Annotated in this window: 56 protein-coding genes, 1 other RNA gene and 1 pseudogene (2 of these 58 only partly in view); 26 read left to right on the top strand and 32 right to left on the bottom strand. The window is 63.7% G+C overall.

Annotation, left to right across the window (positions count from 1 at the left end; translation table 11 throughout):
* The 3 genes in view from ASD01_RS01345 to nthA are tightly spaced (each overlapping or abutting the next) and all read right to left on the bottom strand, a layout consistent with a single transcriptional unit that may run on beyond the window.
* On the bottom strand, nt 1–360 hold the 5' portion of the coding sequence (locus ASD01_RS01345; protein WP_090294265.1) for a nitrile hydratase accessory protein. It extends 30 nt beyond the left edge of the window; only the first 360 of its 390 coding nucleotides appear in the window; its start codon is at nt 358–360; its stop codon lies beyond the left edge, outside the window.
* Nucleotides 329–988, bottom strand: coding sequence for a nitrile hydratase subunit beta (gene nthB / locus ASD01_RS01340; protein WP_034792719.1), 660 nt, complete (start codon nt 986–988; stop codon nt 329–331). Before nthB ends, ASD01_RS01345 begins: the two co-directional genes overlap by 32 nt.
* On the bottom strand, nt 985–1,629 hold the full coding sequence (nthA, locus tag ASD01_RS01335) for a nitrile hydratase subunit alpha (protein WP_060528760.1): 645 nt from the start codon (nt 1,627–1,629) through the stop codon (nt 985–987). The genes nthB and nthA overlap by 4 nt, the downstream gene beginning before the upstream one ends.
* A 233-nt stretch (nt 1,630–1,862) precedes the next feature.
* Here nthA and ASD01_RS36405 point away from each other — a divergent pair.
* Both ASD01_RS36405 and ASD01_RS01330 read left to right on the top strand, forming a co-directional pair.
* Nucleotides 1,863–2,012 (top strand): annotated as a pseudogene (locus tag ASD01_RS36405) (DoxX-like family protein); the annotation flags it as partial.
* 2 nt (nt 2,013–2,014) lie between these two features.
* On the top strand, nt 2,015–2,473 hold the full coding sequence (locus ASD01_RS01330) for a DUF2269 family protein (protein ID WP_034793618.1): 459 nt from the start codon (nt 2,015–2,017) through the stop codon (nt 2,471–2,473).
* On the opposite strand, the gene ASD01_RS01325 is transcribed toward ASD01_RS01330, so the two are convergent.
* Entirely contained in the window at nt 2,465–3,058 is a 594-nt protein-coding gene (locus ASD01_RS01325) for a LysE family translocator (RefSeq protein ID WP_034792716.1), read from the bottom strand. The genes ASD01_RS01330 and ASD01_RS01325 overlap by 9 nt on opposite strands.
* Before the next feature lie 543 nt (nt 3,059–3,601).
* On the opposite strand from ASD01_RS01325, the gene ASD01_RS01320 reads away from it, so the two are divergent.
* Nucleotides 3,602–3,841, top strand: a complete 240-nt coding sequence (locus ASD01_RS01320) for a hypothetical protein (protein WP_127889203.1) — start codon at nt 3,602–3,604, stop codon at nt 3,839–3,841.
* 92 nt (nt 3,842–3,933) lie between these two features.
* Here the strand turns inward: ASD01_RS01320 and ASD01_RS01315 are convergent, their stop codons facing one another.
* Nucleotides 3,934–4,845 carry an MBL fold metallo-hydrolase gene (locus tag ASD01_RS01315; RefSeq protein ID WP_034792710.1) on the bottom strand — a complete coding sequence of 304 codons (912 nt, stop codon included), beginning with the start codon at nt 4,843–4,845 and terminating at the stop codon, nt 3,934–3,936.
* 116 nt (nt 4,846–4,961) lie between these two features.
* On the opposite strand from ASD01_RS01315, the gene ASD01_RS01310 reads away from it, so the two are divergent.
* Both ASD01_RS01310 and ASD01_RS01305 read left to right on the top strand, forming a co-directional pair.
* Entirely contained in the window at nt 4,962–5,870 is a 909-nt protein-coding gene (locus tag ASD01_RS01310; RefSeq protein ID WP_034792707.1) for a LysR family transcriptional regulator, read from the top strand.
* Nucleotides 5,871–6,041: 171 nt separating this feature from the next.
* Nucleotides 6,042–6,887, top strand: a complete 846-nt coding sequence (locus tag ASD01_RS01305; protein WP_060643561.1) for an aldo/keto reductase — start codon at nt 6,042–6,044, stop codon at nt 6,885–6,887.
* A gap of 133 nt (nt 6,888–7,020) precedes the next feature.
* Here ASD01_RS01305 and ASD01_RS01300 read toward each other — a convergent pair whose 3' ends face one another.
* Nucleotides 7,021–7,770 carry a glucose 1-dehydrogenase gene (locus tag ASD01_RS01300; protein ID WP_034792704.1) on the bottom strand — a complete coding sequence of 250 codons (750 nt, stop codon included), beginning with the start codon at nt 7,768–7,770 and terminating at the stop codon, nt 7,021–7,023.
* A 94-nt stretch (nt 7,771–7,864) separates the two neighbouring features.
* On the opposite strand from ASD01_RS01300, the gene ASD01_RS01295 reads away from it, so the two are divergent.
* The gene (locus tag ASD01_RS01295) at nt 7,865–8,761 is read left to right on the top strand and encodes a LysR family transcriptional regulator (protein ID WP_034792690.1); all 897 of its coding nucleotides are present in this window, start codon (nt 7,865–7,867) and stop codon (nt 8,759–8,761) included.
* 173 nt (nt 8,762–8,934) lie between these two features.
* On the opposite strand, the gene ASD01_RS01290 is transcribed toward ASD01_RS01295, so the two are convergent.
* The 3 genes from ASD01_RS01290 to ASD01_RS01280 form a co-directional block, all read right to left on the bottom strand.
* Nucleotides 8,935–9,966: an NADP-dependent oxidoreductase gene (locus ASD01_RS01290; protein WP_234798700.1), complete on the bottom strand. Its 1,032-nt coding sequence runs from the start codon at nt 9,964–9,966 to the stop codon at nt 8,935–8,937.
* Between the two features lie 448 nt (nt 9,967–10,414).
* Nucleotides 10,415–10,987 (bottom strand): acetolactate synthase small subunit, encoded by a 573-nt coding sequence (ilvN, locus tag ASD01_RS01285; protein ID WP_060643526.1) that lies wholly within the window; start codon nt 10,985–10,987, stop codon nt 10,415–10,417.
* 22 nt (nt 10,988–11,009) lie between these two features.
* On the bottom strand, nt 11,010–12,788 hold the full coding sequence (locus ASD01_RS01280) for an acetolactate synthase 3 large subunit (protein WP_034792684.1): 1,779 nt from the start codon (nt 12,786–12,788) through the stop codon (nt 11,010–11,012).
* A gap of 524 nt (nt 12,789–13,312) precedes the next feature.
* Between ASD01_RS01280 and ASD01_RS01275 the strand changes: the two genes are divergently transcribed.
* Nucleotides 13,313–14,686 (top strand): MATE family efflux transporter, encoded by a 1,374-nt coding sequence (locus ASD01_RS01275; protein ID WP_034792681.1) that lies wholly within the window; start codon nt 13,313–13,315, stop codon nt 14,684–14,686.
* Nucleotides 14,687–14,732: 46 nt separating this feature from the next.
* Here the strand turns inward: ASD01_RS01275 and ASD01_RS01270 are convergent, their stop codons facing one another.
* Nucleotides 14,733–15,101 (bottom strand): hypothetical protein, encoded by a 369-nt coding sequence (locus tag ASD01_RS01270; protein WP_034792678.1) that lies wholly within the window; start codon nt 15,099–15,101, stop codon nt 14,733–14,735.
* A 397-nt stretch (nt 15,102–15,498) separates the two neighbouring features.
* Entirely contained in the window at nt 15,499–16,125 is a 627-nt protein-coding gene (locus ASD01_RS01265; protein ID WP_063979478.1) for a TetR/AcrR family transcriptional regulator, read from the bottom strand.
* A gap of 116 nt (nt 16,126–16,241) precedes the next feature.
* Here ASD01_RS01265 and ASD01_RS01260 point away from each other — a divergent pair, with 116 nt between their 5' ends.
* Both ASD01_RS01260 and ASD01_RS01255 read left to right on the top strand, forming a co-directional pair.
* Nucleotides 16,242–16,853 (top strand): class I SAM-dependent methyltransferase, encoded by a 612-nt coding sequence (locus ASD01_RS01260; RefSeq protein WP_034792675.1) that lies wholly within the window; start codon nt 16,242–16,244, stop codon nt 16,851–16,853.
* Nucleotides 16,854–16,877: 24 nt separating this feature from the next.
* Complete coding sequence (locus ASD01_RS01255) at nt 16,878–17,888, top strand: NAD-dependent epimerase/dehydratase family protein (protein ID WP_034792671.1); 1,011 nt, start codon at nt 16,878–16,880, stop codon at nt 17,886–17,888.
* A gap of 18 nt (nt 17,889–17,906) precedes the next feature.
* Here ASD01_RS01255 and cax read toward each other — a convergent pair whose 3' ends face one another.
* Together cax and ASD01_RS01245 are read right to left on the bottom strand one after the other, a co-directional pair.
* A complete protein-coding gene (gene cax / locus ASD01_RS01250) occupies nt 17,907–19,001 on the bottom strand; it encodes a calcium/proton exchanger (protein ID WP_034792668.1) in 1,095 nt (364 codons plus the stop codon).
* A 164-nt stretch (nt 19,002–19,165) separates the two neighbouring features.
* Complete coding sequence (locus tag ASD01_RS01245; protein ID WP_034792656.1) at nt 19,166–19,633, bottom strand: Lrp/AsnC family transcriptional regulator; 468 nt, start codon at nt 19,631–19,633, stop codon at nt 19,166–19,168.
* Nucleotides 19,634–19,740: 107 nt separating this feature from the next.
* Here ASD01_RS01245 and ASD01_RS01240 point away from each other — a divergent pair, with 107 nt between their 5' ends.
* The 4 genes from ASD01_RS01240 to ASD01_RS01225 all read left to right on the top strand — a co-directional run bounded on the left by ASD01_RS01240 (nt 19,741) and on the right by ASD01_RS01225 (nt 24,076).
* Nucleotides 19,741–20,289, top strand: coding sequence for an RBBP9/YdeN family alpha/beta hydrolase (locus tag ASD01_RS01240; protein ID WP_034792653.1), 549 nt, complete (start codon nt 19,741–19,743; stop codon nt 20,287–20,289).
* Nucleotides 20,290–20,415: 126 nt separating this feature from the next.
* The gene (locus tag ASD01_RS01235) at nt 20,416–20,934 is read left to right on the top strand and encodes an ABZJ_00895 family protein (protein ID WP_034792648.1); all 519 of its coding nucleotides are present in this window, start codon (nt 20,416–20,418) and stop codon (nt 20,932–20,934) included.
* Between the two features lie 135 nt (nt 20,935–21,069).
* Nucleotides 21,070–23,097: an ATP-binding protein gene (locus ASD01_RS01230; RefSeq protein ID WP_034793613.1), complete on the top strand. Its 2,028-nt coding sequence runs from the start codon at nt 21,070–21,072 to the stop codon at nt 23,095–23,097.
* Between the two features lie 283 nt (nt 23,098–23,380).
* Nucleotides 23,381–24,076 carry a class I SAM-dependent methyltransferase gene (locus ASD01_RS01225; RefSeq protein WP_034792645.1) on the top strand — a complete coding sequence of 232 codons (696 nt, stop codon included), beginning with the start codon at nt 23,381–23,383 and terminating at the stop codon, nt 24,074–24,076.
* A 45-nt stretch (nt 24,077–24,121) separates the two neighbouring features.
* Here ASD01_RS01225 and ASD01_RS01220 read toward each other — a convergent pair whose 3' ends face one another.
* Nucleotides 24,122–24,535 carry a winged helix-turn-helix transcriptional regulator gene (locus tag ASD01_RS01220; RefSeq protein ID WP_234798701.1) on the bottom strand — a complete coding sequence of 138 codons (414 nt, stop codon included), beginning with the start codon at nt 24,533–24,535 and terminating at the stop codon, nt 24,122–24,124.
* Between the two features lie 156 nt (nt 24,536–24,691).
* Here ASD01_RS01220 and ASD01_RS01215 point away from each other — a divergent pair, with 156 nt between their 5' ends.
* Nucleotides 24,692–25,084 carry an MAPEG family protein gene (locus tag ASD01_RS01215; protein ID WP_034792642.1) on the top strand — a complete coding sequence of 131 codons (393 nt, stop codon included), beginning with the start codon at nt 24,692–24,694 and terminating at the stop codon, nt 25,082–25,084.
* A gap of 39 nt (nt 25,085–25,123) precedes the next feature.
* Here ASD01_RS01215 and ASD01_RS01210 read toward each other — a convergent pair whose 3' ends face one another.
* A complete protein-coding gene (locus ASD01_RS01210; RefSeq protein WP_034792640.1) occupies nt 25,124–25,411 on the bottom strand; it encodes a hypothetical protein in 288 nt (95 codons plus the stop codon).
* Nucleotides 25,412–25,583: 172 nt separating this feature from the next.
* Here ASD01_RS01210 and ASD01_RS01205 point away from each other — a divergent pair, with 172 nt between their 5' ends.
* A complete protein-coding gene (locus ASD01_RS01205) occupies nt 25,584–25,985 on the top strand; it encodes a VOC family protein (protein ID WP_034792637.1) in 402 nt (133 codons plus the stop codon).
* 19 nt (nt 25,986–26,004) lie between these two features.
* Here the strand turns inward: ASD01_RS01205 and miaA are convergent, their stop codons facing one another.
* Entirely contained in the window at nt 26,005–26,916 is a 912-nt protein-coding gene (gene miaA / locus ASD01_RS01200) for a tRNA (adenosine(37)-N6)-dimethylallyltransferase MiaA (protein ID WP_034792634.1), read from the bottom strand.
* On the opposite strand from miaA, the gene serB reads away from it, so the two are divergent.
* Nucleotides 26,915–27,802 carry a phosphoserine phosphatase SerB gene (gene serB, locus ASD01_RS01195; RefSeq protein ID WP_034792631.1) on the top strand — a complete coding sequence of 296 codons (888 nt, stop codon included), beginning with the start codon at nt 26,915–26,917 and terminating at the stop codon, nt 27,800–27,802. The genes miaA and serB overlap by 2 nt on opposite strands.
* Nucleotides 27,799–28,374 (top strand): GNAT family N-acetyltransferase, encoded by a 576-nt coding sequence (locus tag ASD01_RS01190; RefSeq protein WP_034792629.1) that lies wholly within the window; start codon nt 27,799–27,801, stop codon nt 28,372–28,374. Before serB ends, ASD01_RS01190 begins: the two co-directional genes overlap by 4 nt.
* Nucleotides 28,375–28,578: 204 nt before the next feature.
* On the opposite strand, the gene ASD01_RS01185 is transcribed toward ASD01_RS01190, so the two are convergent.
* From ASD01_RS01185 to ASD01_RS01140, 10 genes are all read right to left on the bottom strand, one after another.
* Nucleotides 28,579–29,481 carry a LysR substrate-binding domain-containing protein gene (locus tag ASD01_RS01185; protein WP_034792628.1) on the bottom strand — a complete coding sequence of 301 codons (903 nt, stop codon included), beginning with the start codon at nt 29,479–29,481 and terminating at the stop codon, nt 28,579–28,581.
* Between the two features lie 480 nt (nt 29,482–29,961).
* The gene (locus ASD01_RS01180; RefSeq protein ID WP_051659253.1) at nt 29,962–31,482 is read right to left on the bottom strand and encodes a DegQ family serine endoprotease; all 1,521 of its coding nucleotides are present in this window, start codon (nt 31,480–31,482) and stop codon (nt 29,962–29,964) included.
* Between the two features lie 271 nt (nt 31,483–31,753).
* Nucleotides 31,754–32,140 (bottom strand): ACT domain-containing protein, encoded by a 387-nt coding sequence (locus tag ASD01_RS01175; protein ID WP_034792627.1) that lies wholly within the window; start codon nt 32,138–32,140, stop codon nt 31,754–31,756.
* A gap of 6 nt (nt 32,141–32,146) precedes the next feature.
* On the bottom strand, nt 32,147–32,332 hold the full coding sequence (locus tag ASD01_RS01170; RefSeq protein ID WP_034792618.1) for a DUF2065 domain-containing protein: 186 nt from the start codon (nt 32,330–32,332) through the stop codon (nt 32,147–32,149).
* A 7-nt stretch (nt 32,333–32,339) separates the two neighbouring features.
* A complete protein-coding gene (gene hflC, locus ASD01_RS01165) occupies nt 32,340–33,260 on the bottom strand; it encodes a protease modulator HflC (RefSeq protein WP_034792614.1) in 921 nt (306 codons plus the stop codon).
* On the bottom strand, nt 33,257–34,375 hold the full coding sequence (hflK, locus tag ASD01_RS01160) for an FtsH protease activity modulator HflK (RefSeq protein ID WP_034792611.1): 1,119 nt from the start codon (nt 34,373–34,375) through the stop codon (nt 33,257–33,259). The genes hflC and hflK overlap by 4 nt, the downstream gene beginning before the upstream one ends.
* Before the next feature lie 156 nt (nt 34,376–34,531).
* The gene (locus ASD01_RS01155) at nt 34,532–35,068 is read right to left on the bottom strand and encodes a dihydrofolate reductase (protein WP_034792608.1); all 537 of its coding nucleotides are present in this window, start codon (nt 35,066–35,068) and stop codon (nt 34,532–34,534) included.
* Nucleotides 35,061–35,666 (bottom strand): glutathione S-transferase, encoded by a 606-nt coding sequence (locus tag ASD01_RS01150; protein ID WP_034792605.1) that lies wholly within the window; start codon nt 35,664–35,666, stop codon nt 35,061–35,063. The genes ASD01_RS01155 and ASD01_RS01150 overlap by 8 nt, the downstream gene beginning before the upstream one ends.
* 167 nt (nt 35,667–35,833) lie before the next feature.
* On the bottom strand, nt 35,834–36,628 hold the full coding sequence (locus ASD01_RS01145) for a thymidylate synthase (RefSeq protein ID WP_034792602.1): 795 nt from the start codon (nt 36,626–36,628) through the stop codon (nt 35,834–35,836).
* 99 nt (nt 36,629–36,727) lie between these two features.
* The gene (locus ASD01_RS01140) at nt 36,728–37,036 is read right to left on the bottom strand and encodes a DUF2853 family protein (RefSeq protein ID WP_034792600.1); all 309 of its coding nucleotides are present in this window, start codon (nt 37,034–37,036) and stop codon (nt 36,728–36,730) included.
* Between the two features lie 146 nt (nt 37,037–37,182).
* Between ASD01_RS01140 and ssrA the strand changes: the two genes are divergently transcribed.
* The 5 genes from ssrA (at nt 37,183) to ASD01_RS01115 (ending at nt 39,906) form a co-directional block, all read left to right on the top strand.
* Nucleotides 37,183–37,541: a transfer-messenger RNA gene (gene ssrA, locus ASD01_RS01135) on the top strand.
* A 138-nt stretch (nt 37,542–37,679) separates the two neighbouring features.
* Nucleotides 37,680–38,192 carry an SspB family protein gene (locus tag ASD01_RS01130; RefSeq protein ID WP_034792598.1) on the top strand — a complete coding sequence of 171 codons (513 nt, stop codon included), beginning with the start codon at nt 37,680–37,682 and terminating at the stop codon, nt 38,190–38,192.
* Between the two features lie 18 nt (nt 38,193–38,210).
* Complete coding sequence (locus ASD01_RS01125) at nt 38,211–38,417, top strand: DUF4169 family protein (RefSeq protein WP_034792596.1); 207 nt, start codon at nt 38,211–38,213, stop codon at nt 38,415–38,417.
* An 88-nt stretch (nt 38,418–38,505) separates the two neighbouring features.
* Nucleotides 38,506–38,742 (top strand): ribbon-helix-helix domain-containing protein, encoded by a 237-nt coding sequence (locus ASD01_RS01120; protein WP_034792594.1) that lies wholly within the window; start codon nt 38,506–38,508, stop codon nt 38,740–38,742.
* Between the two features lie 375 nt (nt 38,743–39,117).
* Nucleotides 39,118–39,906 carry a hypothetical protein gene (locus ASD01_RS01115; RefSeq protein WP_034792592.1) on the top strand — a complete coding sequence of 263 codons (789 nt, stop codon included), beginning with the start codon at nt 39,118–39,120 and terminating at the stop codon, nt 39,904–39,906.
* Between the two features lie 73 nt (nt 39,907–39,979).
* Here the strand turns inward: ASD01_RS01115 and ASD01_RS01110 are convergent, their stop codons facing one another.
* The 3 genes from ASD01_RS01110 to ASD01_RS01100 all read right to left on the bottom strand — a co-directional run bounded on the left by ASD01_RS01110 (nt 39,980) and on the right by ASD01_RS01100 (nt 47,152).
* Nucleotides 39,980–41,314 (bottom strand): TadE/TadG family type IV pilus assembly protein, encoded by a 1,335-nt coding sequence (locus tag ASD01_RS01110; RefSeq protein WP_034792590.1) that lies wholly within the window; start codon nt 41,312–41,314, stop codon nt 39,980–39,982.
* 467 nt (nt 41,315–41,781) lie between these two features.
* The gene (locus ASD01_RS01105) at nt 41,782–45,489 is read right to left on the bottom strand and encodes an AsmA family protein (protein ID WP_051659288.1); all 3,708 of its coding nucleotides are present in this window, start codon (nt 45,487–45,489) and stop codon (nt 41,782–41,784) included.
* Nucleotides 45,490–45,745: 256 nt separating this feature from the next.
* A complete protein-coding gene (locus ASD01_RS01100; RefSeq protein WP_034792584.1) occupies nt 45,746–47,152 on the bottom strand; it encodes an FAD-binding oxidoreductase in 1,407 nt (468 codons plus the stop codon).
* Nucleotides 47,153–47,467: 315 nt separating this feature from the next.
* Between ASD01_RS01100 and ASD01_RS35235 the strand changes: the two genes are divergently transcribed.
* Nucleotides 47,468–47,728, top strand: coding sequence for a hypothetical protein (locus tag ASD01_RS35235; protein WP_060515956.1), 261 nt, complete (start codon nt 47,468–47,470; stop codon nt 47,726–47,728).
* 186 nt (nt 47,729–47,914) lie between these two features.
* Complete coding sequence (locus ASD01_RS01095) at nt 47,915–48,346, top strand: DUF1772 domain-containing protein (protein ID WP_034792578.1); 432 nt, start codon at nt 47,915–47,917, stop codon at nt 48,344–48,346.
* A 27-nt stretch (nt 48,347–48,373) separates the two neighbouring features.
* On the opposite strand, the gene ASD01_RS01090 is transcribed toward ASD01_RS01095, so the two are convergent.
* A complete protein-coding gene (locus tag ASD01_RS01090) occupies nt 48,374–51,484 on the bottom strand; it encodes an efflux RND transporter permease subunit (RefSeq protein WP_034793607.1) in 3,111 nt (1,036 codons plus the stop codon).
* A 59-nt stretch (nt 51,485–51,543) separates the two neighbouring features.
* Nucleotides 51,544–52,725, bottom strand: coding sequence for an efflux RND transporter periplasmic adaptor subunit (locus ASD01_RS01085; RefSeq protein WP_034792575.1), 1,182 nt, complete (start codon nt 52,723–52,725; stop codon nt 51,544–51,546).
* A 317-nt stretch (nt 52,726–53,042) separates the two neighbouring features.
* On the opposite strand from ASD01_RS01085, the gene ASD01_RS01080 reads away from it, so the two are divergent.
* Entirely contained in the window at nt 53,043–53,864 is an 822-nt protein-coding gene (locus ASD01_RS01080; protein ID WP_034792573.1) for a cyclase family protein, read from the top strand.
* A 198-nt stretch (nt 53,865–54,062) separates the two neighbouring features.
* Here the strand turns inward: ASD01_RS01080 and ASD01_RS01075 are convergent, their stop codons facing one another.
* Nucleotides 54,063–54,377 (bottom strand): EthD family reductase, encoded by a 315-nt coding sequence (locus ASD01_RS01075; RefSeq protein ID WP_034792570.1) that lies wholly within the window; start codon nt 54,375–54,377, stop codon nt 54,063–54,065.
* Here ASD01_RS01075 and ASD01_RS01070 point away from each other — a divergent pair.
* On the top strand, nt 54,370–54,671 hold the 5' portion of the coding sequence (locus ASD01_RS01070; RefSeq protein WP_156623605.1) for a hypothetical protein. Its footprint extends 76 nt past the window's final position; only the first 302 of its 378 coding nucleotides appear in the window; its start codon is at nt 54,370–54,372; its stop codon lies beyond the right edge, outside the window. The two genes, ASD01_RS01075 and ASD01_RS01070, sit on opposite strands and share 8 nt — an antisense overlap.

Here is a 54,671-nt window from a genome sequence, read left to right as displayed (position 1 = left end):
CGGTTGCCCATGCGGCGTTGCCTCCGCCGCGCGCTGCCAGCTCAGCGTCAGGTCTTCCAGTTCTCGACCGGAGGCGAGCGAAAGCTCCGTGACGAGGCGCGAGAGTGCGGCCACCCAGCAGTCGTAGTAGTCGCTGGCATCGGCCTTGCGGCCGGGTTTGTAAAGTTCGGCCGAAAGCGCTTCTGCCCATTCGGGCCAGGAGAACACACCCTTTTCGTGCAGGCGCACGGTCATGGCGAAGGCGTTCGCCTGCCAGGGCTCGGCAAAGACCGGATCGCCCTCCGGTGACTTCGGCAGTTCGGCCGAGGCAATCAGCGGCGATGTCACCTTACACGTGCTCAAGATAGCTCTCCCAGGCATCGATCGAGACGGTCAGCGTCGGGTCGGCGCCCTCGCCCCAGATCTCCGGCCCATCGAAAACGACCGTGTAGACCCATTGTGGATTTTCGCCGCGGCCATGGGCGTTGTCGTCAGGAAAGACGAAAGAGCCCTGCACCGCCTCGACCCGGCCGAGCTTGGCACGGGCATAGCGCGGCAGGCGCGTATGGGTCTCCGGATTGAAGTTTTTCGTGCGCACCCGGTCGCCGGCGGCAAAGCGTGGGCGCCCCTCGACCGGACGATCGCAGGGGCCGCCTTTGGCGAGCACGCCCGCCACCATGTCGGCCTTCAGCACCCGTTTCGGCGCCGCACCCTGTTCCAGCCTGTGGCCGCCATCGAGTTCGGCCTGGGTCACGAAGCCGTGGCGCTTCAACAGGGTTTCGAGCGCGCGCGTCCAGATCTCGTAATAGCTCGCCGAGAGATAGGTCGCCGGGGCCAAGTTTTCGCGCGCATGCCGGCTTTCGTCGATCGTCCAGGCGCCAAAGGCGCCGCAGGAAAGCGTGACGCCGAGCGCCCGCTTTTCCCACTCCGCATGGAAGTAGGGCTCGTCCTTTTCAGGCGCCACCGGGCCGAGGCCGTGGGCGCCGCCGAGATCGTGTGGACCGTTCATCGAAGCACCTCCGCAGAAAGTGCCAGGCCCGTCCCGATCATCGCGTCGCGGGTGACGAGGGCAGCAAGCTCGTCCTCGCTGAATCCTTCCGTCCCTGCCGGGCGCTCGGGGATCACGAGATAACGCAGTTCCGCCGTCGAATCCCAAACGCGAATGCGCGTCGTCTCGGGAAGCGTCAGGCCGAATTCCTGGAGCACACCGCGCGGATCGATGACGGCGCGCGAACGATAGGGCGGCGCCTTGTACCAGACCGGCGGCAGACCGAGCACCGACCAGGGGTAACAGGAACAGAGCGTGCAGACGACGAGGTTATGGGTTTCGGGCGTGTTGAACACGGCGCGCATATGCTCGCCCTGCCGGCCGGTATAACTGAGGCTGGCGATCGCTTCCGTCGCATCGCGCTTCAGCCACTCGGCAAATTCCGGATCCACCCAGGCCTTGGCGACCACACGCGCGCCGTTGCGCGGACCGATCTTCGTCTCATAGGTCTCGACGATCGCATCGATCGCCGCCGGGTCGATCAACCCCTTCTCTGTCAGCACCGTCTCCAGCGCCTTCACCCGCGCTTCCATGTCGGTGAAATGGTTGTCGTGGTGATGGTCGTGATCGTGATGATCGTGGCCATGATGGTGTTCGGACATTGCCTGGCTCCTCGCAACGCTGTGCCATCACAGGCACAAAGATGGCGCTGCCTCCTCATAAAGTCGTAGCGCATAAACCCCGGATTCGAAATCGATTTCAACGCCCGCGGGTACCCGCAATTGTCACCATAACAAGTCTGGTCCGATGCGCTTCGGACCAGGCCACCGAGCAAGCCGGCTTCCGCTGCCGGCGATCATTTGCCATGCAGTTCCGAATGTATCATCTGCGCCATCTAGGCATGCTCGCACTGTCGGTCGCCTATCTCGCCTCCGCTCCCCTCGTCGAACCCCAACTTTGGGCCGATCCGCTCGGGCCGCTCGTCAAGGTGCTGCCGTCGCTGCTTCTCACGCTGGCGACGCTGACCATACTGGATGAACGCTGATGATGCTCGAAGATCTGCTGCGCCCTGCCAATGTTATCGGTGCCGCGGTGCTCTTCGGCACCGGCGCTGGTATCGCCTTCTTCATGCTTATGGCCAAGCGCACGCGCGATGCCCGGCTGATCGCGCACGTCGCCGACACGGTCTTCACCGCGACAGCGGTGCTGCTCCAGCCGATCACCGGTTACCTGCTGGCGACGAGCATCGGCTGGTCGCTGACGGAAGGATGGATCGCGCTGTCGCTGATCCTCTATGTCGTCACCGGCCTCTTCTGGCTGCCGGTCGTTTGGATCCAGTTGCGGCTGCGCGATCTCGCCCGGCTTGCAACGGCCAACGGTGCGCCGCTACCACCGGAGTTCGACCGGCTCTATGCCATCTGGTTTGCCTGCGGCTTCCCGGCCTTCTTTGCCGTCACCGGCATCTTCTGGCTGATGCTGATGAAACCACAATTCGCACTATTTTAGCATCGGCCAGAGACTGATGACGAGAAGCACCGCCATGGTGATGTTGAACCATTTCAGCCGCGACGGTTCCGAGAGCCATTGGCGCAGCGCCGAACCGAAGCCCGCCCATGTGGAAACGCTCGGCACGTTGACGAGCGCAAAGACGACGCCGACGACGAGCACGCTGAAGAGGTAGCTTTCGCTGCTGGTATAGGTCGCCATCGCTGACACCGCCATCACCCACGCCTTGGGATTGACCCATTGGAAGGCGGCAGCCCCGATGAAGGTCATCGGCTGTGCGCTGGCCTTGCCTTCGGACAGCGAACGCGAGGTGCCGATCTTCCAGGCGATCCAGATGAGATAGGCACCGCCTGCGAACTTCAGCGCCGTGTAGACGACCGGCACGGAATGGAGCAGCGCACCGAGGCCGAAACCGACGGCGATGAGCAGCAGGAAGAAGCCGGCGCCGATGCCCAGCATATGCGGAATGGTGCGCACGAAACCGAAATTCACGCCCGACGCGAACAGCATCATGTTGTTCGGCCCCGGCGTGATCGAAGTGGTGAATGCGAACAAAAACAGCGCCAGCAGCGTATCGGCCTGCATGGTTTCCTCCCGGTCAATTGGGTCAGCATAATTGACCTATTAGCCGGCATCAGCCGCGAACTTGTCATGGTGACAAGTTTCCCCTCGCCGATAAATTGCCAAAAAACCGTATAATACAGCAGTTTGTCTACAACGTTCGTGCGACTTTGGACCTAGGGCAGCGCTAGGGTACCCGCCTGGGCCCTGCGTCCCTCAGACCCCGTTATGTCGTGCCGGGCCCCGGTGGGATGGGCCTGGCGGAATCTTACTTGAGGCCATTAAGGGGGTCCCTACACGCCTCTCGGGCTCCGGCTCAACGGTAGATGGTCGGAGCAAGGAAGCGACCAGTCGGTTGATTGAGCGGCCTGCCGAGAGGCCTCGGTGATGGGGTAGCAATGCGATGACAACGCGCCCAAGCCCGTCGTTGTCCAGCCTCAGCCGTGTGTGTACTCTCGCTGTCATGCACGTGGGTAGGAGGCCACAATGAGGAGGACGATTGTTGCCGCTCTCGCCACTTTCGTGTTCACGGCCCCAGCCATGGCGCGATCAGAGGAGAGGCAGTCTATGACAACGCCATCCTTCACCGAATGTCAGAAGGTGCAGCAGGAGGTCATGCGTCTCGTCACAGGTGGAAGGGACTGGAAGCTGGTGCCGTGGGACGGTGGCGCAGTCGCTCTATTTCTCCAAATCGACGGCACAATCGCCATCACATGCAGCAGCGACGGCACAGCCGAAATCTACGCGACGGGCGTCGCTACCAATGCCTTTCCGGGATTTGTTCGCGCCTTTGAACTCCTAAAGTAACAGTGTCCTTGGTCTTGGTGCGCACCGTTTTCAGCATCCGTACATTCATGTGACCGGTCGCCGCCTCGCCTGTGCAGGAACGGTGGTCGGCCTCAGCCCCACTTCATCTCGCCCTTGGCGACCTTGGCGCCGAGCTCGAGCGTCGCGACACCGGGCAGATCCGGATAGCGCTTTGTCATCGCTGCGATCAGCTCGCCGCTGTCCTTGGCGGCGGCCGCCGCCTCGTTGAAGGCTGCGAGATAATCGCGGGTGAAGCGGATGGCCTCGACGCCCTCCGGCCCGCCAGCACTCTTGTGCGCCGGCACGACGATCGCGGGCTTGCGCGTCGCCATGGCATCGAGCGCCTCGATCCATTTCTGCCGCCCTTCCGCCGTCGCCTCGTCGGCCACCCAGACATGCGAGCCGGAATAGACGAGCACGCCACCGAAAATCGCCTGCAGTTCCGGCACGAAGAGATAGCGCCGGTCCTTCATCCCCTCGATCGTGACGATCTCGATCGTGCTGCCTTCGAGCGTCAACGCGGTGCGGTCGTCGGGCGTCGGCATCACCACATCGGCGAGCGTCTGCGGGCCATTGTCCTTCAACTGCGCCCCCCAGGTTTCAAGCTTTCCTTCAACATTGGCCCTGATCGCCTCGACGGTCGCTGAAGCGGCGATGACCTTCGCATCCGGAAAGGCTTCGACGATCGGCTTGAGGCTGAAATAGAAATCCGGGTCGTTGCAGCTGACATAGATGGTCGTCAGCCGCTTGCCCGTTGCCTTGATTGCCTCGGCCACCGCCCGGCCGTCGGAAAACGTGAAGCCGCCATCGATCAGGATCGCCTCGCTCTTTCCGGTCAGCAGCACCGGTGTACGGTTGAAGCCGGCATCATCCGCCTGGAAATAGCGCCATTCGAGCGCTGCGGCCGCATTGGCAAAGCGGCCACCGACCGGCTGAATGAGGATGGCGGCGCCGGCCGCCGCTGCCGTCTTGAGTGCGGTCCGCCGGGTCAACTGGATCTGCATGGGGTCTCCTTGGGCTTTTGTCGTGCCCGGCAGGATGACGGCACGGGCGCTCTTGAAAAAGCCCGGCAGTCCGAACAGACTGTCTGACAACCTCAGACAATCGCGAAGAATTTCGAATGACTGTAAATTTAAATCGCCTCTCGCATTTTGTTGCCGTGGTCGAGTGCGGCTCTTTCACCGCGGCTGCCGAACGGCTCGGGCTTGCCAAAGCCGCCGTCAGCCATCAGGTCGCCCAACTCGAAAAGGAGCTGGGCACCACCCTGCTCGTGCGCACCACACGGCGGCTAAGCCCGACCGCCACCGGCCAGCGCTTCTACGAGCGCTGCGCGCTGATCCTGCGCGATGCCGATGAGGCCGTCGGCGCGGTCTCAGCTGAAACCGAGATCCCGAGCGGCACGCTGACACTGACGGCACCGCTCGACTATGGCGCCAAGGTCGTAACCAACGCCGTCGCCGCCTATCTCGCGGCCTATCCCGCCATGCGGGTGGAGCTGAGCTTCAACGACACGGTTCTCGACATGATCGAGAAGCGCCTCGATCTCGCCATTCGCGCCGGCTGGCTGGTGGTTTCCAGCGAACGGGCAAAACGCATCGGCACGTTTCAGCAGCACCTCGTCGCAGCGCCCGCCTATGCCGCAAAGCTCGGGGACATCACGCACCCCAATCAATTGATGGAGGCAGACTGGATCGCCAACGGCGCGCTGAAGGCGCCGCTGGAATGGACCTTCACGCATGCTTCCGGCAACGGGGCGGCAATCCACGGCAAGGCGCTGGTGACCGCCGACAGCATCGATTCCGCCCACTGCTGCGCTGTCGCCGGCATCGGGCTTGCCGTGCTGCCGGACTATCAGGTGCGAACCGACATCGCCGAGGGCCGGCTGGTGCGGTTGCTTTCCGACTGGTCGCTGCCCTCGGGCGGTATCCATGTCGTCTATCCGCCCTCCCATTTCCGCCCGGCGCGCGTGCGCGCCTTCGTCGAGATCCTGCAGCGCATGGAAAAGGAGCGCGGGCGGCTTGCCGGATGAAGGCTCGAAAGACCGGCGGGATGCGCTAGATTGCCCGCTACCCGCCGATTTCCTGAAAGCGTTTCCGCTTTTACGGATAGCAACGGGGCGCACGTCTAAGTGCTACAGCGTGAGAGGCGCATCTTGAAAGCTGCGGCCGCTGTGGGCAATTTCGGCCGCGAGGAGAAAAGCATGCACGATCCGATCCCGACGACGACACTTCCCGACGGCCGCTCGATCCCGGTTCTTGGCCAAGGCACCTGGCGCATGGGCGACAGCGCAGCACGCAAGGCCGATGAGGTGAAGAGCCTGCAGCTCGGCCTCGATCTCGGCCTGACGCTGATCGACACGGCCGAAATGTATGGCAACGGCGCCTCGGAGCGCGTGGTCGGCGAAGCGGTGCGCGGGCGCCGCGACGAGGCCTTCATCGTCAGCAAGGTGCTGCCGTCCAACGCCAGCCGCATTGGCACCGAGGCCGCCTGCGCGCGCAGCCTGAAGCATCTCGGCGTCGACCATATCGATCTCTACCTCCTGCACTGGCGCGGCGGCTATCCGCTGGCGGAAACGGTTGCCGCCTTCGAGGCGCTGAAGAAATCAGGCAAGATCGGCGCCTGGGGCGTCTCGAACTTCGATGTCGACGACATGGAGGAGCTGCTGGACGTGCCGGATGGCAAAAACGTCGCCGTCAACCAGGTGCTCTACAACCTGTCGCGCCGCGGCATCGAATACGACCTCTTGCCCTGGTGCCAGAGCCAAGGCATCGCCATCATGGCCTATTCTCCGCTCGACGAGGGTCGGCTCTTGCGCCACCCCGATCTCATTCACATCGCCAAGGCGCATCAGGCGACGCCCTCCCAGATCGCCCTTGCCTTCCTCAAGACCCGCCCCGGCGTCATCTCGATCCCCAAGACCGGTTCGGCCGACCGCCTCCGCGAAAACCGCGACGCAATGGACATCCACCTGACCGCCGAAGACCTCGGCGCCCTCGACCACGCCTTCCCGCCGCCGAAGCGCAAGCGGTCGCTGGAGATGATTTGAGAGAAGCGTCGCGATAACGTTGACCGCGCCCTCAGCCGCTCAGCCCGACTGCGCGCCGGAGGCGCAGTCGGTGCAACATCGATGACGGTTCAATCAAACGCCCTCGCTGCTGTTCGGCGACATCCGCTATCCGTCAGACAAGCAACATTCCGCCGTCGACGTGGAGTTCGATGCCGTTGACGAAGCGACCGGCATCCGAAGCGAGGAAGAGTGCCGCACTGGCAAGCTCCCCGGACGTGCCCAGCCGGCCAGCCGGGATCGTCTCGGCCATGTGCTCGAGAAAGGGTACGCGTTCAGCCTCGGAGATTCCGAGCTTTCCAAGGATTTCCGTGTCCGTCGGCCCCGGGCTGAGAACATTCACGCGAATGCGGCGCGACTTGAACTCGATCGCCCAGTTGCGCGCGAACGCCGCTGCGGCAGCTTTGGAACCGGCATAGACGCTATGGTTCGGGAGAACCTTGGTCGCCGCCAGCGAACTGGTGATGATGATGCTCCCGCCCTCGTTCATGATGGGAGCGATGGCTTGAACGCCGAAGAAGACGCCCTTTGTGTTGATGGAAAAATGCCGGTCATAGGCTTCTTCGGAGATTGCGTCGGTCGGTTTGAGGTCGATCACGCCCGCGTTGGCAAGGTAGATATCGACCGCGCCAAATCGTTCCGCAACTGTGCCCGCGACCGCCCGATGATGGGCGAGATCAGCCACGTCACCCTGGATGCCGATCGCGCCGAAGCCGATTTCCTGAACGGCTTGATCTAGAAGGTCCTGGCGTCGAGCCGTGATGATGACCTGGGCGCCTTCTTCGGCAAAGAGCTTGGCGGTCGCCTTTCCGATGCCGCTGTTGCCGCCAGTAATGACGGCGACCTTTCCTTGAAGTGTCTTCATTTTCGTCTCCATGTTAGGTGTCATGGAGATAGAGATGCCTTGGACGGCGCATTAGCGGGTTCATGAGCACATGACATGTGCCTGCGAGGTGTAGATGCCCAATCTGCTGAACGAGACGCCTGGCTTGATCGCGTTCGTCAGGACCGTGGAGAGCGGTTCGTTCAGCGCTGCGGCCAAGATCCTGAGGACATCGCCGTCTGCCGTCTCGAGGAGCGTCGGAAGGTTGGAGACCTTGGTCAGGGCCCGCCTGTTTCTGAGGTCAACGCGAGCATTGGTTCTAACCTTCGAAGGGCAATCCTTGTTCGACAAGGTTGCTCCTCTCCTGCGCCAGCTTGATACGTCGGACGAGGTCGCCAGCCGTGAGGACACGCTCGCCGGCAGAATTCGGTTCAGCATGCCAAGCGATCTTGCCCGCTACTTCTTGACCCCGATATTTCGAGATTTCGCATCGGCCTTTCCCGCCATCAAGCTGGAGGTGGGGCTCGCAGACCGGCAAGTTGATTTGATCCGGGAGGATTACGACGTGGCCTTCCGCGTGGGCGGCGGTGGCCAAGGCGAACTGCGCGTACGAAAGCTAGCGAATGTCAACATGGTGATCGTCGCGTCTCCAGCTTACCTCGAGAAACACGGCAAGCCGCGTTCAGTAGACGAGGCGTCGGCTCTTCCCTTCGCCCGATACATTGTGCGTGGTCATCCGAGCCCGATGGTCTTTGCGGGCGGCAAGCAGTTTTCACCGCAGGGCCGCGTGGATTGCGATACCGGGCAGGCACTGCGGGCAGCGGCACTCCACGGTCTGGGGGCGGCACTGCTCATGAAGTGTGTGGTTCAGGACGAGTTGAACGACGGCCGGCTGATCGATATCTCCACTGAACTGGACCTGCCGCCGCAGCCTCTCAACGTGGTGCACGCCTTCGGCTCGATGATACCGCTTCGCGTTCGGCGATTTTGCGATTTCATCGCCGACCAAACCAAGAGCATACCAGGTCTGTGACAGCCTAAGACCAGTGGACTTGCGGTGAAATGGAAATACGCATTCACTCGCTCCGATAGGCCGTTGGCAACCTGCCCGTCCCTGAGAGAAAGGGAGTGAGGGACCATCCTCACGAAACGTCTGCCTTCTGCGCGCTGCGGTTTATCGCAAAGAACCGCCACCGCAAGCGTCGATCACGCAGTGACGCCCGCAATCTCCACCACCACCTTGCCCTTGGCGCGACCGGATTCCAGATAGGCGAAGGCTTCGGCGACATCGTTCAGTGCAAACACGCGGTCGATCACCGGCCTGACCGTCCCGGCGTCGATGAGGCCTGCGAGTTCGGCAAGCTCGGCACCATCAGGATGCATGAAGAGGTAGCGATAGGAGACGCCGTGTTTCCGGGCGACGGCGCGTATCTTATAGGACGCAAGCCAGAACAGCGCCCTGAGGAACAGCCCGCGGCCGAGATCCTTTCGCGCGGTTTCGGGCTCGGGCATGCCGGCGATGGAAACCACCTTGCCGCCGCGCTTGACGACGCCGAAGGATTTTAGGAGCGTCTCGCCGCCCAGCAGATCGAAGGCGCCGTCCATGTCGCGCAAGCGCTCCTCGAAGCGCTCCTTCGTGTAGTCGATCACCACGTCGGCGCCGAGCGCCTCGACCAGCGCGCGGCCGCGGGGCGATGCGGTCGTCGTGACCTCCGCGCCCAGCCATTTCGCCAGCTGAATGGCGAAAGTACCCACACCGCCGGCGCCACCGGGGATGAAGATCCGGCTGCCCCGCCCCACATGAAGCTCGTCGCGCAGCGCCTGCAAGGCGGTAAGGCCGGCAAGCGGCACGCCGGCTGCCGTGTTGAAGTCGATCGATGCAGGCATCTTCGCCAGGAATTGTTCGGGCACGACGGCATACTCAGCAAGGCCCCCCATGGTGTCTTTGGGCATGCGCGCAAAGACCCGGTCGCCCGGCGCAAACGACGCGACGCCTTCTCCCAGTTCCTCGACGACGCCTGAGAGTTCGTTGCCCATGACGACAGGCAAGGGATAGCGCTGGACGACTTTCAGCATGCCGTCGCGCGTCTTGTAGTCGACCGGATTGAGGCCGGCGGCATGCACTCGGACAAGCACCTCGCCGCGCGCTGCGCGTGGGCGCCGCACGTCGCGCAACTCCGCGGCATCGGAACCACGATATCTCGTAAGGACCAAGGCCTTCATCTTGGTAGAATTCATCAGGCACCTGCGATCGTGAGAAATCTTCTGAGGGAATACTCGGCGAGAAATGCCGTGCGAAGTCAACCACGCGCGTGACGTCTGGCGGCTTCGGTCGCATGCGCGTGCACCGATCATCCGGCCGGCCGGGAGGTTTCGGCTGCAACTGCGGCGGCCCCTCATCCTGCCTGCCGGCCACCTTCTCCCCCAAGCGGGGAGAAGGAAACGTGCAGCGGGCGCCCGGTTCCCTTGAACCGCGAGCGCTTAGCATCTTCAGCAGAAGCGTGCCTTTGATGGACGGTCACCATGAAGGAGGAAAGAAGCGGCTCGCTGGGTGCGAGCGCCCCCTCTCCCCGCCTGCCGGGAGAGGGCTGGGGTGAGGGGCAGCCTCCGCACAAAGTGCGAGGGGCAATCCCGCTCGGAAAATCTCGCGCGCAAGAATGCACGCGAGCCCCTCACCTCGGCAAAATCACATGCCCTGCGGGCCGCGGTTCATCGCTGCGATGCCGGTGCGGCAGACCTCGATGAGGCCGAGCGGCTTCATGATGGCGATGAACTGCTCGATCTTCGACGGCTTGCCGGTGATTTCGAAGACGAAGTGATCGATGTTGGCGTCGATGACCGAGGCGCGGAAGGCGTCGGCAAGGCGCAGAGCCTCGACGCGGTGGTCGCCCGAGCCGTGTACCTTGACGAGCGCCAGTTCGCGTTCGATCGGCCGGTCGTGGCCCAGGCTGGCGGCGCGCACGGTCAGGTCGAGGACGCGGTGGACCGGAACCAGCCGTTCCAGCTGGTTCTTGATCTGGTCGAGCACGTGCGGCGTGCCGCGCGTCACGATGGTGATGCGCGACAGGTGCGCCTCGTGTTCCGTTTCCGAAACCGTGAGGCTCTCGATGTTGTAGCCGCGACCGGAGAACAGGCCTATGACGCGGGCAAGGACGCCCGGTTCGTTGTCGACGAGAACCGAAAGCGTGTGGGTTTCGGCGACTTCGGTCTCCTTGGCGATGAAGTAGGCGGAGCCGGTCGGTTGAAGGTGTGCGTTCATGTGAGTGGTTCCTCTACCTATCTCAGACCAGCTGACGGCCCTTGGCGTCGATCGCGTTGGCGACCGCTTCGTCCGTGGCTTCGTCGGGCAACAGCATCTCGTTGTGGGCCTTGCCCGAGGGGATCATCGGGAAGCAGTTGGCGAGGTTGGCGACGCGGCAATCGAAGATAACCGGCGCCGGCGTGTCGATCATCTTGCGGATCGCTGCGTCGAGCTCGCTCGGCTTGTCGCAACGGATGCCGACGCCGCCATAGGCTTCCGCCAGCTTGACGAAGTCAGGCATCGCTTCGGTGTAGGAATGCGACAGGCGGTTGCCGTGAAGCAGCTGCTGCCACTGGCGCACCATGCCCATGTACTGGTTGTTGAGGATGAAGATCTTGACCGGCAGGCCGTACTGGACCGCGCAGGACATTTCCTGGATGCACATCTGGATCGAGGCGTCACCGGCGATGTCGACGACGAGGCTGTTCGGGTGCGCGACCTGCACGCCGATCGCCGCCGGGAAGCCGTAGCCCATGGTGCCGAGGCCGCCCGAGGTCATCCAGCGGTTCGGCTGCTCGAAGCCGAAGAACTGGGCTGCCCACATCTGATGCTGGCCGACTTCCGTGGTGATGTAGGTGTCGCGGTCCTTGCTCAGCTCATAGAGCCGCTGGATCGCATATTGCGGCATGATGACGTCGTCGTTCGGCGCATAGGCGAGCGAATTGCGGGCGCGCCACTTCGTGATCATCTCCCACCAGTCCGAGAGACGTGCCTTGTCGGTCGACTTGGAAGCGGCGCGCCAGAGGCGAACCATGTCTTCCAGAACCGTGCCGACATCGCCGAGGATCGGCACGTCGACGCGGACGTTCTTGTTGATCGACGACGGGTCGATGTCGATGTGGATCTTCTTGGAGTTCGGCGAAAACGCGTTGAGGCGGCCGGTGATGCGGTCGTCGAAGCGGGCGCCGATGCAGATCATGACGTCGCAGTCATGCATCGCCATGTTGGCCTCATAGGTGCCGTGCATGCCGAGCATGCCGAGCCAGGCCTTGCCGGAGGCCGGATAGGCGCCAAGCCCCATCAGCGTCGAGGTGATCGGGAAACCGGTGAGCTCGACCAATTCGCGCAGCAGATGCGAGGCTTCAGGGCCGGAGTTGATGACGCCGCCGCCGGAATAGATGATCGGCTGGCGCGCATTGCGCATCAGTTCGACCGCTTCCTCGATCTTCTTCAGATCGCCCTGCTTCTTCGGCTGGTAGCTCTTCTGGGTCGGGACGGCAGACGGCGGCGTGTAGGTGCCGGTCGCAAACTGGACGTCCTTCGGGATATCGACAACGACCGGGCCCGGACGGCCGGACTGGGCGACGCGGAAGGCCTCATGGATGATGCGGGCGAGATCGTTGACGTCGCGAACCAGCCAGTTGTGCTTGGTGCAAGGCCGGGTGATGCCGATCGTGTCGCATTCCTGGAAGGCGTCGGAGCCGATCAGCGAGGTCGGAACCTGGCCGGAGATGCAGACGAGCGGGATCGAATCCATCAGCGCGTCCTGCAGCGGCGTCACTGCATTGGTAGCACCTGGGCCGGAGGTGACCAGCATGACGCCGACCTTGCCGGTGGAGCGGGCATAGCCTTCGGCCATGTGGCCGGCGCCCTGCTCGTGGCGAACGAGGATGTGCTGGATATCGTCCTGCTGGTGGATTTCGTCGTAGATCGGAAGCACGGCGCCACCGGGATAGCCGAAGATATGCTCGACGCCATTGTCCTTCAGTGCCTGGAGAACGATCTCCGCGCCTGTCATCTGGTTTTCTGTACCGCTCATTGACTTGCTTCCGTCCCTTTTCCCAGTTGGGTGCTTAGCTTGTTTGAAGGCATAAAAAAAGGCCCCGTCAGGAGCCTCGTTCAGCGCATGGGTGGCTACCGCCGGATGGTTACACCATCCTGCCCATGCGCCGTCCCACCACAAGAATAACCGCAAAATTTTTCATGGGCCGAGTTGATAAACACAAATGCCTGAGGCGTCAACGGCTTTTCGTTACACGATCCGGCGCTTTCTCGGAACATTGTTGCGCAAACCGTCCGAGAAAGCTGCGCGAACAGGCCCATAGCGACTACGGCAAGGCACCGCTTGTCTCATGACGCGCAAGGGTCATCGTCCCCCGGCTTGACGGCGATGCGGCTTGGCGCTACCTCCCTTTCCGGGCTTCAGATCCCCGCCGCTCGCAGGCTTCCAGTCTCGGTGAAATCTGACTTCTGACGATATCCTCTCGCCCCGATCGCATTTCGTGTGGCAGGCAATGCGAGCCCCTCCTCTTCCCAATCGAAATGCGAGAACAGGAGTGCGGGATGTCCAAGGACACCTCCAAGCCGAATGCCTACTTGACCGCGCCGCTCGGCGCGATCTTCTTGAAAACGGCGCTGCCGATCATCTTCGTCATGAGCATGAACGGGCTGTTGACGGTGGCCGATGCCATCATGCTCGGCATCTATGTCGGCGCCGAAGCCGTCGGCGCCGTGACCACGGTGTTTCCGATCTTCATTCTCACCGTGGCGTTGGCCACCCTCGTCGTCAGCGGCATGGCGAGCCTGCTTGCCCGCCATCTCGGCGCCGGCCGCTTTGCTGAAGCCCGCGGCGTCTTCGCCGGCGCCCACATACTGGCGCTGACGATCGCTGTTGCACTGGTCGCGCTGTTCGCAGCCTTAGGCGACCGCCTGGTGCTGACGCTCACCAATGGTCCGGGGCCGCTCGCCAGCATGGCCGAGCGCTATATCGCGATCATCATCTTTTGCGCGCCCGTCCAGTTCCTGCTGGCGGTGCAATCGGACGCGCTCCGATGCGAGGGACGCGCCGGGCTGATGGCCGGCCTCAGCCTGCTGGTCTCGCTCGCAAACCTTGCCCTCAATTATGTGCTGATCGCGCTGCTGGACATGGGTGTCGCGGGGTCCGCGACCGGCACCGTGCTGGCGCAGCTCCTCGCGCTCGGCCTCATCGTCCTCTTCCGCCTGTTCGGACGCACGGAACTGCGGCTCTCCGCCCTCCTCCGGCATAACCCGCTGACGGGATGGAGCCGCATGATCGCGCTGGGCAGCCCCCAGAGCCTCGGCTTCATCGGCATGGCGCTGGTGTCGGTGACGATCATGGCGGCGCTGCAGAAGACGGCGGCCGAAAACTACGCCACCACGGTCGCCGCCTACGGCATCATCACCCGCATCATGACCTTCGCGCTGCTGCCGCTCTTGGGCCTGAGCCAGGCGATGCAGGCGATCGTCGGCAACAATGTCGGCGCCGGCCTCGCGGACCGGGCAGAAAGGATGCTGCGGCTTGGCATGCTTGTGGCGTTCTTCTACTGCCTCGCCGTCGAGGTGCTGCTCCTCGGCTTTGCCAGGCCGATTGGCGCGACCTTCGTCGACAACGATGCGGTCATCGCTGACGTCGCGCGCATCATGCCGGTGATGGTCGCGATGTACGTCTTATCCGGACCGCTGATCATGCTCGGCAGCTATTTCCAGGCGATCGGCGATGCGCGCCGGGCGGCGATCCTGGGGCTTGCCAAGCCCTATCTCTTCACCATGCCGCTGGTCGCACTCTACGCGTCGAGCTTTGGCGAACCCGGCATCTGGTTCGCCATGCCGACTGCAGACGCGCTGCTTCTCGCGGTCGCGCTGCTGGTGTTGTGGCAGGCCTCGCGCCAACGACCCGCAACGGCTCCGTCAGGCTGATCTGCGCGCGACGCGCCGGTTCTCCGGCGCGTCGCAGTCCCTATCGCTAGAACCGCGAGAACCCGACAAGCGACGGCATGATGGAACCGCGGCCATCGTTGATGAACGGCGCCAGCCCCGCGGCCACCTCTTTGCTCGGATTGCCATAGACCTCGAGCCGCTCCACCGAGCAGTGGGCGGAGACGTCGTTGATGTGTGCATCCGACATTTGCCAGTGCCGGAGCACGTCCTCAGAATTGCGGTAGAGCTGGATGCTCACCGCCTGCATCTCTTTCTCGTCGATGAACGTCTGCACCATCAACTGCGGCGCATGCTCTTCGACGAAGGCGATCGCGCTGCGCACCGCCTCGCGGAACGGTTCGAGATGGCCGGGAGTAATCCTCATCAGATTTCGGAAAAGCAGTTGCTCGGTCATGCATCCTCCATGTCGCGTATTGCTGGCTCCTCGGGCCGAATCCGGGCCGAAGATGGCGTTCGGGCCAACGCCGATGGAGAGGTTTGTAAGAGCTCAAGCTTGGTTGAGGTCAAGCGGCAGATACCAGAGCAATTTTGGAGGTCGGCCGCGTCCGCATGCACCGGCCATTAACACTTGCCGTGGCAAATTAGCTTGGCTGCATGATGCAGCTTAAAAACAAAGGCAATGAGATGCTTGACCTTTCCGTGCTCACACCTCTCCTCCTCAGTTTCGGCGCGATCTACCTGTTCTTCCGCTGGGTCGTGTTCGATATGAACGCCCCGAAATAGACCCTCGCGCTCCAAGCCTGCCTCCGTGAGAGGCCTGCGATCCCTGCCGGAGCGCACGGAGGCACCCCCTATTCATCGACAAGCCTGGCGACGAGATCACCGAGCAGGCGCTCGAGCTCGGCGTCATGCCCCTTATTCAGCGCTTCCAGCCCCACCACCTGGCGCATGATCTGCACGCCGGCGACGAGCGACATCAGCAGCGCCGCGCGCTGACCTGCATCCGGGCCTGAAAGCGCCTCAGTGACGTTCTTCTGGTGGTGGCTTTCGACCACCTGTCGCGCGATATCGACCGCACGCTCGTTGGAGATCGAGCGGAGCATGATGAGGAAGCCGTCGAGCGCGGTTGCCTCCGGCTCCGTCACCTTCAAAAGCGCGCTTGCGATGCGCGCTGCCCGGTCCGGTGCGCTGAGCGTCTCCGGCGTGGCGATGATCGGCCGTTGGTTGGCGGTCGAAAGCACTTCGGCAAAGAGCCCCTCCTTTGAACCGAAATAGCGGTTGATCAGCATCGCCGTAACCCCGGCCCCTTCAGCGATCTCGCGCACACCGGCGCCTTCATATCCCGAGGCGATGAAGGCGGAGCGTGCGGACTCAAGAATTGCGGCGCGCGTGGCGTTCGCGTCGCGGCGGCGCCCGTCCTTTTCGGCAGGCCGCTTTTCTGCGCCCCCTTTTTCAGCAGCCCCCTTTTTGGCAGGCATGGCCCCTCCTTAGTATACATCTGTAGACATGATCATGAATCGGAAGTATACAGACGTAGACTTGCCGCTGCAACGCGCCTTGCAAGACAGCCTTCATTCCATCCACGGAGCCTCACGTGACCAGCATTTGCGCCTATGGCGATAGCCTGCATTTCTTCCGCTCCTGGCTCGCAGATCCACTGCGCGTCGCCTCGGTCACGCCGTCCTCCCGGTCGCTTGCCCGGTTGATCACGCGCGAGATCGACCCTCGCTATGGCCCGGTGCTCGAACTCGGTCCCGGCACCGGTGTCTTCACGCGCGCGTTGATCGAGCGGGGCGTGCGCGAGGAAGACCTTGTGCTGGTCGAATCCGGCCCTGACTTTGCAGCCGTCCTGAAGGCGCGTTTCCCGGCCTCCACCATTCTTTCGATCGACGCGGCGCGGCTTGCCGATGGTCATTCCGAAATTCCCGCAGGCATCGGCGCTGCGGTCAGCGGCCTGCCGCTGCTCTCCATGCCCACCCGCAAGGTTATGGCAATCCTTTCCGGTATTTTCCTGCACATGCGGCCGGGTGGCCATCTCTACCAGTTCACCTACGGTCCGCGCTGCCCCATCCCGCGGCCGCTGCTCGACCGGCTCGGCCTTCGCGCCCGGCGCATCGGCGGCACCATCAGAAACTTCCCGCCCGCCTCCGTCTACCGGATCAGCCGGCGCAAACCCTTCGCGGCCATGGGCAGGACCTGCGACTGACGCAACGAAAGAAGATGAAAACCGATGAATGAATGTGTTCTTGTCACCGGCGGCACCGGCTTCGTCGCCCGCTGGTGCATCGTATCTCTGCTCGAAGGCGGATACCACGTTCGCGCCACCTTGCGCGATCTCGCAAAGGCCGACGCCGTCAGGCGCTCGATCGCCGCCGTCAGCGACGCGACAGACCGACTGTCCTTCGCCAGGGCCGATCTGACCGGAGATGACGGCTGGGCCGAGGCGATGGAGGGCTGCACCTATGTCCTGCACGTCGCGTCGCCGCTCGGCGGCATTCCCGGCGGCGGCCGCGACGCCTATGTTACGCCGGCCCGCGAAGGCACGCTGCGGGTGCTTTCCGCCGCCGTCGATGCGGGCGTCCGGCGTGTGGTGATGACTTCGGCAGCCGCCACGACCCGGCCGCCGCTGGACTCAGGCCTTGCCAGCGACGAGACGCGCTGGGCCGACCCCGACGACCCACAATTTGACAATTACCGGGTCTCCAAGATCCTCGCCGAGCGTGCCGCCTGGAAGTTCATGGAGGGCAAGGCGACGGAGTTCGCCACGGTGCTGCCCGGCGCCGTCTTCGGTCCGGTGCTTTCGAGCGAAAATCTCGGCTCGGTGAAGATCATCGGGGACCTCGCTGGCGGCCGGCCGCGGTTCCTGCCGCGCCTCGGTTTCTGGGTGGTGGACGTACGCGATCTCGCCGACCTGCACGTCACCGCCATGACCGCGCCTGAGGCCGCAGGCGAACGCTTTCTCGCCGCCGGCGACTTCCAATGGATGGAGGAGATCGCCGCCACGCTACGCCTGGGCCTCGGCGTCGATGGCCGCAAGGTGCCGACGCGACGGCTGCCGACCGCGCTCGTGCGGCTGCTGGCCCCGCTCAGCGCCGATTTGAAGCCGCTGGCCCCGCTGCTCGGTCGCAAATTTGCACTGTCATCCGACAAAGCCCGGCGCCTGCTTGGCTTTGCGCCGAGGTCCGTGAACGCCACCATCCTCGACTGCGCCCGCAGCCTGATTGCGGCCGGCGGGCGCTGATTTCAGCCGACCGCAGGGCTACACCTGCGGCGGCAGCAGGAACAGCGTCATGGCGAAGATCACGTAGACGGTGAGCGCCAGCACGCCCATGTACCAGGCAGACCGCCCGCCGTTGGAAAGCAGCGTCGCGGCCATGGTCGCGACCAGCATCATCACGATCGCCCCCGGCCAGAACTGCAGGTCCATCGGCTGCGGCCCGAGCACGTAGCTCAGAAGCACCAGCAGCGGCGCGACGAAGAGCGCAATCTGCACGGCGCTGCCGAGCGCTATGCCGACGCTCAGGTCCAGCCGATCCTTGCGCGCAGCGGAAAAAGCCGTCGCCATCTCGGCCGCAGCACCGACGAGCGCGACGACGACGAAGCCGACGAAGGCCGGCGTCATGCCAAGCTCTTCGGCCGCAACCTGCACCGAGCCGACGAAAACTTCGCTGACGAGCGCCACAAGAACGGTCACCACCAGCAGCACGATGATGCCCGTCGCCAGCGGCCAGTGCGGTTCATCACCGCCATGCTCAGAGGTGGCCGAGACGAACAGCTCGCGATGGGTCTTCAGCGAAAACAGCATCCAGAGCCCATAGGTGATGATGAGAAGGACGGAGAGGCCGGCGCTCAGCTGTTGGGTGAAAGCCGTCTGCGGCTGGCCGTCGGCAGCACCGATCAGCGAAGGCACGAGTACGGCGATCGTCGCCATGAACAGGAGGCTCGCCAGAAAGCGCGCATTCACCCGGTTGAACTCCTGCAGGTGAAACTTGAGCCCGCCGAGCAGAAACGAACCACCCAGCATGAACAGCGTGTTGGTGACGATCGCGCCGGCGATCGAGGCCTTGACCAGCAGATACTGGCCGGCAGCAAGCGCCATCAGGGCGATGACGAGCTCGGTCAGGTTGCCGAGCGTTGCATTCAAGAGCGCGCCGACCGTGTCGCCGGTGCGGGCCGCAACCGCCTCCGTCGCCTGGCTCAGGAGCGCCGCCAGCGGCACGATCGCCGCCACCGACAGCAGGAAGAGCAGCGTATGGGCGTCCGGCCAGATGTGCTCGCCGGCGATCGCGATCGGCACGAAGACGATCAGCCAGAGTATGGGTGTCCGACGAAAATAGGCAATTGCATCGCTCATGGCTTCCCCTCGCCCGCTTCCCGCTCGCCCTTCGAGCGTCCGTGGCCGGCAACGCCCCTGACGGTCACCCGAACGGACGTGCCTGGCCTATGGTTGAATTATCCCGCGTCCTCTCGCGTTCTGCATTGACTTTCATCAAGTCGAAGCGTGCCCGGCGCCCAGTCTCAGACCCGCTGGATCAGCGCCCGCCCGATCGGCTTTTCCGGCTCGCCGCTCAAGACAAGCGACGTCGTCACGGCGCCATAGCGCGCGATCGTGTCGACGATCGTTTCAAGCTCGCCCGGCGTCGGCACCAGCACCTTGAGAAGGAAACAGTCCTCGCCGGTCAGCCGCAGCACCTCGATCACCTGCGGCATCTCGGAAAACTGCTTGAGGCAGGCACGGATATGTTCGTGCGTCGTCTTCAGGCGGATCACCGCCATCATGCCAAGCCCGAGGCGTGCCGCATCGATGCGTGCGCCATAACCGGAAATGATGCCGCGCTCCTCCAGCCGCTTGACCCGCTCCGAGGTCGCCGGCTGCGACAGACCGATACGCCGCCCGAGCTCCGAGATCGCGATGCGTCCGTCTTCCTGCAATACCTCGATGATCGCGATATCGGTCGGGTCGAGGGCAGAACGGTCAACCGCCATGTTTCACCTTTAATCCATCGGCAAACGGCCGCACTTTCCGATGATTGCGCACTCAGATGGTCAAGGGAAGCTGGCAGTCTCCCCCATGTTGAAGATGAGAGGACGACATGAACGATATCATCATCCTGCCCGGCATCGGCGGTTCCGGCGAGGCGCACTGGCAAACCCGATGGGAGAATGCAGACCCTCACTTGCGCCGTTTCCAACCGGGCGATTGGGATCGTCCGCAGCTTGCCGACTGGATCCAGGCGCTCGACAGCGCCATTGCCTCAGCAAGCGAGCCACCCCTTCTCGCCGCCCACAGCCTTGCCTGTCTGCTCGTCGCCCATTGGCATGCGGTCCGCACCCGTCCTGTCGCCGGCGCTTTTCTCGTGGCGGTTCCCGATCCGACGTCTGCGGCCTTCCCGGCGGAGGCTGCCAGCTTCGCCAAGGTCCCGACGGAACGCTTCCGTTTTCCCTCCCTTATCGTCGCGAGTTCCAACGACCCCTTCGGCACCATCGGCTACGCGCAGATGCGGGCGGCGCAATGGGGCAGCCGGTTCGCCGAAGCCGGCGCCGTCGCCCATATCAACGGCAAGAGCGGGTTGAGTGACTGGCCGGAAGGGCGGGCGCTGTTCCGGTCGTTTGCTCAGTGCATCAAACCATCGGAGGGCTGAGGCGTCACACAGTCCGGCCAACGTCGGCGAGCTTTCCCGACAGTTTGCTCAGGGAGAGCGCACAATCTTGCAAGTTATGCGCTAATCATGCCAAGTGGCGCCACAACCGCCCGCCAGGAACCACGCATGACGCCGACCGTGTCGCTGACGCCATATTACCGCTACTTCGCCCTCGTTTGCCTGGCGTTGACAGGAGTCTGCGTGGCCGGGATGTTCGCCTACGAGACCCTTGTTGGCCCGATACCGAAGGGAACTGCATACGGCGTCTGGTTTGCGCAGACATTGTCATCGGCTACCGCCACAGCCAGCCGTTTCGTGCAAAGGCATCGCCGATGCCCGACGGAAGAAGAGAAAGCGAAACTGGCCCGCGTCTCCTTGGGCTTAGCCACGGCAATTAGCATTCTGCCGGGTGTTGCAATTGCTGCTTGGGTCTACGTCATGGCGTTTGTATTTGGCGACCCAGGCTATGAGATCGCCTACTACGTCAACCGGCAGCAGTTCGTCTCCCTGCTGATGTCTCTGGACATGGTTCTCTGTCTCGTGATCGCAGGCGGTATGGCCCTCCTCCTGACCGTCTCGTACTTCATGATGCGCTGGCAGTACGGTAGCTCGGCGAGGAGGATGGCCGGCCGGCTATCGCTCTGACAGGGAACTAAATCGGAGTGCGCAAGTCGCCATGCCGCTGCCCGTGCCCCGCGTGCTCGAGCGTGCAACATCTCGAAACCACTTGTTAAATCCCCTTGGCTAACATGAAGCGCCGTATTGCCGGGGTTTCTCGCGTTGCTGAACAATGAACTTCATTCCTCGATCCGTGCCGGAGAGCAGGATCGCCGTGACGGCCTGAAGCCCGGCAACCGGTTCCTCGGACGGGTGGTTGCCTGCAACGGCGCGCGCGCGACGATCGCTGCGATCGCAGAGAGCGGCGAGACGTCGCTGACCGAACTCTGGTCCGTCGGCCGGCTGATTTCCATTTCCGTCGGCAGGAACCGCGTGGTGGCGCTGGTCTATTCGATGCAGACCACCTCCAGCGAATGGGGCGAAGAGACCAACAACACCTTCCGCATCGAAGTCGAACTGATGGGCGAGGTCCATAGGGGGCCCGACGGTCGTGAAGAGTTTTCCGCCGGTATCAGCCAATATCCCTATCTCGGTGCCATCGCCCACCGCATCCGCGCCGCCGACCTTGCGCGCATCTACGATTCCGGCCGCAACGACAGCTGCATCATCGGCAAGCTGACCCAGGACGAGAGCCTCGACGCAACCATTCACGTGCCCTCGATGCTCGCCAAGCATTTCGCCATCGTCGGCACGACCGGCGTCGGCAAGTCGACCGCGGTCACGCTGCTGCTCAACAAGGCGATCATTGCCGATCCGAAGCTGCGCGTGCTGATCCTCGACCCGCACAACGAGTTCGCCGCCGCCTTCCCCGACCTTGCCGTCGTCATCGACACCGATACGCTCGACCTGCCCTTCTGGTTCTTCCGACTGGAGGAGTTCGCAGAGGTGATCTTCCGCGGCCGCCCGGCGCCGCCGGACGAGCTCGACATGCTGCGCGACATCATCCCCGAGGCGAAGAAGGCCTTCCGCGGCGGCGGCGACGCCGGCATCGTGCGGCGCCAGACGGAAAAGAGCTCGATCACCGCCGACACGCCGGTGCCTTACCGCATCGCCGACCTCTTGGCGCTGATCGACGAGCGCATCGGCCGGCTCGAAGGGCGCAACGACAAGCCGCATCTGCGCTCGCTCAAGGTCAAGATCGTCTCGGCGATCAACGATCCGCGCTATCATTTCATGTTCTCGTCGAACACGATCACCGACACGATCCAGGATACGATCGCCCGGGTTTTCCGCATTCCAGGCGACGGCCGGCCGATCGCCACCTTCCAGCTGGCCGGCATCCCCTCGGAAGTCGTTAATTCCGTCGCCTCGGTGCTTTGCCGCATGGCGTTTGAAATCGGGCTCTGGAGCAATGGCGGCATCCATATGCTGGTCGTCTGCGAAGAGGCGCACCGCTACGTGCCGGCCGATCCGTCGCTCGGCTTCCTGCCGACGCGGCAGGCGATCGCCCGCATCGCCAAGGAAGGCCGCAAATACGGCGTATCGCTCGGCATCATCACCCAGCGCCCCGGCGAACTCGATCCGACGATCCTGTCGCAGTGCTCGACGGTCTTTGCCATGCGGCTTGCCAACGACCGCGACCAGGACATCATCCGCTCGGCCATTCCGAACTCGTCGACATCGACGACGAGCTTCATTTCCTCGATCGGCAATGGCGAGGCAATCGCATTCGGCGAGGCGGTGGCCGTGCCGATGCGCATGCGCTTTTCTCGCATCGCCGAGGAGCGCCTGCCGCGCGCCCACGGGATCATCGACCGGATCGACGAGGACCATCCGCCGACCGTTGACCTGCGCGCGATCGTCAGCCGCATGCGCGCCATCAACGGGCCGGATATTTCGAACTTCCAGCAGAGCTACATGGCGGCGCAGACCGTGAGCGAAGAGCAGCGCTGGGAGACCGAACTGGGCGCCACGGCAGAAGCCGAGCCGCAACCGGGCCTCAGCGAGCCGCAGGTCGAGATCGAGCCCTATCGTCCGGACATGCTTCCGCGCGCGCCTGCCCCCGTCAATCCGGAGCTGGAGCGCTTCAATCAGATCCGCCAGCAGCTCTTGAACGAGCCATCCCCGGCCGATCAGGCCCAACGCCGTTCGCAAACGGCTGACCCGGCGTCCGGCGAGCGGCCGCGCCAGGGCTCGCTGCGCGAAAGCCTGTTGAAGCGGCCCCTCGGCAGCATCATCCGCAAGACCTAGGCAGCGAACGCGTGAAACTGCGGGCGCCCCATTTGCCCGATGACAACCAGAGATGTAAAAGCGTTTTGTCCAGACATTCGCTGCGGGCGGCAGTGCGTGAACAACTCTGGAGGGGAATAGCGGCTCGCTGGGTGGTCGCACGCGTCCTTGCGACCGAAGGTCCTCCAGGGGGCGCTCCACATTAACGCGATTGCCCGATGGCGTCGCAGACCGATAGAATAGAAGTTTCAAGCGCTTCGACATCTGATCGCGCACGCCTTTCGGTGGCAGCGGAGAAAAGACCTTGCCAGAGAACGACTACGATGCCTTTGCGGCAGCCTATGATGCCGACAACGAGAACAACGCCTGGAACGCCTATTACGAGCGGCCGGCGACTTTGGCACTCGCCGGCGACGTCGCCGGGCTTCGGGTGCTCGACGCCGGTTGCGGCGGCGGAGCGCACGCGGCAGCGCTCATCGAGCGCGGCGCCGCGGTGACGGGCATCGATCGCAGCGCCGGTCTTCTGGACATCGCCCGTCGACGCCTCGACGGGCGTGCGCAATTGCTGATGGCCGATCTGAGCGAACCCTTGCCGTTCGACGACGGTGCCTTCGACCTCATCGTGGCATCCCTCGTCATGCATTATCTGGAGGATTGGTCGCTCCCGCTTTCCGAGTTCAACCGGGTGCTACGAAAGGGCGGCCGTCTGGTGTTTTCCACGCACCATCCGTTCATGGATCATTCCCTTTCCGGTCACGACAACTATTTCGAGACCTATCGCTTCGACGATACCTGGGAACGGGGCGGCAGGACCATCCACATGCGCTTCTGGCACCGCCCGCTGCACGCCATGTTCGATGCGCTCAAATCAGCCGGATTTGCCACCGAGACGGTGAGCGAACCGGAGCCCGATCCGCGTGCCAGCACGCTCTTTCCGGACGCCTACAGGAGCCTGACGACCAAACCGCGCTTCCTCTTCTTCTCGGCCGTGAAAGCGTGAGCGCGACAGCCTTCTCGACGTTTTGAAGGGCCGAGCAGGAGGAAGTCATATCCCGAGGATTTGCTCGTGCGCGCCCGTTGCGCCCCAGCGGACGATTTCGGCAAGGATCGGCAGCAGCGCCTGCCCCTGGGCGGTCAGACTGTATTCCACCTTGCGCGGCACCACGGGATAGTCCCGGCGGCTGATCAGGCCCCGCTCCTCCAGTTCCCGCAGTTCGCGGCTGAGAATACGCGGGGTGATCGGCTTACCGAGTCCGCCACGAAGCAGCGACCGTCCGATTTCGCCATAGCGGTGCGTCCCGCCTTCGAGCACGCAGAGGATGTGCAGCTTGTAGCGCCCGCCGACGATCTGGTTGAAGGCGATGGCGGGGCAGAGCCGGATATGGCTCATGTCGAGACCGGTCAGGCTGGACACTTTCGGCCCGACACCTCGGTCCGATGCCACGGCTTGTTCCGTCATGTCGGCCCCCCCGTACTATCCTTTTTGTCCGTATTTACGATATCGTACCAGAGAGTTAGCGTGCTTTCAGCAAACAATGCGGGAGGAAAGCACGATGGCTGACATGGCGCAGGCACACGCGACAGTAAAGTTCGAGACGGCTTTCGGAGCGCGGCCATGAGCATGGAGATGACCGTGCTGGCGCTCGGCTGCATCTTCGGCATCATCCAGGTTTTTGTCGCGGCGCAACTCCAGACGCGCCAGAACGGACTGGCCTGGTCGCTCTCTTCGCGCGAAGCGGCCGGGCCGCCGCCAACGCCCCTCGTCGGACGGCTGAAACGCGCGCAGGCAAACTTCCTCGAGACTTTTCCCTTCGCCGCGTCCGCGCTGCTTGCGGTCGAAGTCACCGGCGCAAACAACACGACGACGGAACTCGGCGCGATCGTCTGGCTTTCGGCACGGCTCGCCTTTTGGCTCGCCTATGCGATCGGCATTCCCGTGCTGCGCTCGGCCCTGTTTGCGACCAGCATCATCGGGATCGGACTGGTGCTGTGGCCGCTGCTGGCGTGACTGGTCCGAGCTGATCAAGCGCAGGCACAAGCAAGCAAATCACCCCCTGAGGTCAGGGTAATCCCACGATGGCGCCAGACGGCGGCGTGCCGCTTTCACCGCTTCGGCGTAGTCTTCGCGAAAGGGTGCGACCAACTGCTTTTGAAGGTCTGCCAGCACTGCGAGCAGCACCGCGCATTCGGCCGTGCTTTCGAAACAGGAGGCGTCCGGCGTTGGAACTGCGTTCTCCTCGCTCCAACGCGACAGAAGTTCAAAGAGCACCAGGGCTTCATCGGGAGACAGACGGATTTCCGCGCTGTCAGGAGACGTTTTCTGCTCGTCTGTCATGATCGGGACATGGCATGCGCCGCCCGAACCTGCAAGCCGCCCCGCTCACAGCAAGGCATCAGCGCCTATCCTGCAAGGGAACTTTGCCGCGGGCCGACCGTTGTCGTGGCGACATCCTGGGGTAGGATCAGTCAGCCGGTTTTGTTGACACCGACGACAACGGGAGCGCGCCATGGTCACAAGCATCACGCCCTTTCTGATGTTCCAGGATGGCGTCGCCGACGACGCCATGGCCTTCTACGACTCGCTGTTCCCGAATGCCGAGGTGCTGGAAGTCGAGCGCTATGGACCGGATGAGCAAGGTCCCGAAGGCAGCGTCAAGGTGGCGCTTTTCCGGCTCGGCGCGCAGCGGGTCAAGTGCATCGACAGCCCGGTCCGGCACGCCTTCGATTTCACCCCGTCGTTCTCGTTCTTCGTGGAATGCCAGAGCGAGGATGAGATCATCACGCTTTATGGCATGCTCGCCGAAGGCGGGGCAGTGCTGATGCCACTCGACAATTACGGCTTCAGCCAGCGCTTCAGCTGGGTCACCGACCGCTTCGGCGTGTCCTGGCAGCTGAACCTCGCCGACTGATCCGCAGCAACGGCGCTCGTCAAAGCACCTCCTCGGCGCTCGAAATGCGCTGCCAGCTGTCGTCGAGCTGGTTACGGAACCAGGTCATCTGCCGCTTGGCATATTGTCGCGTTGCCGCAGCGCCCATCTCGATCACTTCGGCCTCGTCGAGTTCGCCCTTCAGAAGGGCTGCGATCTGGCTGACGCCGATCGCCTTCATGATGGGCATTTCCGACGGCAGCTCGAGCGCAAGCAGCGCCCGCACTTCGTCGATCGCGCCGCCGGCAAGCATCAACTGGAAGCGACGGTTGATGCGGTCGTGCAGGAGCTTTCGCTCCGGCAGCACGACATATTTTGTAGCCCGGTCCGGGTCGACGATCATGGGTCCGGTCTGCTGTTGGAAGAAGCGGATCGGCTTGCCGGTGGCCTCCACCATTTCGAGCGCCCGCACGATCCGCTGGCCGTCACCGGGCTTCAGTGTCACCGCCGTTTCCGGATCCCTGGCTTCGAGGTCGCGATGCAGCGCCTCCGCCCCTTCCGCCTTCAGCCGCTCGCGCAGCCTTTCCCGGATCGCCGCCGGGATCTCCGGCATGTCCGAGAGACCACCGGTCAGCGCCTTGAAATAGAGCCCGGTGCCGCCGACAAAAACCGGCAAGCGTCCCTCGCCCTTGAGCTGAGCGACCAATGCCTGCGCTTCACGCGCCCAGGCACCGGTGGAATAGGCGGATGCCGCCGGCACATGGCCGTAAAGACAGTGCCCTATGCCGCCCATGTCGGCCTCGTCCGGCCGCGCCGTCAACAGCCGCAGCGTGTCATAGACCTGCATGCTGTCGGCATTGACGACCACGCCGCCGTGTCGGCGCGCCAGTTCGACGGCAAGCGCGGACTTGCCGCTGGCGGTCGGCCCGGTTATCAGGATCGCGTCGCTCTCGGTATCAAGGTTGTTGTCCATGGCTCTCGTTGCCACGCTTATCGCCAATCCGTCAAATCCTGTTCTGACGCCAGCACTGGCGGAAGCAGCCGCTGACGCCGTCAAGGCATCCGGCCTCTATTGGCTCGCCGATGGCATCGCCTGCGATATCGCGCTGACCGACGGCACCGATCCGGATGCCGCCGAAACCCTGCTGCGCGGCGTGATCGGCGATGCACCGGTCGATGTCGCCGTGCAAGACGCCGAGAGCCGCCGCAAGAAACTGCTCATCGCCGACATGGACTCGACCATGATCGGCCAGGAATGCATCGACGAACTCGCCGCCGAAGTCGGCCTGAAAGACAAGGTGGCGGCGATCACCGCCCGCGCCATGAACGGCGAGATCGCCTTCGAGCCGGCGCTGATCGAACGCGTAGGACTTCTGAAGGGCCTGCCACTTGGCGTCGTCGACGAGGTCATCGCCAAGCGCATCACGCTGACGCCGGGCGGAAAACAACTGATCGCAACGATGAAGAGCAAGGGCCACCATACCGCGCTCGTCTCCGGCGGTTTCACCGTCTTTACCGGCCCGATCGCCGAGATGCTCGGCTTTGACGAGAACCGCGCCAATACGCTGATCGCCGAAGACGGCATCCTCACTGGCGAAGTCGCCAATCCCATCCTCGGCAAGCAGGCCAAGGTCGATTCGCTGATCGAGATCGCCGACCGCCTCGGCATCTCGACGGACGATGCCCTTGCCGTCGGCGACGGCGCCAACGATCTCGGCATGATCCAGCTTGCCGGCACCGGCGTGGCGCTGCATGCCAAGCCCGTGGTCGCCGAGCAGGCGAAGGTCCGCATCGACCACGGCGACCTCACCGCCCTTCTCTATCTGCAGGGCTATCGCAAGACGGATTTCGCCGGATGATCATTGCCGAGACTGAGCGGCTGCGCATCCGCGCCTGGAAGGAAAGCGATCGCGATCTCTTCTTCGCGATCAACAGCGATCCCAAGGTGATGGAATTCTTTCCCTTCCGCCGCAGCCGCGCGGAATCAGACGCGCTGTTCGACCGCGTCGGCAAGGGCATCGCCGAAACCGGCTTCGGCTTCTTCGCCGTGGCGCTCAAGGCCGACGACAAGCCAATCGGCTTCTGCGGCCTCGCGCTCACGGATTTGGAGCCGCACCTGCCCAAAGGAACCGTCGAAATCGGCTGGCGACTGGCTCCGCCCTACTGGGGCAAGGGCTACCTCACCGAAGCGGCCAACGCCCTGCTGCGCTACGGCTTCGAGGAAAAGGGCTTGAGCGAGGTCGTCTCCTTCGCGGTTCCCGCCAACACCCGCTCGACCGCTGTCATGCAACGGATCGGCATGCACCGCGACCCAAGTCGCGACTTCGACCACCCCCGCGTCCCAACCGATCAGCCGACCCTGGTTCGGCATGTGCTCTATGCGATCAGCGCCGAGGAATGGCGGGCGCATCGTTCAAAGGCCGGGAAATAAGCTGCCGCTTCGTGGGTTGCCCTCTCTGTCTGCCGGACATCTCTCTCCGCAGGCGGGAAGAGAGACGCCAGCCGCACTGGCACTACCCAACCACCTCTGAAGAATGGCGGGCGTTCGCCATATCTTTCCTTCTCCCCGCGTGCGGAGAGACGGTGCCGGCAGGCGGATGAGGGGCAAGCGCTCGCCCTGAGGATAAGGGCCGCCTCACCGCTTTCGCCCCGCCCCCGGGTAGCTCCGTTCGATCCAGTCGACAAAGGCCCTGGCCGCCTCCGACAGCGCCTCGAAGCGCCGCGCCACAATAAAGAACGCGCCATAGGGCACAGAGGCGTCGAACGGCTGGATCAGCCGGCCGGCGGCGATGTCGTCGCGGGCATGGTCGCGGTCGATGAGGCCGACGCCGCTGCCGCGCAGCGTCGCCTGCAGCACCATCGAGCCATCGGCGAAGATCGCGCCGCGTGCAAGCTTCACCGGCGCGGTGCCGGCCGCCGCAAACCATTGTTCCCAGAGTTGCCGGTTATCCTCATGCAACAATGGATGCTGCAACAGGTCTTCGGGTCGGTCGAGCGGCGGCCCGGCGCCGGCAAGCGCAGGCGTGATCACCGGGACCATCTCCACCTCGGCAAGGGGCCGCGCCTCCACCCGCGACCAGGCGCGGGCGGTCAAGCTGTGGCGGATGGCGATATCGGCCTCGCCGCTTCGAAACTCGGCGAGCCGCGACTCCGCATCGATCACCAGATCGATCTCCGGATGCGCCTCCTGAAATTCCTGCAAATGCGGCACCAGCCAGCAGCCGGCAAAGGATGGTTCGGCGCTGACCTTCAGCGTCTGCGACAACCGCCGCCCCGAGAGCGCGTCGAGGCTTTCGCCCACCATGTCGAAGGCAGATGTCAGCGTGCCGAGCAGCGCCTGACCATCGGCCGTCAACCGCACACCGCGGTGGAGCCTCTCAAACAGCGGCCGGCCGATCAGCTCTTCGAGCTCGCGCACCTGCCGGCTGATGGCCGCCTGCGAGACGAAAAGCTCCGATGCAGCCAGTGTGAAACTCTCCAGTCGCCCGGCCGCCTCGAAACTCCGCAACGCTGTCAGGGGCAGTCGGCCGCGCTTCATGCATAACCTCAAGTTATCCGAAGGCGACTGTAAACTCGTTTGAGGGGTGCCGGCAAGTGGAGTGAAATGCTTGCAAGAAAGGAGGTGCGGCAATGCATACGATTATCGAAATTCTGTTCGAAGCCCTCAGGCTGATGACCTTCCAGCCGGCGCGCAAGCCGTCCCCGCACCCCAGGCAAGCGAGCGAGGACTGCTGAAAGAAGGGCACCTCACCGCTTCTCGAATGCCCCTCACCCTAACCCTCTCCCCGCAAGCGGGGAGAAGGTCGCGGCAGCGGGACCGTGTCTGTGCCCATCATGAGCGCGCTGCGGCCCGTCGGCCGAACCGCAGCCTTGAATCAAAACCTGAGGACGTGGATTCAGCCTCTCAGCCCCAGAGGCGATAGCACTGAAAAGATTCAGACAATCGGCCTCGACCGAAAGCGGCGCTGCGGCATCGATCCGATGCCGCAATCGCAACTGCCGAAAGGCGCGATGCGTCCTACTCCACCCGAACGGTGACGAAGCGCAATTCGCCGGACTTGTTGGAGATCAGAAGGGCGGCGTGGCGACGGCCGCTGGATTTCAGCTCCTCGACCCGGTCGGCCACGTCGGCGGGCGTCTCCATCGCCTCCTGACCGACCTCGACGATGACGTCGCCCGCCTCTACGCGCCGCTCTGCCGCGACCGAATTCGGCGCGACCTCGGTGATGACAACGCCGTCCACGTCTTCGGCAATGCCGTATTTCTTGCGCGCCTCTTCGTTGAGCGTCGCAAGCTTCATGCCGAGCACGACGTCGGTCGCTGGAAGCGGCGCAGCCTCCGGCTTGTCAGCCTTCGACCCCTCGTCGCCGGTTGCCGCGTCGGCACTTGCAAGCGCGCCATCCTCGAGGCGTCCGAGCGTCACCTTGACTGTCTGTTCCTTGCCGTCGCGGATCACCACGACATCGACCGCCTTACCGACGGGGCTTTCGGCGACCACGCGCTTCAGGTCGCGCACCTCGCCGACATCATGGCCGTCGAATTTGACGATGACGTCGCCGGCCTTGATCTCGCCGTGCGTGATCGGCCCGCCTTCGATGATGCCGGAGACGAGCGCGCCGCGCGGCGCGTCCATCTTCAGGCTCTCGGCGATATCGTCGTTCACCGGCTGGACGCGCACGCCGAGCCAGCCGCGACGCGTCTCGCCGAAGTCCTTGAGCTGAAGTACCACATTGGCGGCAAGTTCGGTCGGCACGGAGAAGCCGATGCCGATCGAGCCGCCCGTTGGCGAGATGATCGCCGTGTTGATGCCGATCACTTCGCCGGCCATATTGAACAGCGGCCCGCCGGAATTGCCGCGGTTGATCGCAGCGTCCGTCTGGATGAAATTGTCATAGGGGCCGGCGTTGATGTTGCGGCCGCGCGCCGAGATGATGCCGACCGAAACGGAACCGCCAAGGCCGAACGGGTTGCCGATCGCCATCACCCAGTCGCCGATGCGCATCTTGCGCGAATCCCCGAAAGGCACGGCCTTCAGCGGCGCCTTCGGCTCGACCTTCAGCAGCGCGAGATCGGTCTGGGTGTCTTTGCCGACGAGCTTCGCCTTCAGTTTGCTGCCATTGGCGAAGTTGATCTCGATGTCGTCGGCGCCCTCGATCACGTGGTTGTTGGTGACGATGTAGCCAGAGGGATCGATGACGAAGCCGGAGCCGAGCGATTCGACCGTGCGCTGGCGGTTACCGCCCTGATTACCCTGGCCCTTGAAGAATTCATCGAAATAGCGCTGGTAGGGCGAGCCCTCCGGCACCTGCGGCGCCGGCGCATCATCGTCGTTCTTGACCTTCTGCGAAGTCGCGATGTTGACGACGGCATCCAGCAGTCCGGCGGCCAGATCGGCGACGGAGGCCGGGCCATTGCTCGGCGGCCGGATCGCCGTGTTCTGGGCGAGTGCGGTGCTGCTGAAGGCAAGCGCGCCTGCGAGCGCCAGAACGCCGAGGGAGGCGCCAAGCGAGTGTACTCGGGATTTTGATCGCGTGGACAATTCGCTTCAGCTCCTCTGGCTGTGTGCGGTGACACCGGCACACCATAGCACTTTGATTCTTCGCATAATTCCGCCTCGACCGAAACCGTCGGCCGGGCTTATGCGGCAGATTTGACAAACGCAAGCCGCAAGACCGCGACGTCCGACTTTCCTCTGAAGATAAGGCGGAATTCGGAAGGGTCCAAACACGATTTCCTGATCCTTGCGCGCACGGGTGCGAAAGGACGGGCGTTCCCGGCCGAGCCTTTAGGTCGAGGCCGGGCGTGGCTGATCAGGTGGTGAGCTCGTGGCCGTGGTCTTTCAGCGCCTGGACCGCCTTGTCGAGATCGGAGCCGGCAACGAAGATGTAGTCGGTGCTGAAGGTCGAATTGGCAAAGACGCCGACGCCGGCATCCGAAAGCGGCCGGAGCACCGAGGCGAGCACGCCAGGCACGTCAAAGGCAAAATGCTGCTCGACGCGGAAGCAGCGCCAGCCGAGCGAACTCTGGACGCTGGACGGCACGCGGGCGGCCCGGCAGACCAGTGTCATCTCCTCGCGCGAGCTCGACACGGTCCAGAAGCCCGGCCCCGGCAGCCATTCCGGCATGCTGGAGCCGATATTGAGGCGGGTGATGGCGTATTCGGCATCGACCAGCCGGATCAGCAGTTTATGTGGCATTTCGCATTATCCTCGAAGCAACCATACAAGTCCGACCCCGGCAGCCACGCAAACGAGCCCCGCCAGTCGAAGCTGATGTTCGGGGACATACGGCAAACGCTTCGCCATTTCCACCAAAACCAAAGGGGCCAGTGCGTACACCAGCCCCTCGATGATCAGGAAGAAAGCGAATCCTGTCAGAAAGTCTGACATCGCCCGCCTAGTTTCCGGTCGCTGCTTGAGGTGCCGCGGCCGGCGGAGTGCCTTCCGAGTTATTGAAGTAACGGAAGAATTCCGAATGCGGCGAAAGCACCAGCGTCGTGTCCGGGCTACCGATCGACTGCGTGTAAGCGGTCATGGAGCGATAGAACTCGAAGAACTTCGGATCGCGCGCAAAGGCGTCGGCAAAGGTCCTTGTGCGTTCGGCTTCGCCTTCACCGCGCAGGATTTCCGAATCACGCTGGGCCTCGGCGACGATTTCGACGACCTGACGGTCGGCAATCGCGCGGCGGCGCTGGCCTTCTTCGTTACCGCGGGCGCGGATCAGTTCCGCTTCCGCCAGACGCTCGGCCTTCATGCGGTCGTAGGTCTGTTGCGAGACCTCCTGCGTCAGGTCGGTGCGACGGATACGGACGTCCTCGATGTTGAGGCCGAGCGACTCCGCGTCGGCTTTGAGGTCGGCGCGCACTTCGCGCATCATCGACGCACGCTCGTCGGAGAGCGCTGCCTCGAAGCCGCGCAGACCGTAGACACGGCGCAGCGATGCGTCGAGACGGGTCCTGAGACGCGATTCCGCCGAGTCGCGATCGCCCGAGACCGTCTCGCGGAAGCGGCGGGGATCGGAGATCTTGTAGACGACGAAGGCATCAACTTCGTAGAACTTGCCGCCCGAGACCTGGACACGGATGTTGTCGAGGTCGAAGCGCAGTGCCTGGTCTTCGACGTACTGGACGCGGTCGGCGTCCATGAAGGCGAAGGGCAGCTTGAAGTAGAGGCCCGGCTGGCTCTTGACGTCCTTGATCTGACCGAAGCGAACGACGATCGCCTGCTGGCGCTCGTTGACGACGAAGACCGAGGAATAGATGCCGACGAAGACGACGGCGAGCAGGATCAGGATAACGGAGGTACGATTGTTGATCACTGGCCTGCTCCCGAAACTGCTGCGGCACCCGACGTCGTCGGACGACCGATTTCATTCAGCGGCAGATATGGCAGTACGCCCTGCCCGTTCTTCTCGTCGATGATGACCTTCTTCGACTTGCCGAGAACGCCCTGCATGGTTTCGAGATAGAGACGCTTGCGGGTAACGTCAGGCGCCTTGGAGTACTCGTCATAGACGGAGATGAAGCGCTGCGCCTCACCCTGTGCTTCCTTGACGACACGGTCCTTGTAGGCGGCCGCTTCTTCGCGGATCTGCGCACCCTGACCGCGTGCCTTACCGAGCACCTGGTTGGCATACTGGTTGGCTTCTTCGACGAAGCGGTCCTCGTCCTGTTCGGCGCGCTGCACTTCGTCGAACGCATCGGCCACTTCGCGCGGCGGTGCGGCGTCCTCGATGGCGACCGTGTTGACGGAAACGCCGGTGCCGTAGGTGTCCATCGTTGCCTGGATCGTGCTCTTCACGTCCGCGGCGATCGCCTGACGGTTGTCACGGAAGATGTCCTGCGCCGGACGGCGACCGACGACTTCGCGCATCGCGCTTTCGGCCACCTGCTGCAGCGTGTCGGACGGGTTCTCGACGTTGAAGAGGTAAGCCTTCGGATCGGTGACCGAATAAAGAACCGAGAACTGGACGTTGACGATGTTCTGGTCGCCGGTGAGCATCAGGCCGGAATTCGACTGGCCGCTAGAGCGCCCGCCGATGTTCTGCTGCTGCTCGGTGATCTTGACGAATTCGACGGTCTCGAATGGCCAGAAATGATAGTGCAGGCCAGGCATCGAGATCTCGTCCTTCGGCTTGCCGAAGCGCATCTCGACGCCGCGCTCGTCCGGCTGCACCGTGTAGATCGAATTGATCAGGACAAAACCGACGATCAGCAGGCCGATAATGGCGAAGACGCCACCATTGAAGCCGCCGGGAACGACGTTCTTGAGCTGGTCCTGGCCACGGCGAATGATCTCTTCCAGATCCGGCGGGCCGCCCTTGCCGCCACGCGGCCGGTTTGGCCCCTGGCCCCAGGGACCCCCCTGATTGCCGCCGCCACCGCCGCCGCCCCATGGGCCACCGCCGCCGCCATTCTGATTGCTCCAGGGCATCAAAACCTCTCTTTTGAATACTTCCCACGCTGAACGGCCGCGCCACCGCACGGTCGTTCATGATGTGAAACCGTTATAGGTATCACCCGCACCGCTTTCAACGCGATAGACCCGAGTTCACCGTAAATGGTTCAAAATAGTTGACGATCCGCCGCGTCAGGCTGTCGCACGCCGCTTAAAGGTGACGAAATGCATGGCGTGGCTGTCCTTTTCACCCTGCGGCAGGTCCTCTTCGAAGACCTTCTCGAAAATGCCGGGATCGATATCGGGGAAGCGCGTATCGCCATCCACGGTCGCCTGCACCTCGGTCACATGCAAGATATCGGCACGCGCGATCGACTGGCGGTAGATCTCGCCGCCACCGATCACGCAGATCTCGTCCACGCCCGCGGCCTCCGCCTCTCGGCCGGCAAGCGCTACCGCCGCATCGAGCGACGGGACGACGCTTGCCCCTTCCGCCACAAAATCCGCGTTGCGGGTGATGACGATGTTGGCGCGGCCGGGAAGCGGACGCCCGAGCGACGCCCAGGTCTTGCGCCCCATGATCACGGGCTTGCCGATCGTCAGCGCCTTGAAGCGCTTGAGATCGGTCGAAAGCCGCCAGGGCAGATCGCCGTCGCGGCCGATGACGCCGTTTGCGGCAACGGCGACGACGATCGATATCTTCGGGTGGGTGGTCTTCGTTTCAGTCATGGAACCCGTTCGGTTTGCTGTCGATTTCTCTGGCGCGGTCATAGGCTGCCCGGTCCGTCACCACGCGGATGTAGCGATCGACGACCGTGCTTTCCGGCAGGATCTTGCGCATCCACTGCAGCGCGCTTGCCAAGAGCAGATCGGCGGCACTCATCGTCTCGCCGAGCAGATAGGTCCGTCGGGTGAGCACGTCGATCACATGGGCGCACATTTCGCTGTAGAGCCGCGCCTGTGCCGGGTTGTTGATGGTGGCGCCGGAGATATGGGCAAGCGCCGTCGGCTCGATCACCCCCGCGTAATAGGCAAGCCAGGAGAGATAGGCGCCACGCTCCTTGTGGCCGGCCGGCCGGCCGAGGCTGCAATCGGGATAGAGGTCGGTGAGATACTGCACGACGGCCGCCGACTCCCAGATCACCGCGCCATTATGGATGAGCGCCGGCACCTGCTTGTGCGGATGCGGGTTGTTGTCGTCGGGCTCGCCCGAGCCGTCCCAGCGGCGGATCGAGACGTAGCGGATCTCGTATTCCGCGCCCAGCTCCTCAAGCAGCCAGACGATGCGCGAGGATCGCGACAGCGGCGCATGAACGAGTGTGAGCATCGATACCTCCCTTGGACGACAGCCCTCCCCGGCCGCCCCTCACCTTGGATTGCCGGCCCCTGCGCTTGCGGGCTACGGAAGCTCCTGCCCCGCCCGAAGGGTGGCGCGGCATCGGCATCGAGAAGAATTCAGAAATGCGGACCGTCCACCCGCAGCATCAGGATATGTCAGACGGCGATCGGCGCCTTGATGGATGAATCGGCTTCGTAGCCGACGAGCGTAAAGTCTTCGAAACGGAAGGAAAAGAGATCTTTCATGTCTGGATTGATTTCCATCCGCGGCAGCGCCTTCGGCGTGCGGGTGAGCTGCAGCCGGGCCTGTTCGAAATGGTTGTGGTAGATGTGCGCGTCGCCAAGCGTGTGCACGAAATCACCCGGCTTCAGGCCCGTCACCTGCGCCACCATCATCGTCAAGAGCGCATAGGAAGCGATGTTGAAGGGCACGCCGAGGAAGATGTCGGCCGAGCGCTGGTAGAGCTGGCAGGAAAGCTTGCCGTCGGAGACATAGAACTGGAACAGGCAATGGCAGGGCGGCAGCGCCATTTCGTCGACCAGCGCCGGGTTCCAGGCCGAGACGATGTGCCGGCGCGAATTGGGGTTGGTCTTGAGGCTCTCGACGAGGCCTTCGATCTGGTCGATATGGCGCCCGTCCGGCGCCGGCCAGGAGCGCCACTGGTAGCCATAGACCGGGCCGAGGTCGCCGTTCTCGTCCGCCCATTCGTCCCAGATGGTGACGCCGTTTTCCTTGAGGTAGCGGATATTGGTGTCGCCCTTCAGGAACCACAGCAGTTCGTGGATGATCGAGCGCAGATGCAGCTTCTTGGTCGTCAGCACCGGAAAGCCTTCGGAGAGGTCGAAGCGCATCTGGTGGCCGAAGACTGAGCGCGTGCCCGTTCCCGTCCGGTCGCCGCGGTCGGATCCGTTGGTCATCACATGGTCGAGAAGGTCGAGATATTGCTGCATGGTCTGGCGCCGCCGATTCGTACTTTCGCTAAATTTAGGACGAAGCCGGCGGCGAACCAATGACCACGGGACGATTATCCCGGATAATTCGGCGGGGAGCTACAAGGTCTGTAGCTTGCCGAGGTTCTTGGCCACCAGATAATAGAAGGTGACGCGCGATTTCGACCGGTCCGCCGACATCGCCTTGACGGTGGCGTCGATCGCGCTGTCCGCATCGGCGCCGCTGATGCCGAGCTTCTTCTCGCACCATTTCTCCTTGACCCGCTCGAGCTCTTTCGGATCCGACGCCGAAACGAGCGAGGAATCCCGGTTGCGAAGCGCAATGCCAAGGTGACGCACGATCTTGTTGACGATCGCCTCGTCGGCGCCGCTGTCGTATTTCTGCACATCTGCGAGGTAGTCCGTCATGAGGCCTCCAGCTTGCTTTGCTTTTCGAAACTGCGGCCGGAGATTGCCGGCCGCGTGGCAGCAGCGGGAGTTTTTCATGGATGCCGGTCAAGTCAAGGCGGTTCGGCACCGGGCAGTCCGGGAGAAAGTCATATATCCGACACATCCCCCTTTTCTTGGGGCCCGGAAAGACCTATATGAACTCTGCCGTCTTCGGGCGGCTATGGCAATAAACGGGCGATGAAATAAACCCATTGGACCCGGGGGCGGTACCCGGCGCCTCCACCAAAAACCGATCAGAATCGATCGGCTTTTGATGGGGGCGAAATAGGATCGACAAGGGCGTAAAGATCGACTTTTTGCTCGGCATTGTACCACCGTTATCGGGCTAAACTTATAGTTGCAAACGACAACTATGCTGAAGCACGTCTCGCTGCTTAATCGCGGTGCGACACTTCAAATCAAGTCCTTCCGGGTAGCACCGTAAGGCGGGGTCCGAAGGCACCTGGCAACAGAAGCCTTCACCTTCTCCCCCGCTTCGAAATGGTCTATAGATGCTTGAATAATTGACTCGTCTGCTTCAGACGGGCAATGAAAAGCCGACGGCTTGACCTCCAAGCCGGCAGCAGACAGTAGATTGAGTTCGAGGAAAGACGGGACGCTCATGGGCCAGGACCACATCCGCTACGACATTCTGGCACAGGACGCACTGCGCAGCGTCATCCGAAAGGTCCTGACGGAGGTTGCCACCACCGGTCACTTGCCGGGAGAGCACCACTTCTTCATCACCTTTCTGACCGGCGCGCCGGGCGTGCGCATCTCGCAGCACCTGAAAGCCAAGTATCCCGAACAGATGACCATCGTGGTCCAGCACCAGTTCTGGGAGCTGAAAGTCACCGAAATCGGCTTCGAAATCGGCCTCTCCTTCTCCGACACGCCCGAACGGCTAGTGATCCCGTTCAACGCCATCCGTGGCTTCTACGACCCGTCGGTCAATTTCGAACTGGAGTTCGACGTGGCGGCCGGCGAGGAAGAAGAACAGGAATCGGCGGAGATCACCGCCTATCCCGTTCCGGAAGAAAATGCCGAGACCTCGGCCAAGGACGACAAGCCCACCGAGCCGAAGAATGGCGGCGGCTCCGTCGTCTCGCTCGATTCCTTCCGCAAGAAGAACTGATCCGAGGAGCCGCGGCTCATGACCGGAGACGTCGTCAATCTGCGCCAGTTCCGCAAGCGTCGCGAGCGCACGGAAAAGGACAAGCAGGCCGAGCAGAACCGCATCTCCTTCGGCCGCACCAAGGCCGAGAAATCCCTGACGAAAGCGCTGAACGACAAGGCGGAGACCCGCCTTGACCAGGGCCGCATCGAGCGCCCTGCCGAAGGCGACGTCGACAAGGACTGAGCCCGCAAAAGCGATTCCGGAGCAAGGACTTGCGGCAGCTTCCGGACTCGAAATGCCAATTCCTTGAATCAGTCTCTAAGGCCGGGCGATGATCCGTAAGCATTCCGCAACGCTCCACGGCCACCGCACCAGCTTCTCGCTCGAAGACGCCTTCTGGCAGGAGCTGAAGACGATCGCCGAAACGCGGGCGGTGCCGCTTGCCCAGCTGATCGCCGAAATCGACGACCAGCGCACGCCCGACAGCAACCTCTCCTCGGCACTGCGCGTCCATGTGCTCGAATGGCTGAAATCGCAACGCTCGACGCTCTTGCCCGACGAGACCTGAGCTCCCGCCGTCGATGGCCAGCACGGCCAGAATTCGCGGCAAGAACTCGCCCAAGGCCTTTCACATCAAAGGGCTAGTGGCGAGACCTTGAGCCCTTGTTCTCACGCCGTTGCCGCACGAGCGCTCTACAGTGTCGGGCGACAGGCATTGGCGGATCCAAGGCAACTGTGTGGCCGATGCAACAGCGCGCGGCATTTGGCATGCCCCGCTTCGCCGTTTCGGGCCAAAACAGTTGTATTCGAATAAACTTATATAACAATACCCACATCGGGAGGCGGCGACTTTCCGCTGCCCTTGTGTTCGAGAGTCTGTAGTGCGCAATTCCAGACGGGCCCGTCTCTCGTTTCAGGGATTGTCTCAAGCGGGAGGCGTTTCATGAGTATCCCTACACGACTGGGCCTAACGGCCTGCCTTGGCCTGTTGTTCGCCCTGCCGACCCACGCGGCCGACATCACGCCGCTGATGGCGCCCGCGGCCCCCGTGGAAGAAACCGAGAGCGGCTGGCAATTCACCTTCGCGCCCTATTTCTGGATGGCGGGCCTCTCGGGCGACACGGCGCAATTCGGGCTCCCGACCGTTCACATCGACTCCAGCTTCAGCGACATCTGGAGCAATCTCGACTTCGCCGCCATGGCCACCGTCGAAGCGCGCAAGGACCGCTTCAGCGTCTTTGGTGACTTGATCTATACGAAGCTCTCCGGCGACGGCAAAGCGCGCGGCGTCTTCACCGATACGGTCGATGTGGAATCGGAGACCTTCGCCGGCCTCATCGGCGTCGGTTACACCGTCTTTGAGGATCAGAACTCGCATCTCGACGTGGTCGGCGGCGCCAGGATCTGGTCGGTCAACACCACCATATCCTTTCAGGGCGGCCCGCTCGACGGTATCAGCCGCGATGACCGCAAGACTTGGGTCGACGGCATGGTGGGCGTGCGCGGCAACTACTTCTTCACCCCGGAGATCTACCTGACCGGCTGGGGCCTGGTCGGCGCCGGCGGCGCCGACATCGACTGGGACGTCGGCCTTGGCCTCGGCTACCGTTTCAACGACACGATCTCGGCGATCGCAGGTTATCGTGCGCTGGGCGTCAACTACGACAATGACGGCTTCATCTTCGACGTGGTCCAGCAAGGTCCAATCCTCGGACTGTCCATCCGCTTCTGAAGGCAAGGCGCGCCTGGACACCGGCAAGCGATCCGCCGCCGGCCCAACGGCCGGTGGCAAGACGCGTCCGTCGTTATCGCACCAGCCGGATCGCGCCGGCGTTGTTGATCGTGGTGTTGGCCAGCACCGCCTTGCAATCCAGCTTGAAGCTGCTGTTGCCGATCATGGTGATTTCCTGGGCGACGATGCGCACGCATTCACCGCCGGTCGATCCGTTGCCGGCATACTGGATCTCGCGCGACGCCGGCATGTAGATGATGCCGGCGAGCGATGAGGCGCTGTTGCCGTTGATGGTGGCGCTGGCCGTGTTGTTGCGCCCGGCGACGATCGAGAAGCCGGCCCAGTCGCCGGTCGTCGGCGCGCTGACCTGGAAGGTCGCCCCGCCGTGAATGTCGAGCTGGGCGCCGTTCAAGAGGAAGAAGGTTACCCCTTCGGCGCTCACCACCGACTGGCTGGTGAACTTCAGGCTACCGCCGTCGATGATGTAGTTGCCGGGCCTCAGAAGAACCTTGCCCTTGATTTCGAGATCGCCATAGGTGCCAGGCTTCAGCTCGACGCGGTAGGTGTCGGGCGCGTTGTTCGGCGTCTTGCCGGTGCCGTTGCAGTCGCCGTTGCCGCCACCGCCGCCGACGAAATTCTGCCCGCAGCCGGCAAGGCTCACCCAGCCTGCCGTGGTCGGCATCTTCTTCGACCGGAAGGGGTCGGCAATTGGCGTCACCTCCTCTACCGCCTTGCCGCAGGCAAGCTGCAGGTTGGCGAGCGTCGCGGACACCTTGCCGGCGGCGTAGAGACACTCGGCCTTGAGCGTGGCCGAGCCGCTGAGGTAGATCGACTGCGCGTCGGTCGAGTTCGACGTGATCGTACAGCCGGATGTGTCGACGCTCGCCCCGCCGCTGACCTCGAAGGCCCGGCTCGCCGTCGGGTGCAGCGCCAGAATGCAGGCCTCTCTCCCGGGCATGCGCGCGGCAACACTTTCCCGGTCGATCGTATAGGGCTGCAGCCCGAAGAAGAGCGGATTGTATTTCAACGCGTAGGCCGCGGTCGCCGTGGTCTCGACGCCGGCGGCGCCGAAGGCGATCTGCACCGGCGTGGCCGCCACCGCCACACCGCTCTCCGGGCCGAGCTGATCGACGATCTCCGGCTGGCCGAAATTCGCAAAGAAGACGTTGTTGGCGAGATCCCTGGCACTGGCCTCGGTCTCGCCCTCGCCGTAGGATTTGACCGCCGAGAAGGCAGCGGCATCGAGCGCCGTCTGCATCTTCGCGGCCTCGAGATTGATCCGCGCCAGGTTGATGGCGATCGACGCGGCACTCAACAACGGCACCGCTATCAGCGCGGTCAGAACGGTAAAGTTGCCGCGCTCGTCCGCAAAGATACGGGCGGCTCTCTTCCTCAAATTGTAGCGCATCTCTGATCGTTGCCCCCTCAGCAGACGGCGACGCGCCGCTCGGGTCAATCCGGAGCGATCGACGTCGTCCTTCCCATGCGCCGATTAAAGACGCGGCCCGCAAGCCGCACCCCCTGCCCCATCCAACGCAAATTGCTAATTTAGTGATCAATAGTGGAGGATGTGCTTCAGAATTCGTTAAAACTCTGCCGATCCCGTTCGCGCGCCACGATGCGCCGGAAACCAAGAGAATGCCCGCCAGATAAAGGCATGTTCAAAATCTGAAGCCAGAGCATGTCGCGCAAAAGCGCGCAGCGGTCTTGGGATAACGACATGCGAAAAATCAAAAGCGCAGAGAGCGATGCTGAAAGATCGCGATGCGCTTCAGGGGGCACAAGCCAAGGATGGGATCATGGCCGGATCCGCAATTGGAAGCGCATCCCCGGCCCCGAAAGCCAGGGTGCGTCGTGCTCCGGCATAGTCGCCGGCTACTGTACGGTAACGTCGGGCAGGACGTCGAAGTTGAGCCTCTGTCCGGGAGGGGTGCCGGTGGCACCGTCCGGCACGGTCTGGGGGGTCGGTCCCGTCTGCGGGATCGGCTGGCCCTGACCGGCGCTGCGCGCTGCCTCTGCCGCCCGACGCGCGGCTTCCGCCTGTCGCTCCGCTTCGGCCTTGCGTTCGGCCTCTGCTCGCGCATCTGCTTCCGCCTTGAGGCGGGCAGCGCCGGCTGCGCGCCTGCGTTCCTCGGCAACGGCGCGTTTGCGCTCCAGTTCCCTTGCCTCCGCCCGCGCCTTGTAAAGCGCAAGTTCGCGGCGCAGACGCTGCTTCTCCAGCACGTTCGCCTGCAGGATCTCGACCCGCCGGCGCTCGCGCTCGAAGGCGCGAAGCGACAGGAAGTTCGCGAGATCGGCAACGTTGAGATCGACGCCCGGTGCTTCCAGCAGGCCGGCATAGCCGATGCGCACACGCGGCTCGGCACCGGCAAGCGCCTCGTCACCCGGCCGGAAGGTCAGATCGATGCCGGCGTCGATCCGGCCCGCCGCAAGGTCCAGCGAAGCCTCGCCGGTCATCGCGGCATTGCCGTCGCCAGCCGTCACGTTCTGCGCCCGGAGCACCCCGCCGGCGATGCTGAAGGGTGCCTTGACGACGCCGACCAGCGATTGACCCGAGAAGATCGTCGCCTCCGCCGCACTTCTGATCGCGTCCGCCGAGATCTGCGTCTTCAGCGCATCGGCTGCCGCGATCAGCTGCGGCAGAGCTGCGCTGTTGATGCCGGCGAGCGTCATGCCGTTGAAGGTTGTCGTACCCGAACCGCTTGCCGAATGCGCCATCGCCTCGGGCGTCGCACCCGATGCCTCAAGTGCTACCGAAAGATCAAAAGTCCCGGTCGCGACCGGCGTTCCCGCATGGGCCCAGCCCGCCTGGGCAAGGTCGCCGCCCTTGACGTCCAGGCGCGAGCGCAGGAAGCCCGAGCCGTTGGCATTGCCGATCTGCACCCGCCCGGCGAGCTTGCCGCCCAGCCAGTCGCCGGCCGCATCGGTCAGCGCGACCTCGTCGCCCTTCCATTCCATCTTGCCGGCAAAGCTCGTGACCGCGCCATAGACGCCTGGCCAGAATTTCTGCGCCTGCACGTCCAGTGCGACGTTGAGCCCGGTCCAGGCAGGCTGCGCCAGAGCCCCCTTCGAGAAGGCCCCGTTCGTATCCTCGATCGGTCCGAGGACGCCCTCGCCGAGCCAGGCGAGATCGAGCGTGTCGAGCGTCAGCTGTCCGCTGGCCGCCCCCGGCGTCTTGCGGTCGATCGTCAGATTGCCGGTAAAGCCGTTGTGGTCGGCCTTCCCCTCGACAGTGGTCAGCGCAATTGTTTCGGGCGTCGTCGCGATATCGGCAGAGACGGTCAGCGGCAGGCCGCTCCCCATCTGCGGCAAGGCCACGCCCTGGAGCAGAAGATAGGGCTCCAGGTCCTGGGTCTGCAGCGTCACCTTCGCCTGACCTTCGAGGAAATGATCGCGGGAAAGATCGACGCTGCCCTTGGCGGCGAGCGACGTCTTCTCGGTCGTAAAGGTCACCGTGCCGTTCGCCGTCGGTCCGTCGGTGCTTTGCAGCTTGACGGAGAGAATGCCGTTGGCATCCGCATCGAAGGGCAAGGGATCGAAACCCGTTTGGCCGAGCAGGAGCCGCGTCTCGGGATTTTCGAGCGTCGCTTCCAAAAGCATGGCCTTGCCGGTCAGCGCCTGCGCCATGTCGGGCGCCTGGTAGCTGGCGGCGATCTTGGTACCGTTCGCGGTCCCGAAGATGCCGAAGGTCGCGGGCGCGTTGCCTTCCTTGTTGCCGGCCGTCAGCGTCACGTCGAAGGCCGTGTCGCTGTAATAGGGACCGGCCTTGATCAACTGCCGGAGCGCTGGATGATTGACCGCGTGGCGGCCGATCATTTCCAGGAACGGCGTCAGGTTCTTGGCGGCAAGCTTCATCTTGGCCGAGACGACGGGCTTTTCGAGGTCGCCGCTGGCCCGGCCGGAAAAGGCGAGCTGTGCGCCGGCGAGCGATCCGATCGCCACGCGTTCGGCCTGGAGCTGGCCGTTCTTCAGCGTCAGCACCGCCTGCACGTCCTGCGCTTGCTCGCCGAAGGCGGAAAACTCGTCAGCCGAAAGATCGGCAGCAATCGCATGCTGCAGCAAGGTATCGGTGGAAGCGTCGCCCGCCACCAGCCCGGTCAGCGCCTGCAAGGCTTCGAAGTCGATGCGGTTACCCTTCAGCTGCAGCGAGAGGTTCGGTTGCTGGTCGGCGAAGGACTGTCGCTCCAGCCGCCCCTTGAGGCTCGCCTCGTCGGCCGCCACTTCGAGGTTCTCGAACTGCTGCAATGTATCGGTGAGGTTCACCTTGGCGGAAAAGCCGGCGGTCCTCAGCTTGCGGATCGCCGGATCGACCGAGCCCGCCAGCCAGTTGGCAAGGCCGGAAGGCTGGTTGGAGGCCAGCAGAAGGTCGCCGCGGAAGGTGCGCTGTCCCTTGAGGTTCAGCCGCCCCTTGGCTTCGAGCTGCGTGCGCCCCGGCAGCAGCGCCACGACATTGTCGATCACCCAGCCGGCGCCATCGGGCTGTACGTCGATCCGCACGTCGCGGACCGTCGTATCGCCGACGACGATCGCCGGCAGCTTCAGGCTGGCGCGGCCGGGCACCTGCGGGATGGGAATTTCGGCGGCGATCGCCAGCATGGCTTCGAGCCGCTGGCGCATCGAGATCGCCGGATCGCGGCCGGTCTTGTTGTTGCGGCTCGGGCCGATGCGGCTGACGTCGATCTGCTGGCCGTCGGCGATCAGCAGGAACTTCTGGTCCTTGCCGGTATCGAGCGTTGCCTCGCCGGTGACCACATAGGGATCATCCGACGGGCCGATTTCGAAGCGATATTCCGGGACGCGGATGCTCTCGTTGGTCAGCTGGAAGTTGCCGTTGATGCGCAGCGGCGCCCGCCCATCCGCATCCTTCGTCTCGGCCTGCGGGCGGTTCTCCGTCAGCGTGAAGCGGCCGCTATAGACCGGCCTGAAATCGACGATGCGCAGCGAACCGTCGGTCTCGACGCCGAAGGGACGCTTGTCGGGCGTTACCCGCGCCTTCAGGCTGAGCGTACCCGCCTCGTCCACCTCGTTGCTGGTAAAGGAGAAACTGCCGGCTTCGCCATCGAGCGCGGCGCGCCCCTCAACCTTCCAGGGCCCGGCGAGCGTGCGGGCCGAAATGTCTGCGGCAAGTCCGCTCACGCGGCGGGTGCGGCCGGTCTGCTCGTCGACGAATTCGACCTGGCCATTGGTGATCTCGACGTTTTCAAGCACGACGGTCTTGGCCGGGATCGAGGCCCGGCGGCCCCTCGCCCAGTCGAGCGTACCGTCGGGCAACAGGCGCACCTTGGCCCGCGGACGATCGAGCTTCATGTCGAAGATCAAGGCCTCGCCGCTCAGGAACGGCGCAAGCTCGGCGCTCATCGAGAACTGCGCCACCTGGATCAGCGGGTCGCCGTCCTCGGCGGCGCCGACGCGCACGTCGTTGAGCGTCACGGTTGGGAATGGGATCAGCCGCGCATCGACGCTGCCATGCACGACGACGGGCTTGCCCATGATGCGGCTTGCCTCGCGCTCGAACTCCTTGCGGAAACCCGTCCAGTCGATGAACCACGGGGCGATCAGCGCCGCAAAGAGCGCAACGACCACAAGTCCACCGACGGCAAGAAGAATTCGCGAAAGCACCGTGCCTATATTCCCATTCCGTTCATCGGCGCATCCGCGCCGCAAATCGATTTAAGCGCCAGAAACCGGCGCCCGGCTGCAGCGCCGTTGATGGCGCCGTAGCATCTTTGATTTGCCGCATAATTCCCGAGGGGTCGATTCCGACTTTGAGAATTATGCAGTATCACACTTTGTCGCCGGCGCATTGTCCCAAAAAACGGCCCGCCGCGCGTATCTCTCCTCAAGCGAAAATCTTGCCCGGGTTGAAGATATTGTCCGGATCAAGCGAGTGCTTGATCTGGCGCATCAGATCGAGCGCGTCGCCGAGTTCGGCCTCAAGGAACGGCATCTTGCCCTGGCCGATGCCGTGCTCGCCGGTGCAGGTGCCGTCCATGGCGAGCGCCCGCGCGTTCAGCCGCTCGACAAAGGCCTCGGCGCGCACAACGTCAGCCGGATCCTTGTCGTCGAACAGCAGGCCAACATGGAAGTTTCCGTCGCCGGCATGGCCGACGATCGGCGCCGTCAGCCCGTGGGCGGCGCTATCTTCCTGCGTTGCCGCCACGCATTCCGCCAGCCGCGAGATCGGGACGCAGACATCGGTCGACAGGATCGCCGCGCCCGGGATCAGGCTTTTTTGCGCCCAATAGGCGTTGTGCCGCGCCTTCCAGAGCCGCGCCCGCTCCTCCGGATTGGTGGTCCAGAGGAAGTCGCTGGCGCCGAACTCCGAAGCGATCTCGCCAAACTGGCGCGCCTGTAATTCGACACTCTCGGGGCTGCCGTGGAATTCGACGAAGAGCGTCGGCGTCTCCTGATAGGAAAGGCCGGAATAGCCGTTGCAGGCCTTCATCTGCAGCGCATCGAGCAGTTCGATGCGCGCGACCGGAATGCCCGACTGGATGGTGAGGATCACCGCGTTGCAGGCGTCCTCGATCGTCGGGAACGGGCAGACGCCGCCGGAAATGACCTCCGGAATACCCTGCAGCCTGAGCGTGATCGAGGTGATGATGCCGAGCGTGCCTTCGGCGCCGACGAAAAGCCGCGTCAGGTCGTAGCCGGCAGAGGACTTGCGCGCCCGATGCGCCGTGCGGATCTCGCGCCCGTCAGCGGTCACCACCGTCAGCGCCAGCACATTGTCTTTCATCGTGCCGTAGCGCACCGCATTGGTGCCCGACGCCCGCGTCGAGGCCATGCCGCCGATCGAGGCGTTGGCGCCGGGATCGATCGGGAAGAACAGGCCGGTGTCGCGCAGGTAGGTGTTGAGCTCCTCGCGGGTGATGCCCGGCTCGACGCGGCAGTCGAGGTCCTCGGCATTGACCTCGAGCACCTTGTTCATACGCGAGAGATCGACCGAGATGCCGCCATGGGGGGCGTTGATATGCCCTTCGAGCGAGGAGCCGGTGCCGAACGGGATCAGCGGCACCTTGTGTCGCGCAGCGATCTGGACGATCGCGCGCACGTCCCCGGCGCTTTCCGCAAATAGCACGCCGTCGGGAAGCTGTGCCGGAATATAGGTGGTGGTGTGGGCATGCTGGGCGCGGATCGCCTCGCCCGTCTGGAACCGGTCGCCGAAGCGGGCGGAAAGGTCCGCCTTCGCCGCCGCAATCCCCGCCTCGTTTCTCGCGCCAGCCCTGATCGCCTTCAATGCCACGGAAAACGCCCTTCCTCTTGCATTCGCCACGCTGCCTTTTCGATGTTCGGGAAGCGCAGTCATTTCAAGGCGCTACTGTGCAAATCGGAATCACTTTGTCCAGACGCTCGCGCACTTCCCGGTCACAGTAGCGCAGGAAAACGCCTGACGTGAGACCGGAGTGTCACAAGACTGTATGACAGCGTGGAAAACACCAACGCTGAAAAGCCGACACGATATGTCCCCGTTTGCCGAAATGTCATCTCCACACCGCGCCGCGCGGTGATCCGCTCGGGAAGTCCTTGCGTATAAATGCCGAGCGGAAGGACGTGTGACGTGCTTGGAGAGATCGGCAGAAAGCGACTGATGATGCGGTTGCCGCACTTGAGGGGCAGCATCGCGTCGGCATCGTCAGATTGCATGATTGAGCTGTTCTGCAGTTATGAACTCGCGGTCAACATGCGGGACGCACTCGTGTTGGGCGGCGGCCGCCCGGATCTCGCTGACGAGTACCGGCAGATCTGCCTCGAACTCGAAGAAGAGGTGGAGGTCGTGCTCTGCGCGACGGCGCTGGCCGTGCGGCGTGACGGCACATAGGGCGGGCCGGTAGACAGAGGGCCTTGCAAACGGCAAGCCGCGTCGCACCACATTTGCTGCTGGCAAAAGTCACGCCTCAGACCGACCAAACTCCGGTACTGCTACGTATGAGAGCGAAACGGCAGAAAACACCTGCCGTTTCGTGAGCCTTGGATTATGATGGAGGCGTGAAGGAAGGAGAGGCAAATGCTGGGTCTAACCGCTTTGCTCACCGCGTCGGTTTTCTTCGGCGCCGCCATCTACATCACCTGGGCAGAACAGCCCGCACGGCTGCATCTCGACGATCGCGCCGCACTCGTGCAGTGGGTGCCGTCCTATCGGCGCGGCTTCGAGATGCAGGCGACGCTCGCGCTCGTCTCGGGCCTCTTCGGCGCCGGTGCCTGGGGACAGACCGGCCATGTGCTGTGGGGGCTGGGGGCCGCGATCATCATCCTGAACTGGCCCTATACGCTGCTCTTCGTGATGCCGGTCAACCGCCAGCTGGAGGCAGTCCGGCCGGACGACGCCGGCCCGGAAAGCCGAGATCTCCTCGGTCTCTGGGGCAGGCTTCACGCCGGGCGCAGCGCGCTCGGCGGGCTGGCGGCAGCGATCTTTCTCGTTGCCGCCGGGCTAGAATAATAAGCCGTCGCGCGACGGCCGTTCCGGCTAGCGCACCTCCAGCGCTGCCGCCGCGTCCATTTCCTCGTGCAGCTTGCGCTCCTCGTCCGCATGCGGCTTGGTGAAGCGCGCGATCACCAGATAGGCGACCGGCGTCAGGTAGAGGGTGACGATCACCGCAAGACCGAGACCGCCGACGAGCACCCAGCCCAGCGCGATGCGCGCCTCGGCGCCCGCGCCGCTGGCAAGCACCAGCGGCACCGCGCCGACGATGGTGGCGATCATCGTCATCATGACAGGGCGCAGGCGGATGTTGGCGGCATTCTCGATCGCCGAGCGCACGTCTTGGCCGCGGTCGCGCAGCTGGTTGGCGAATTCGACGATCAGGATGCCGTTCTTCGCCATGATGCCGACAAGCATCACGAGGCCGATCTGGCTGTAGATGTTCAGCGTGTTGCCGGTCATGATCATCGCAAAGACCGCGCAGGCAAGCCCCAGCGGCACCGTCGACATGATGATCAGGCCGCTGACGAAGCTTTCGAACTGGGCCGCCAGCACCAGGAAGATGATGACGAGCGCGAAGCCGAAGGTGACGAAGAGGCCGTTGGCGTTTTCGTTGAGCGTTGCGGCTTCGGCAAGCGGCATGATCCGTGAGCCCGGCGGCAGAAGCGGCTCTGCCATCTGCTCGACCATGGTCAGTGCCTCGCCGAGCGCCAGATCGGACTTGAGGCCGGCCGAAAGCGAAACGGCGCGAAGCTGCGATTCCCGCGACAGCTGCGGCGCCACCGCCATCTCCTCGACGCTGGCGATCGTCGACATCGGCACGATCTTGCCGTCACCGGCCTTGAGGAAAATGTTCTGCAGATCGGTCGGGTCGTTGACCGGGTTGGTCGAGGACAGAAGCTTCACCGGATAGGATTCGCCGTCGACATAGACGTCGACGACGCTGTTGCCGTCGAGCATGGCCTGCAGCGCCCAGGCAAGGCCGCCGATATCGACACCCATGTCGGAGGCGCGCTCGCGGTCGATGGTGATCGAAAGCTGCGCCTGGTTGGCCTCGTAGTTGAGGCGGACGTTTTCGAAGCGGCCGGTGTCTTCCATCTGGCGCACCAGCTTTGCCGCCGCATCACCGAGCTTGTTGTAGTCGTTGCCGACGAGCGCCACCTGCAGGCCGCTGCCGGCGCCGCGAATGCCGAGACTGTTCGGTTGCATCGCAAAGACGCGAACCGAGGGGATGCGCCCGGTCACCTTGTTGATGTCGGTGACGATCTCCTGCTGGGTGCGGTCACGCTTGTCCCAGGGAGCGAGCGTCAGCACCATGAAGCCGCTGTTGACCGAACCGCCCTGCCCGGAGATCGAGAAGATGTTGTCGATCTCGCCGGATTTCACCAACGGCTGCAAGCCGTCCTCGATGCGGCGCATCTGGGCCTGGGCGTATTCGAGCGAAACGCCCTGCGGCGCGTTGATGCGCATCATGATCTGCGAGCGGTCTTCCGTCGGCGTCAGCTCCGATTTCAGCGTCAGGAAGCCGGCAGCCCCCATGGCGGTGAAGAAGCCCGCGACGACGAAGACGATCAGCGGCGAGTTGAGGCAGGCGCGCAGCGTCACCCGGTAGAACCCGGCCGCCCGCGCACCGAACCGCGCCATCGGCCCCGGCACCGTATGCGTATCCTTCGTCAGCATGCGCGAGGCGAGCATCGGGCAAAGCGTCAGCGACACGAAGGAGGACAGGAGGATCGCGAAGGCAAGCACGAAGCCGAACTCGCGGAAGAGACCGCCGGTCTGGCCCGGAAGGAACGAGAGCGGCACGAAGACGGCGGCAAGCGTCGCGGTCGTCGCCAGCACCGCGAAGAACACTTCGAGCGTGCCGTGAACGGCCGCCGCGCGTGGTCCAAGCCCCTCGGCGCGCCTTCGCACGATGTTTTCGAGCACCACGATGGCGTCGTCGACGACAAGCCCGGTCGCAAGCACGATCGCGAGCAGCGTCAGGATGTTGATCGAGAAGCCCGCGAGATAGATCGCCGCCACCGTGCCGATCAGCGCGATCGGCATCGAGATCGTCGGGATCAGCGTCGCCCGCCAGTCGAGCAGGAACATGTAGATGACCAGCGTCACAATGAAGACCGCAACGATCAGCGCGATTTCCACCTCGTGGATAGCGCCGTTGATGAAGACGGCGTCATCGCTGGTAATGCGGAGCTGCGTGCCCTCGGGCAGGATCTGCGTCTGGATCGTCTCGACGACCTTGCGCACGCCCTCGGAGATATCGACGGTGTTGGACTGCGCCTGGCGCACGATGCCAAGGCCGATGCCCTGGCGGCCGTTGGAGCGCAGCGCCGTCGTGCCGGTGTCGGGACCGAGCGTGACGGTCGCCACGTCGCGCAGGCGCACATTGTTGACGAGGATCAGGTTTTCGAACTGCTCCGGCGTCTGCAGGTCGGCCGTGGCGCGCACCGAAATGTCCTGGCTGGCGCTCGTCAGCTTGCCGGCCGGCACGTCGTAGGAGGCGTTGGCAAGCGCGGTCCTGAGGTTGGCGACCGTTACCCCGCGCCCGGCGAGCTTCGCCTGGTCGAGGTCGATGCGGAAGATCTTCTCCTGGTCGCCATAGACGGCAACGTCGGCCACGCCTTCAACGGCGGCGAGCCGGTCGCTGATCTCGTTTTCGACGAGCAGCGTCATGTCTTCCATCGACATCGTATCGGAGGTCAGCGCCAGCCGCATGATCGGCTGGCTGTCGGCATCGGCTTTCACGATGCTCGGCTCGTCGACATTGTCGGGAAGCTGGTTGCGCACCCGGCCGAGCGCATCGCGAATGTCGTTGGAAGCCTGGCCGATATCGGTCGTGTCGGAGAACTGCAGCGTCACGCGGCTGCGGCCGAAGGACGAGGTCGAGGAAATGTCGCGGATGCCCTGCACGCGCGACACGGCCCCTTCGACCACCGAGGTCACCTCGCGGTCCATGGTCTCGGGTGCGGCGCCATCGAGCGTTGTCGTCACCGAGATGACCGGCTGGTCGACCTGCGGCAGCTCGCGGATCTCGATGCCGTTCCAGGCCGCAAGGCCGGCAACGACGATCAGCGTATTGACCACCAGCGCGAAGATCGGCCGGCGGATGAAGAGTGCGGTAAAGCCGGTCTTGCTGCGTTCGCGGGCCGACATCTGGCCGCCGGCGCTGCCTTGGCCGGCACCATGGCCGCTTGCCTGACTGTCGCCGCCGCTCACTTGGTTTCCTCCGCAACCTTCTGCGGTTCCTGCTTGTTCTCACGGCCGGCGATGCGCACGGCGCCGCCGTCGCGCAGGCGCTGCACGCCTTCGGTGACGATCTCGTCGCCTTGCGACAGTGCGGCGTCCACCAGCACCTTGTCCGGGTTGCGCTGAATGATCTTCACCGGCACCTTCTCGCTCTTGTCGCTGGAGACGCGCCAGATATAGGAGCCTTCCGAACTCCACTGGATCGCCAGCGGATCGACCGTCGGATAAGTGTCGCCGTCAAAGGCCACGGTGACCGAGAAGGACATGCCCGCCCTCAGCTTGTCATCGGGGTTTTCAAGCCGTGCGCGCACGCGCAGCGTCCGGCTCGCCTGATCGAGGCGGTTGTCGATCGCGTGGATCGCACCGTCGAGCTGGTTGCCCGGCTGGGCGATGGCGAAGGCGGTGACCGGCTGGCCGACGAAGATCTTGTTGGCGAAGCGCTCGGGCACCCAGAAATCGACGAGGATTTCCGAGCGGTCGTCGACGACGGCAATCGGCGTCGTGGTCGTGACGTAGTCGCCGACATTGACGGTGATGATGCCGACGACGCCCTTCGACGGCGCCACGATGTCGCGGCGCTTGAGGTCGAGCTCTGCGGTCTTCAGCGCCAGTTCGGCGGTCTGCATGGCGATTTCGGCGTCGCGCACGTCCACGGCTGTTACCGCGCGGGCAGTGCTCAGGTTGCGGTAGCGCTCGACCTTTTCGCGTGCGCTGTCACGTGTCAGCCTCGCCTGGTCGGCAGCAATCTTCTGGTCGTCGCTGTCGAGCTTGGCAATGACCTGACCCTGCGACACCTTTTCGCCGGAGCGCACGAGGATTTCGGTGAGGTTGCCGGTTGCCGTCGGCGTCACGGTGACGGAATGGATCGCCTCGCCGTTGCCGATCGCGTTCAGCCGGTCGTTGACAACAGACGTGCCCGAAGGCCGGACCATGACGAGAATGGCGTTGTTGCCGCCCTGCCCGCGGCCATTGCCGCGTTCGCCGCCCTCGCCGCCACCGGCGCCGGGCTTGGACAAGGCATCAATCAGCGGATGCGAAACACCAATCGCCGCCAGCGTTTCACCAGCACCAGGCACAAAACGCACCCAGACGGCTGCGCCCACGAGAAGCACAGCGGCGCTCACCGCAAGCTGTTTCCAAACCCGCATTCAAGTCTCCGAATTAAACATAAAACACGCCCCAGCGCGGCGCGGCCGGCGGTTCGTTCCGATTGTGCGCGGAGTATCCCTGTTCGCGCGTGTCGGGGCAACGACAGAATACCATCATTACGCAATTGTAATAAAAGCGAATTTGTTGGCGGGATGATGACGCACGGGGGCTTCGCTCGACGCCTCGCAGCTTTGTCCAGAAATTCACTAGAGAATTACCGTTTACAGCCGCCGACACTGCGCTATCCTGCAACCGCCGGCAGCGTGTTTCGGCCGGCTTTGCGCCTGTCTTCAGGCCTCTTGGGGGAGAGAAGTCGATGTGCGATGCCTGTGTCATGGAAACGGTGAAAGAGCGCATGCTCTCGCGCCGCAGCTTCTTCAAAGCCGCCGCGGTCGGAACCGCGGGTCTTGCCGCCGCAAGCGTGGGCGCGGCCCCGCCGGCGCTGGCGCAGGGGCATTCAAGCGTCACCGACCTGACCCACGAGTTGCACGAAGATTTCCCGACCTTCTTCGGCCAGCAGCAGTTCTTCCGCGAGGAGAAGTTCAACTACGCCAAAGACAAGTTCAACATGTTCGAGCTCCGGGTGAACGAACACACCGGCACCCATGTCGACGCGCCCCTGCACTTCTCCGCCGATGGCCTCTCGGTCGCCGAACTGCCCGTCGACAAGCTGGTGGTGCCGCTGGTGATTGTCGATATCAGAAAGAAGGCTGAGGCCGATGCCGATGCGCAGGTGACGCCCGACGACCTCAAGGCCTGGGTCGCCGCCAATGGCGAGATCCCGGAAAACGCCTGCGTCGCCATGCTGTCGGGCTGGGGCGCGCATCTGGGCACGGACAAGTTCCGCAATGCCGATGGCGGCGGCAAGCTGCATTTCCCCGGCTTCCACGTCGAGGCGGCCAAATATCTGATCGAGGAAAGCAAGGCGGCTGGTATCGCCGTCGATACGCTGTCGCTCGACCATGGCCCCTCGCCCGATTTCGCCACGCATTATGCCTGGCTGCCGGAGGGTCGCTGGGGGCTGGAGGCAGCAGCCAATCTCGACAAGCTGCCGGTCAAGGGCGCAACCCTCATCCTCGGCGCACCGAAGCACCGCGGCGGCACCGGCGGCCCGGCCCGCGTCTTCGCGCTGGCCTAGGCCCCCGGCCTATTGAGCACAGCCAGGTTTTGGCTGAAGCGAGCCTGACGAGAGCAAGGTCGTTTACGCTTCGACGGCAACCACATGTTCCCGATCGTCAACCGGTTCCGCACTGGCTGCGTCACCATGGATCATGGTGCGCCAACGCTACGCCGATTGCGGAAAGGTCAACGGCTACGCCTGACGCGCCAAAGCCCCCTACCCTCCAACGACTTCGCTGATCTGCACGATGGGCGCGATGTCCGTATAGTTGGCGACGTCCGCGGCAATCTCGGCGCGGTGGGGACCTAACGCCTCCTGGAATGTCTCGAGGCTCGGCGAGTAGACGTGGCACGCCGCGACGAACCCCGGCGCGCTTCCAGGCTCGCGACCCGCAAGGCCCTTATCGATCTCGTAGCGCAGGCAGGCATCGCCGAGCCGTTCCTGGATCAGTGGCATGTGGCGGGTGCGGTAGTAGTCGTGATCGAACTTCGAGCCGCCATCGGCCGGATAGTAGACGCTCATCTTGATCATGGTCGGGCTCCTGCCTGAACGCCGCTCCGAGCGTTCGAAGCTTCTTCTAGGTCACCGACCTGTAGAGCACAACCAGGTTTTGGCTGAAGCGAGTTTGACGAGAGCAAGGTCGTTTTCGCTGTGCTTGTCGAAGCCGGTGACGACGGCACGGAAGTTCCTGAGTGCTGACGAAGCGTTCGACGAGGTTGCGATAGCGACAGAGGAAGGTGCTGAAGGACGCGCATCGTTTGTGGACGGCAACGATGCCGCGGGGTTGATCGAGCGCGGCAAAGGAAGGCGCTTGTTTGCGGGCAA

Source organism: Ensifer sp. Root423 (genome assembly GCF_001426275.1).
Classification (GTDB): Bacteria; Pseudomonadota; Alphaproteobacteria; order Rhizobiales; family Rhizobiaceae; genus Ensifer; species Ensifer adhaerens.
This window is presented reverse-complemented; position numbering and strand designations above follow the sequence as displayed.

Bases quoted from the DNA above. Each gene is read 5' to 3' on its own strand.
- nthB (WP_034792719.1), bottom strand. From the start codon at position 988: ATGAACGGTCCACACGATCTCGGCGGCGCCCACGGCCTCGGCCCGGTG.
- nthA (WP_060528760.1), bottom strand. From the start codon at position 1,629: ATGTCCGAACACCATCATGGCCACGATCATCACGATCACGACCATCAC.
- ASD01_RS01330 (WP_034793618.1), top strand. From the start codon at position 2,015: ATGCTCGAAGATCTGCTGCGCCCTGCCAATGTTATCGGTGCCGCGGTG.
- ASD01_RS01325 (WP_034792716.1), bottom strand. From the start codon at position 3,058: ATGCAGGCCGATACGCTGCTGGCGCTGTTTTTGTTCGCATTCACCACT.
- ASD01_RS01320 (WP_127889203.1), top strand. From the start codon at position 3,602: ATGACAACGCCATCCTTCACCGAATGTCAGAAGGTGCAGCAGGAGGTC.
- ASD01_RS01315 (WP_034792710.1), bottom strand. From the start codon at position 4,845: ATGCAGATCCAGTTGACCCGGCGGACCGCACTCAAGACGGCAGCGGCG.
- ASD01_RS01310 (WP_034792707.1), top strand. From the start codon at position 4,962: ATGACTGTAAATTTAAATCGCCTCTCGCATTTTGTTGCCGTGGTCGAG.
- ASD01_RS01305 (WP_060643561.1), top strand. From the start codon at position 6,042: ATGCACGATCCGATCCCGACGACGACACTTCCCGACGGCCGCTCGATC.
- ASD01_RS01300 (WP_034792704.1), bottom strand. From the start codon at position 7,770: ATGAAGACACTTCAAGGAAAGGTCGCCGTCATTACTGGCGGCAACAGC.
- ASD01_RS01295 (WP_034792690.1), top strand. From the start codon at position 7,865: ATGCCCAATCTGCTGAACGAGACGCCTGGCTTGATCGCGTTCGTCAGG.
- ASD01_RS01290 (WP_234798700.1), bottom strand. From the start codon at position 9,966: ATGAATTCTACCAAGATGAAGGCCTTGGTCCTTACGAGATATCGTGGT.
- ilvN (WP_060643526.1), bottom strand. From the start codon at position 10,987: ATGAACGCACACCTTCAACCGACCGGCTCCGCCTACTTCATCGCCAAG.
- ASD01_RS01280 (WP_034792684.1), bottom strand. From the start codon at position 12,788: ATGAGCGGTACAGAAAACCAGATGACAGGCGCGGAGATCGTTCTCCAG.
- ASD01_RS01275 (WP_034792681.1), top strand. From the start codon at position 13,313: ATGTCCAAGGACACCTCCAAGCCGAATGCCTACTTGACCGCGCCGCTC.
- ASD01_RS01270 (WP_034792678.1), bottom strand. From the start codon at position 15,101: ATGACCGAGCAACTGCTTTTCCGAAATCTGATGAGGATTACTCCCGGC.
- ASD01_RS01265 (WP_063979478.1), bottom strand. From the start codon at position 16,125: ATGCCTGCCAAAAAGGGGGCTGCTGAAAAAGGGGGCGCAGAAAAGCGG.
- ASD01_RS01255 (WP_034792671.1), top strand. From the start codon at position 16,878: ATGAATGAATGTGTTCTTGTCACCGGCGGCACCGGCTTCGTCGCCCGC.
- cax (WP_034792668.1), bottom strand. From the start codon at position 19,001: ATGAGCGATGCAATTGCCTATTTTCGTCGGACACCCATACTCTGGCTG.
- ASD01_RS01245 (WP_034792656.1), bottom strand. From the start codon at position 19,633: ATGGCGGTTGACCGTTCTGCCCTCGACCCGACCGATATCGCGATCATC.
- ASD01_RS01240 (WP_034792653.1), top strand. From the start codon at position 19,741: ATGAACGATATCATCATCCTGCCCGGCATCGGCGGTTCCGGCGAGGCG.
- ASD01_RS01235 (WP_034792648.1), top strand. From the start codon at position 20,416: ATGACGCCGACCGTGTCGCTGACGCCATATTACCGCTACTTCGCCCTC.
- ASD01_RS01220 (WP_234798701.1), bottom strand. From the start codon at position 24,535: ATGACGGAACAAGCCGTGGCATCGGACCGAGGTGTCGGGCCGAAAGTG.
- ASD01_RS01215 (WP_034792642.1), top strand. From the start codon at position 24,692: ATGAGCATGGAGATGACCGTGCTGGCGCTCGGCTGCATCTTCGGCATC.
- ASD01_RS01210 (WP_034792640.1), bottom strand. From the start codon at position 25,411: ATGACAGACGAGCAGAAAACGTCTCCTGACAGCGCGGAAATCCGTCTG.
- ASD01_RS01205 (WP_034792637.1), top strand. From the start codon at position 25,584: ATGGTCACAAGCATCACGCCCTTTCTGATGTTCCAGGATGGCGTCGCC.
- serB (WP_034792631.1), top strand. From the start codon at position 26,915: ATGGCTCTCGTTGCCACGCTTATCGCCAATCCGTCAAATCCTGTTCTG.
- miaA (WP_034792634.1), bottom strand. From the start codon at position 26,916: ATGGACAACAACCTTGATACCGAGAGCGACGCGATCCTGATAACCGGG.
- ASD01_RS01190 (WP_034792629.1), top strand. From the start codon at position 27,799: ATGATCATTGCCGAGACTGAGCGGCTGCGCATCCGCGCCTGGAAGGAA.
- ASD01_RS01185 (WP_034792628.1), bottom strand. From the start codon at position 29,481: ATGAAGCGCGGCCGACTGCCCCTGACAGCGTTGCGGAGTTTCGAGGCG.
- ASD01_RS01175 (WP_034792627.1), bottom strand. From the start codon at position 32,140: ATGCCACATAAACTGCTGATCCGGCTGGTCGATGCCGAATACGCCATC.
- ASD01_RS01170 (WP_034792618.1), bottom strand. From the start codon at position 32,332: ATGTCAGACTTTCTGACAGGATTCGCTTTCTTCCTGATCATCGAGGGG.
- hflK (WP_034792611.1), bottom strand. From the start codon at position 34,375: ATGCCCTGGAGCAATCAGAATGGCGGCGGCGGTGGCCCATGGGGCGGC.
- ASD01_RS01155 (WP_034792608.1), bottom strand. From the start codon at position 35,068: ATGACTGAAACGAAGACCACCCACCCGAAGATATCGATCGTCGTCGCC.
- ASD01_RS01150 (WP_034792605.1), bottom strand. From the start codon at position 35,666: ATGCTCACACTCGTTCATGCGCCGCTGTCGCGATCCTCGCGCATCGTC.
- ASD01_RS01145 (WP_034792602.1), bottom strand. From the start codon at position 36,628: ATGCAGCAATATCTCGACCTTCTCGACCATGTGATGACCAACGGATCC.
- ASD01_RS01140 (WP_034792600.1), bottom strand. From the start codon at position 37,036: ATGACGGACTACCTCGCAGATGTGCAGAAATACGACAGCGGCGCCGAC.
- ASD01_RS01130 (WP_034792598.1), top strand. From the start codon at position 37,680: ATGGGCCAGGACCACATCCGCTACGACATTCTGGCACAGGACGCACTG.
- ASD01_RS01125 (WP_034792596.1), top strand. From the start codon at position 38,211: ATGACCGGAGACGTCGTCAATCTGCGCCAGTTCCGCAAGCGTCGCGAG.
- ASD01_RS01120 (WP_034792594.1), top strand. From the start codon at position 38,506: ATGATCCGTAAGCATTCCGCAACGCTCCACGGCCACCGCACCAGCTTC.
- ASD01_RS01115 (WP_034792592.1), top strand. From the start codon at position 39,118: ATGAGTATCCCTACACGACTGGGCCTAACGGCCTGCCTTGGCCTGTTG.
- ASD01_RS01110 (WP_034792590.1), bottom strand. From the start codon at position 41,314: ATGCGCTACAATTTGAGGAAGAGAGCCGCCCGTATCTTTGCGGACGAG.
- ASD01_RS01095 (WP_034792578.1), top strand. From the start codon at position 47,915: ATGCTGGGTCTAACCGCTTTGCTCACCGCGTCGGTTTTCTTCGGCGCC.
- ASD01_RS01090 (WP_034793607.1), bottom strand. From the start codon at position 51,484: ATGTCGGCCCGCGAACGCAGCAAGACCGGCTTTACCGCACTCTTCATC.
- ASD01_RS01085 (WP_034792575.1), bottom strand. From the start codon at position 52,725: ATGCGGGTTTGGAAACAGCTTGCGGTGAGCGCCGCTGTGCTTCTCGTG.
- ASD01_RS01080 (WP_034792573.1), top strand. From the start codon at position 53,043: ATGTGCGATGCCTGTGTCATGGAAACGGTGAAAGAGCGCATGCTCTCG.
- ASD01_RS01075 (WP_034792570.1), bottom strand. From the start codon at position 54,377: ATGATCAAGATGAGCGTCTACTATCCGGCCGATGGCGGCTCGAAGTTC.